Annotated in this window: 49 protein-coding genes (1 of these 49 running past the window's edge); 22 read left to right on the plus strand and 27 right to left on the minus strand. The window is 66.2% G+C overall.

Annotated elements, in window-relative coordinates; translation table 11 throughout:
* Positions 1-585 precede the first annotated feature (585 nt).
* Positions 586-2,040 (minus strand): HAD-IB family hydrolase, encoded by a 1,455-nt coding sequence (locus AB0J47_RS18850; RefSeq protein ID WP_364347046.1) that lies wholly within the window; start codon positions 2,038-2,040, stop codon positions 586-588.
* The gene (locus tag AB0J47_RS18855) at positions 2,040-4,496 is read right to left on the minus strand and encodes a glycerol-3-phosphate 1-O-acyltransferase (RefSeq protein WP_364347048.1); all 2,457 of its coding nucleotides are present in this window, start codon (positions 4,494-4,496) and stop codon (positions 2,040-2,042) included. The genes AB0J47_RS18850 and AB0J47_RS18855 overlap by 1 nt, the downstream gene beginning before the upstream one ends.
* Before the next feature lie 121 nt (positions 4,497-4,617).
* Between AB0J47_RS18855 and AB0J47_RS18860 the strand changes: the two genes are divergently transcribed.
* Both AB0J47_RS18860 and AB0J47_RS18865 read left to right on the plus strand, forming a co-directional pair.
* On the plus strand, positions 4,618-5,382 hold the full coding sequence (locus tag AB0J47_RS18860) for a DUF2127 domain-containing protein (protein ID WP_364347050.1): 765 nt from the start codon (positions 4,618-4,620) through the stop codon (positions 5,380-5,382).
* 92 nt (positions 5,383-5,474) lie between these two features.
* A complete protein-coding gene (locus AB0J47_RS18865; RefSeq protein ID WP_364347052.1) occupies positions 5,475-6,785 on the plus strand; it encodes a salicylate synthase in 1,311 nt (436 codons plus the stop codon).
* A gap of 119 nt (positions 6,786-6,904) precedes the next feature.
* Here AB0J47_RS18865 and AB0J47_RS18870 read toward each other — a convergent pair whose 3' ends face one another.
* Positions 6,905-8,524 carry an AMP-binding protein gene (locus tag AB0J47_RS18870; protein ID WP_364347054.1) on the minus strand — a complete coding sequence of 540 codons (1,620 nt, stop codon included), beginning with the start codon at positions 8,522-8,524 and terminating at the stop codon, positions 6,905-6,907.
* 140 nt (positions 8,525-8,664) lie between these two features.
* Between AB0J47_RS18870 and AB0J47_RS18875 the strand changes: the two genes are divergently transcribed.
* From AB0J47_RS18875 to AB0J47_RS18890, 4 genes are all read left to right on the plus strand, one after another.
* Positions 8,665-12,159, plus strand: a complete 3,495-nt coding sequence (locus AB0J47_RS18875; protein WP_364347057.1) for an amino acid adenylation domain-containing protein — start codon at positions 8,665-8,667, stop codon at positions 12,157-12,159.
* A gap of 25 nt (positions 12,160-12,184) precedes the next feature.
* Entirely contained in the window at positions 12,185-13,063 is an 879-nt protein-coding gene (locus tag AB0J47_RS18880; RefSeq protein ID WP_364347059.1) for an oxidoreductase, read from the plus strand.
* A 171-nt stretch (positions 13,064-13,234) separates the two neighbouring features.
* A complete protein-coding gene (locus AB0J47_RS18885) occupies positions 13,235-13,705 on the plus strand; it encodes a carboxymuconolactone decarboxylase family protein (RefSeq protein ID WP_364347061.1) in 471 nt (156 codons plus the stop codon).
* 299 nt (positions 13,706-14,004) lie between these two features.
* On the plus strand, positions 14,005-15,069 hold the full coding sequence (locus AB0J47_RS18890) for a 3-deoxy-7-phosphoheptulonate synthase (protein WP_364347364.1): 1,065 nt from the start codon (positions 14,005-14,007) through the stop codon (positions 15,067-15,069).
* 38 nt (positions 15,070-15,107) lie between these two features.
* Here the strand turns inward: AB0J47_RS18890 and AB0J47_RS18895 are convergent, their stop codons facing one another.
* Positions 15,108-15,659 carry a class I SAM-dependent methyltransferase gene (locus AB0J47_RS18895; RefSeq protein WP_364347063.1) on the minus strand — a complete coding sequence of 184 codons (552 nt, stop codon included), beginning with the start codon at positions 15,657-15,659 and terminating at the stop codon, positions 15,108-15,110.
* An 81-nt stretch (positions 15,660-15,740) separates the two neighbouring features.
* Positions 15,741-16,322 (minus strand): GNAT family N-acetyltransferase, encoded by a 582-nt coding sequence (locus tag AB0J47_RS18900; RefSeq protein ID WP_364347065.1) that lies wholly within the window; start codon positions 16,320-16,322, stop codon positions 15,741-15,743.
* Between the two features lie 61 nt (positions 16,323-16,383).
* On the opposite strand from AB0J47_RS18900, the gene AB0J47_RS18905 reads away from it, so the two are divergent.
* Positions 16,384-17,304, plus strand: coding sequence for a sigma-70 family RNA polymerase sigma factor (locus tag AB0J47_RS18905; protein WP_364347067.1), 921 nt, complete (start codon positions 16,384-16,386; stop codon positions 17,302-17,304).
* A gap of 50 nt (positions 17,305-17,354) precedes the next feature.
* On the opposite strand, the gene AB0J47_RS18910 is transcribed toward AB0J47_RS18905, so the two are convergent.
* Positions 17,355-17,558: a hypothetical protein gene (locus AB0J47_RS18910; protein ID WP_364347069.1), complete on the minus strand. Its 204-nt coding sequence runs from the start codon at positions 17,556-17,558 to the stop codon at positions 17,355-17,357.
* 177 nt (positions 17,559-17,735) lie between these two features.
* Here AB0J47_RS18910 and AB0J47_RS18915 point away from each other — a divergent pair, with 177 nt between their 5' ends.
* Positions 17,736-18,914 (plus strand): pyridoxal phosphate-dependent aminotransferase, encoded by a 1,179-nt coding sequence (locus tag AB0J47_RS18915; protein WP_364347071.1) that lies wholly within the window; start codon positions 17,736-17,738, stop codon positions 18,912-18,914.
* Here the strand turns inward: AB0J47_RS18915 and AB0J47_RS18920 are convergent.
* Both AB0J47_RS18920 and AB0J47_RS18925 read right to left on the minus strand, forming a co-directional pair.
* Entirely contained in the window at positions 18,911-19,561 is a 651-nt protein-coding gene (locus AB0J47_RS18920; RefSeq protein WP_364347073.1) for a trimeric intracellular cation channel family protein, read from the minus strand. The genes AB0J47_RS18915 and AB0J47_RS18920 overlap by 4 nt on opposite strands.
* Before the next feature lie 34 nt (positions 19,562-19,595).
* Positions 19,596-20,240 carry a LysE family translocator gene (locus tag AB0J47_RS18925; RefSeq protein ID WP_364347075.1) on the minus strand — a complete coding sequence of 215 codons (645 nt, stop codon included), beginning with the start codon at positions 20,238-20,240 and terminating at the stop codon, positions 19,596-19,598.
* Between the two features lie 473 nt (positions 20,241-20,713).
* On the opposite strand from AB0J47_RS18925, the gene AB0J47_RS18930 reads away from it, so the two are divergent.
* From AB0J47_RS18930 to AB0J47_RS18945, 4 genes are read left to right on the plus strand one after another with little or no spacing between them, the layout of a single operon-like run.
* On the plus strand, positions 20,714-22,372 hold the full coding sequence (locus AB0J47_RS18930) for a DNA repair helicase XPB (protein WP_364347077.1): 1,659 nt from the start codon (positions 20,714-20,716) through the stop codon (positions 22,370-22,372).
* A 40-nt stretch (positions 22,373-22,412) separates the two neighbouring features.
* Positions 22,413-23,081, plus strand: coding sequence for a DUF3239 domain-containing protein (locus tag AB0J47_RS18935; RefSeq protein ID WP_364347079.1), 669 nt, complete (start codon positions 22,413-22,415; stop codon positions 23,079-23,081).
* A 39-nt stretch (positions 23,082-23,120) separates the two neighbouring features.
* Positions 23,121-23,756: a LysE family translocator gene (locus tag AB0J47_RS18940; protein WP_364347081.1), complete on the plus strand. Its 636-nt coding sequence runs from the start codon at positions 23,121-23,123 to the stop codon at positions 23,754-23,756.
* Between the two features lie 53 nt (positions 23,757-23,809).
* Positions 23,810-25,201, plus strand: a complete 1,392-nt coding sequence (locus AB0J47_RS18945; protein WP_364347083.1) for a M1 family metallopeptidase — start codon at positions 23,810-23,812, stop codon at positions 25,199-25,201.
* A 3-nt stretch (positions 25,202-25,204) separates the two neighbouring features.
* Here AB0J47_RS18945 and AB0J47_RS18950 read toward each other — a convergent pair whose 3' ends face one another.
* The gene (locus tag AB0J47_RS18950; protein WP_364347085.1) at positions 25,205-26,020 is read right to left on the minus strand and encodes a hypothetical protein; all 816 of its coding nucleotides are present in this window, start codon (positions 26,018-26,020) and stop codon (positions 25,205-25,207) included.
* A gap of 320 nt (positions 26,021-26,340) precedes the next feature.
* Here AB0J47_RS18950 and AB0J47_RS18955 point away from each other — a divergent pair, with 320 nt between their 5' ends.
* On the plus strand, positions 26,341-26,853 hold the full coding sequence (locus AB0J47_RS18955; RefSeq protein WP_364347087.1) for a hypothetical protein: 513 nt from the start codon (positions 26,341-26,343) through the stop codon (positions 26,851-26,853).
* Here AB0J47_RS18955 and AB0J47_RS18960 read toward each other — a convergent pair whose 3' ends face one another.
* Positions 26,854-29,253, minus strand: a complete 2,400-nt coding sequence (locus AB0J47_RS18960) for a helicase-associated domain-containing protein (protein ID WP_364347089.1) — start codon at positions 29,251-29,253, stop codon at positions 26,854-26,856.
* 142 nt (positions 29,254-29,395) lie between these two features.
* Between AB0J47_RS18960 and AB0J47_RS18965 the strand changes: the two genes are divergently transcribed.
* Positions 29,396-29,584, plus strand: a complete 189-nt coding sequence (locus AB0J47_RS18965; protein ID WP_062988419.1) for a hypothetical protein — start codon at positions 29,396-29,398, stop codon at positions 29,582-29,584.
* A 186-nt stretch (positions 29,585-29,770) separates the two neighbouring features.
* On the opposite strand, the gene AB0J47_RS18970 is transcribed toward AB0J47_RS18965, so the two are convergent.
* Together AB0J47_RS18970 and AB0J47_RS18975 are read right to left on the minus strand one after the other, a co-directional pair.
* Entirely contained in the window at positions 29,771-30,394 is a 624-nt protein-coding gene (locus AB0J47_RS18970; RefSeq protein ID WP_364347092.1) for a resuscitation-promoting factor Rpf1 domain-containing protein, read from the minus strand.
* 366 nt (positions 30,395-30,760) lie between these two features.
* Complete coding sequence (locus tag AB0J47_RS18975) at positions 30,761-30,991, minus strand: hypothetical protein (protein WP_364347094.1); 231 nt, start codon at positions 30,989-30,991, stop codon at positions 30,761-30,763.
* Between the two features lie 201 nt (positions 30,992-31,192).
* Between AB0J47_RS18975 and AB0J47_RS18980 the strand changes: the two genes are divergently transcribed.
* Positions 31,193-31,618: a cold-shock protein gene (locus tag AB0J47_RS18980; protein ID WP_364347367.1), complete on the plus strand. Its 426-nt coding sequence runs from the start codon at positions 31,193-31,195 to the stop codon at positions 31,616-31,618.
* 118 nt (positions 31,619-31,736) lie between these two features.
* Here the strand turns inward: AB0J47_RS18980 and AB0J47_RS18985 are convergent, their stop codons facing one another.
* The 3 genes from AB0J47_RS18985 to AB0J47_RS18995 all read right to left on the minus strand — a co-directional run bounded on the left by AB0J47_RS18985 (position 31,737) and on the right by AB0J47_RS18995 (position 34,906).
* A complete protein-coding gene (locus AB0J47_RS18985) occupies positions 31,737-32,246 on the minus strand; it encodes a DUF2771 domain-containing protein (protein WP_364347096.1) in 510 nt (169 codons plus the stop codon).
* Between the two features lie 69 nt (positions 32,247-32,315).
* Positions 32,316-34,055: an MFS transporter gene (locus AB0J47_RS18990; RefSeq protein ID WP_364347098.1), complete on the minus strand. Its 1,740-nt coding sequence runs from the start codon at positions 34,053-34,055 to the stop codon at positions 32,316-32,318.
* A gap of 77 nt (positions 34,056-34,132) precedes the next feature.
* Complete coding sequence (locus AB0J47_RS18995; RefSeq protein ID WP_364347100.1) at positions 34,133-34,906, minus strand: glutaminyl-peptide cyclotransferase; 774 nt, start codon at positions 34,904-34,906, stop codon at positions 34,133-34,135.
* A 17-nt stretch (positions 34,907-34,923) separates the two neighbouring features.
* Between AB0J47_RS18995 and AB0J47_RS19000 the strand changes: the two genes are divergently transcribed.
* Together AB0J47_RS19000 and AB0J47_RS19005 are read left to right on the plus strand one after the other, a co-directional pair.
* Positions 34,924-37,176: a DUF3027 domain-containing protein gene (locus AB0J47_RS19000; RefSeq protein WP_364347102.1), complete on the plus strand. Its 2,253-nt coding sequence runs from the start codon at positions 34,924-34,926 to the stop codon at positions 37,174-37,176.
* The gene (locus tag AB0J47_RS19005) at positions 37,173-40,343 is read left to right on the plus strand and encodes an ATP-binding protein (protein WP_364347104.1); all 3,171 of its coding nucleotides are present in this window, start codon (positions 37,173-37,175) and stop codon (positions 40,341-40,343) included. The genes AB0J47_RS19000 and AB0J47_RS19005 overlap by 4 nt, the downstream gene beginning before the upstream one ends.
* Positions 40,344-40,460: 117 nt before the next feature.
* On the opposite strand, the gene AB0J47_RS19010 is transcribed toward AB0J47_RS19005, so the two are convergent.
* On the minus strand, positions 40,461-41,087 hold the full coding sequence (locus AB0J47_RS19010; protein WP_364347106.1) for a TetR/AcrR family transcriptional regulator: 627 nt from the start codon (positions 41,085-41,087) through the stop codon (positions 40,461-40,463).
* A 116-nt stretch (positions 41,088-41,203) separates the two neighbouring features.
* On the opposite strand from AB0J47_RS19010, the gene AB0J47_RS19015 reads away from it, so the two are divergent.
* The gene (locus AB0J47_RS19015; protein ID WP_364347108.1) at positions 41,204-43,249 is read left to right on the plus strand and encodes a neutral/alkaline ceramidase; all 2,046 of its coding nucleotides are present in this window, start codon (positions 41,204-41,206) and stop codon (positions 43,247-43,249) included.
* Between the two features lie 4 nt (positions 43,250-43,253).
* On the opposite strand, the gene AB0J47_RS19020 is transcribed toward AB0J47_RS19015, so the two are convergent.
* Positions 43,254-43,490, minus strand: coding sequence for a DUF2530 domain-containing protein (locus AB0J47_RS19020; protein ID WP_364347110.1), 237 nt, complete (start codon positions 43,488-43,490; stop codon positions 43,254-43,256).
* 63 nt (positions 43,491-43,553) lie between these two features.
* Here AB0J47_RS19020 and AB0J47_RS19025 point away from each other — a divergent pair, with 63 nt between their 5' ends.
* Positions 43,554-43,991, plus strand: a complete 438-nt coding sequence (locus AB0J47_RS19025) for a MarR family transcriptional regulator (RefSeq protein ID WP_364347112.1) — start codon at positions 43,554-43,556, stop codon at positions 43,989-43,991.
* A 38-nt stretch (positions 43,992-44,029) separates the two neighbouring features.
* On the opposite strand, the gene AB0J47_RS19030 is transcribed toward AB0J47_RS19025, so the two are convergent.
* From AB0J47_RS19030 to AB0J47_RS19040, 3 genes are all read right to left on the minus strand, one after another.
* Positions 44,030-44,458, minus strand: coding sequence for a YccF domain-containing protein (locus tag AB0J47_RS19030; RefSeq protein ID WP_364347114.1), 429 nt, complete (start codon positions 44,456-44,458; stop codon positions 44,030-44,032).
* Positions 44,459-44,572: 114 nt separating this feature from the next.
* Positions 44,573-44,989, minus strand: coding sequence for a nuclear transport factor 2 family protein (locus AB0J47_RS19035; protein ID WP_364347116.1), 417 nt, complete (start codon positions 44,987-44,989; stop codon positions 44,573-44,575).
* Positions 44,990-45,222: 233 nt separating this feature from the next.
* Positions 45,223-46,428: a GNAT family N-acetyltransferase gene (locus AB0J47_RS19040; RefSeq protein ID WP_364347118.1), complete on the minus strand. Its 1,206-nt coding sequence runs from the start codon at positions 46,426-46,428 to the stop codon at positions 45,223-45,225.
* 176 nt (positions 46,429-46,604) lie between these two features.
* On the opposite strand from AB0J47_RS19040, the gene AB0J47_RS19045 reads away from it, so the two are divergent.
* Both AB0J47_RS19045 and AB0J47_RS19050 read left to right on the plus strand, forming a co-directional pair.
* Complete coding sequence (locus AB0J47_RS19045; protein ID WP_364347120.1) at positions 46,605-47,408, plus strand: RNA methyltransferase; 804 nt, start codon at positions 46,605-46,607, stop codon at positions 47,406-47,408.
* A 13-nt stretch (positions 47,409-47,421) separates the two neighbouring features.
* On the plus strand, positions 47,422-47,733 hold the full coding sequence (locus AB0J47_RS19050; RefSeq protein ID WP_364347122.1) for a DUF2537 domain-containing protein: 312 nt from the start codon (positions 47,422-47,424) through the stop codon (positions 47,731-47,733).
* Positions 47,734-47,995: 262 nt separating this feature from the next.
* Here AB0J47_RS19050 and AB0J47_RS19055 read toward each other — a convergent pair whose 3' ends face one another.
* The 3 genes from AB0J47_RS19055 to serC form a co-directional block, all read right to left on the minus strand.
* Positions 47,996-48,739: a hypothetical protein gene (locus AB0J47_RS19055; RefSeq protein WP_364347124.1), complete on the minus strand. Its 744-nt coding sequence runs from the start codon at positions 48,737-48,739 to the stop codon at positions 47,996-47,998.
* A gap of 745 nt (positions 48,740-49,484) precedes the next feature.
* Positions 49,485-50,654: a septation protein SepH gene (gene sepH / locus AB0J47_RS19060; RefSeq protein ID WP_364347127.1), complete on the minus strand. Its 1,170-nt coding sequence runs from the start codon at positions 50,652-50,654 to the stop codon at positions 49,485-49,487.
* Positions 50,655-50,854: 200 nt separating this feature from the next.
* Positions 50,855-51,979: a phosphoserine transaminase gene (gene serC / locus AB0J47_RS19065; protein ID WP_364347129.1), complete on the minus strand. Its 1,125-nt coding sequence runs from the start codon at positions 51,977-51,979 to the stop codon at positions 50,855-50,857.
* A gap of 184 nt (positions 51,980-52,163) precedes the next feature.
* On the opposite strand from serC, the gene AB0J47_RS19070 reads away from it, so the two are divergent.
* On the plus strand, positions 52,164-52,688 hold the full coding sequence (locus tag AB0J47_RS19070) for a hypothetical protein (RefSeq protein ID WP_364347131.1): 525 nt from the start codon (positions 52,164-52,166) through the stop codon (positions 52,686-52,688).
* Positions 52,689-52,720: 32 nt separating this feature from the next.
* Here AB0J47_RS19070 and AB0J47_RS19075 read toward each other — a convergent pair whose 3' ends face one another.
* The 4 genes from AB0J47_RS19075 to AB0J47_RS19090 form a co-directional block, all read right to left on the minus strand.
* Entirely contained in the window at positions 52,721-53,311 is a 591-nt protein-coding gene (locus AB0J47_RS19075; protein ID WP_364347133.1) for an ATP/GTP-binding protein, read from the minus strand.
* On the minus strand, positions 53,308-56,151 hold the full coding sequence (locus AB0J47_RS19080) for an ATP-binding protein (protein WP_364347135.1): 2,844 nt from the start codon (positions 56,149-56,151) through the stop codon (positions 53,308-53,310). Before AB0J47_RS19080 ends, AB0J47_RS19075 begins: the two co-directional genes overlap by 4 nt.
* A gap of 198 nt (positions 56,152-56,349) precedes the next feature.
* A complete protein-coding gene (locus AB0J47_RS19085; RefSeq protein ID WP_364347137.1) occupies positions 56,350-57,210 on the minus strand; it encodes a polysaccharide deacetylase family protein in 861 nt (286 codons plus the stop codon).
* A 134-nt stretch (positions 57,211-57,344) separates the two neighbouring features.
* Positions 57,345-57,671, minus strand: partial view of a citrate synthase 2 gene (locus tag AB0J47_RS19090; RefSeq protein WP_364347139.1) — the 3' portion only. Its footprint extends 822 nt past the window's final position; the window shows 327 of its 1,149 coding nt (coding positions 823-1,149); its start codon lies beyond the right edge, outside the window; it ends in the stop codon at positions 57,345-57,347.

Below are 57,671 nucleotides of genomic sequence, written 5' to 3' on the forward strand. Positions count from 1 at the left end.
CAGTCGGGCATCCGCACTCCAGTCGGGCATCCGCACTCCAGTCGGGCATCCGCACTCCAGTCGGGCATCCGCACTCCAGTCGGGCATCCGCACTCCAGTCGGGCATCCGCACTCCAGTCGGGCATCCGCACTCCAGTCGGGCATCCGCACTCCAACCGGGCACCCGCACTCCAACCGGGCATCCGCACTCCAACCGGGCATCCGCACTCCAACCGGGCACCCGCACTCCAACCGGGCACCCGCACTCCAACCGGGCACCCGCACTCCAACCGGGCACCCGCACTCCAACCGGGCATCCGCACTCCGACCGGGCATCCACCCACGAACCGGGCATCCACCCACGAACCGGGCATCCACCCACCAATCGGGCACCCGCACTCCAATCGGGCATCCACCCACCGACCGGGCATCCACCCACCGACCGGGCATCCACCCACGAACCGGGCACCCGCACACGAACCGGGCACCCGCACTCCAACCGGGCACCCGTCCGCCAAATATCGGGCACCCGATCGCCTGCCGGACATCTGTGTACGGAGTACCGCGGTATACGGGGGTGCACGGTGAAGGCGCCCGGCGGCGACATCAGCGGTCCGGCTGTGGCCAGTTCAGCAGGGTGTCGGTGTACAGCTGACGAACGGCTTCGACATTGTCGTCCATATCGCTGGGGTCCCAGCTGCTGACGTCGATCGGGTCGAGTATGGCCATATCGACGGTGCCCTTGCGCGCGACCATCGAGTTGCGCCAGTTGACTTCACCAGCATTGCGGATCACCACCGGGATCACCGGCACCCCGGCCTGAATCGCGATATGGAAGGCCCCCTTCTTGAACGGGCCGATTCTCGGCGTATACGACCGGGTGCCTTCGGGTGAGACCGCGATCGACAGCCCGCCGCGCAGCGTATGCACCACCGGCGCGAGCGCCGCCTTGGCCTGCGTGGTGTTCGCACGGTCGATGAAGGTCACCCCGACGAACCGCATCAGCGGACCGAAGATCGGATTCTTCGTCAGCTCCTTCTTGCCGATTCCGGTGACCCCGCCTGCGAGCACCTTGGGCACGATGATCACGTCGAACTGGCTCTGATGGTTGAACAGGAAGACGGCGGGCCGTGGCGCGCGGGCGTTTTCCGCACCGCTGACGCGCAGCCGGATACCGGTTGTGCCGAGAGTCGCACCGGTTCCGTAGGCCATCAGCGCATCGGCCATCTTCCGGCGCTGGCGCGTATACGACTTGCTCAGCACACCGAACAATGCCCCGGCCAGTAGTCCGGCGAATCCGGCGACGGTGCGCAGATAGTCGATCGCGCGCGGTGGTCGGCGCGGACGGAACCTCAGTACGGGCCAATTCTGTTCGACGGCGGCGGTGCCGAGCTGGCGATCGGGATTCACCGTCACCGGATGTCCGACCACCGAGAGCAGCGGCAGATCGGCGATGCTGTCGGCGTAGACATAGCTGTGGGTGATATCCAACACATGCGCTGCGGCGAATTCGCGAACCGCGTCGGCCTTGCCATTGCGCCACAGGGTCTTTCCGTCTGCGTAACCGGTGAGCACACCGTCGGTTGTCGCCATCCGCGTGTACAGCACGTGCTCGATACCGAGTTCGGCCGCGGCGGGTTCGACCTGGAATCGGGTGAGTGCGGTGGCGAGCACAACGGTGTGTCCGGCTGCCTCGTGCGTCCGGATCAGCTGCCACGCTTCGGGATACAGATGCCCGTAGATCTTTTTCCGGAACAGCCGCGTGCCCAACTCGTCCAGCTCGGCTTCCGGTTGGGCGGCCAGTGTCCGCATCGCCTGCTGGAGGAACCGGCTGTATTCGCCATCGGTGAGTTGGTTGCGGATGCTGTCGAGCAGGGTGTCTGCGGCGGTTGCGCCCTTATTGCTCCGAAATGTCCGCCGCCACAGCGACGACCGCCCGAAACCATCCACAACAGTGGCGAAGTCGAAGACCGCGGCCACCTGCGGGCCCTGCGGCCCGGATCGAATCGCGGCGATGGCCGCCGCGAGATCCGTTGGGACCGCGGGGCTCTGTTCAGCCATCAGGCGCCCCGTACCGAAATATTGGACGGGTCGAGTGCGGCGGCCTGGGAGATGCGGGTTGCGATGATGCGCAGCTGGCCGGCGAATTCTTTTCTGCGCCGGACCAATTCGGCCCTCGGCTTGGCCGAGTCGTGACTCACGTGGGCCAACAACCCGTGGTTATCCGCGAGTTTGAGTGCGCTGGAGAACAATTCGGTGGAGACCGATTCCGGACTGTGCAGTCGCTGCTGCAGCAGCATCTGCCTACCGACGGCGACGCATTCGTCGATGAACTCCTTGCGATCGATCTCCTCGGCGCTGTCGCGGGCCTCGAGCCGCTCGGCCACGACGAGTTGCGCGTCGACGAACGCGCGCAACGCGCGATGGGCCATCATGAATCCGGATGCGGTGAGTTTGTGCAGAATATCCTCGCCGAGGGTGTCCGCCGCGGTGTGTTGGTGCCAATCCGGGTCCACCAGTAGCATTTCCGCGGTCATCTGCGCCGAGAACTCGGCCCGCTCCGGGAAGAAGAATTCGAACTTCAGCAGATCGCGCAGTCGGAAGGCCTCGTCCCAGCCCGCCCGCAGTTGATCCGGCGCCTGCATTTCCAAGGCGCACAGGATGGACAATTCGAGTATGGCGCGGTTGATGAACCAGTGCACCGCGCTATTGCGATAGAACGCGGCCTCCAGATGCGCACCCGATTCGATCGAGTACACCGGTTCCAGCCCGCCGCGATACACCGTCACGACCCTGGCCAGCGACAATTGCTCGAGTACCACCGCGAGACTCTGCTCGTCGCGCAACGCCGCCAGCTCGCCGCTCGGCAACCCGCGCTGTTCGATGTACCGCAGCACGGGGGCCAGCACGGTACGCACTTCGCCGAGGGTGAGCGCACGCTCGTGCACACCCAGTAGCGCCAACGTGACCAGCGCGTTGACCGTGACCGGGGTGACCGTATTGATACCGACGGCGACCTCGAAGGCCAACCGCTGTACGGCCTTTCGCTCCAGTTCGGCGACCTGCGCCGACTCGGCGACATTGTTCGGCGCGGTGCCCGCCGCTTCGGTGCGGTGCAGCGGGATGATCGTCGGCGGCGGGGTGAGCGGATCCCCGTATGCGGCAAGGCGATCGCGTGCCGAGAGCGGTTCGCCGAATCGCACATAGACGTGTCCGGCCGAATGCTGTTGGCTGCGTACATAACGCGCCAGCCAGGCCAGCCCCTCGGGCTTCTTCTTCCCGCCGACCTGTTCGGTGGCGATGGCGCCGAGTTCGTTCAGGCGCTCATAGGTGATCGAGACCGGGACGAGCATGACATCGTCGATCCGATTCGAACGGACCGCGGCGGCAAGGTAATTCAGCAATCCGTAGCGCGGCGGGCGTAGCTTGCCGGTGCGGGTGCGGCCGCCCTCGAAGTACCACTCCATATTGAATCGCTTGGCCAGCAGGTAGGCGAAGTACTCCTCGACCACCGCCTTGTAGACGTCGTCGTCACCGAAGCTGCGCCGGATGAAGACCGCGCCGGTGCGGCGGGCGATCGGCCCCATCGGCCAGAAGCTCAGATTCGCGCCGCCGATCACATGATTCGGTGGAAAGTCATTGCGGGCCAGCACGTCACCGAGGACCAACGCATCGACATAGGACCGGTGCGAGGGCAGGAAGACCAGGGGATGGTTCCGGTTCAACGCGCGCAACCCGTCCAGGCCGGAGTCGTCGGAGTCGACCTTCCAGGTCGAGGCATGGATCGGGCGCATTGCCTGGGTGAACAGATCCGAGACCAACCGGCTCTGGGCGGCGACGAGCTCGTTCAGCGCCTTCTCCGCCCGTCGGTACACCTCATGCGGACTCATGCCGAGCTGATCGGCGATGAGTTCGAGCCTGCGCAGGAACTCGGGGGAGTCGAGGATCTCCTCGGCCACCAGCCGCGGCACCTTGTACCGGTCGCCGATGATGGAACGTTCAGCGCGTTCCAGAGCGACGACCGCGGCGCGCACGATAGCGCGGGCGAACGGCTCGGCGGAGCCCTTCATGAGCAGCGCCGCCGCCTCCGGGTTATTGGCGCGCAGTTCGCTGAGCAGTGCTGGCTGGCCGGTGAGCACCACGTGACGGTCCGGTGATTTGCCGATCAACCGGCGTTGCGCGAACCGGTTCGGCTTGCGCGGATTGGTCAGCAGGGCCAAGTCGGCGAAGGTGATGCGGCGGACCCCGTCGCGTTCCGCCGGCAGCCACAGCACCCGGATCGGCACGACCAGCGGATCGTCGCGCCGTCCGACGAGTCGATCGCCGATCGCATCCGCATCCAGATCCAACTGGGTAATGGGTGCGTCGACGCCGAGTTCGTGTTCGACGCCGCCCTCGGCCAGCCAGGCGCCGACGAGTTCGCGTTCCACGCGGGAGCCCGCATCGATCAGTGCCACCACGGAGTCGGGTGCTGCCGCTCGAGCCGGAGCGGGCGAATCCCCGCGATGATCGATCATGACTCCTATTGAAGCCCGCCAGTGGATTCCGCGCAGGAACTCCGGCGGGCGAGTTGGGCATCAGGCCCCGACACGGCGTTTGCGATCGCGCGCGATCGTGATCGCGAACTAGGCTGCGCGCATGGATTGGGCGTTACGCGCGTGCGGCTGGCACGGCCATTACACCTATGCGCCGGACGAGCAGGATCTGGCGGAGCGGCTGCATGTTCAGACGGTGGCCGGTGTCGCGTGGCGGTGTCTGCGCTGTGGCACTTTCGTGCCCGGCGAACCGGTGGGCTCCGGACCCGCCGACCATGCGCCGGAGGTGCCGCGCGGACGACTGCTGCGGGACCGCTGGCTGATGCGGGCATTGGCGATCGAGCGGTTGGTGCGAGGTTTGCTGTTGGTGGTCGCCGCGCTCGCCGTCTTCAAATTCCAGTCCTCGCGCGAGGATATGCGGGCGGCCTTCGACCAGGAACTGCCGCTGCTGCGGCCGCTGGCCGATCAGATCGGCTGGGATATCGACCGATCCAAGATCGTGCATCTGATCGATGACGCGTTCTCGCTGTCGAATACCACTTTGCTGTGGGTGGCCATCGGCATCCTCGCCTATGCGGCGCTGCAGGCGATCGAGGCGGTCGGGCTGTGGTTGGTGAAGCGCTGGGGTGAGTATTTTGCTGTGGTCGCGACCAGCATCTTCCTGCCGTTGGAGATCTACGAGCTGACCGAGAAGATCACCGTGCTGCGCATCGGGGCGCTGCTGATCAATATCGTCGCGGTGGTCTGGCTGGTCTACAGCAAGCGGTTGTTCGGAGTGCGGGGTGGCGGGGCCGCGTACCACGCAGAGCACAGCACGGAGAGTTTGCTGAGCGTCGAGCGGTCGGCGGTCGCAGTGCCCGGGGAGTAGCCGTTCGCTGTGGTCTGGAGCACAGTAGCGACCTATGCAGGTAATGCTAACCTTACTTTTCTAAGTTAGGTCAGCATAACCTTGGAGGATCGTTGTCGACCACGGAGCGCTCGCGCGTTGAGTATGTGACCGATCCGGCGGCAGCGATGTCCCGGCTGGCGGCGGCCGAGCGCTTCGGCGAATACGTGATGTACGAACGGCCCGGCGAATGGGTATTCGCCGCGGATCCGCTCGGCAGCGTCGAACTCGACGCCAACGAACTACGCGTGTCCTGGGATGGGCGCGGCGCCACCAGTGTCTGGGAGGGCAGCCCGGCACGCGTCGTCGACAACGCGCTCGCCACGCTGCCGCTCGGCGGGCGCCAGGCCTACGGCTGGATCGGATTCGAATTCTGCGCATGGGCATTGGATGCGACGCGGCATCTGCATCCGCGTACCGCACTGGCCCATCTGATGATTCCGCGCATCGAGGTGCGTGTCGGCGAGTTCGGCGTCCGGATTTCCGGGGCGACACCGACCGAGGCCAATGACATTCGCGATCTCATCGCCGCATCCCAGGAAACCGAACTGCCGCAGGCGCATCCGGTCGACGTGCGTCTCGATCCGACCGGATATCGCGATCGGGTCGCCGAGGCGGTCGCGGAAATCCGTTCCGGCCGCTATCAGAAGGTCATCCTGTCCAGGAAGGTCGATCTGCCGTTCGCGGTGGATGTCCCGGCCAGTTATCGGCTCGGCCGCGCCAACAACACTCCGGCGCGCTCGTTCCTGCTTCGCCTCGGTGGACTCGAGGCCGCCGGATTCAGTCCCGAGTTGGTCGCCTCCGTCGACGAGGATCGGGTGGTCACCACCGAGCCGCTCGCCGGTACACGCGCCTTCGGACTCGGCGAAGCGATCGATATGGCGGCTCGCGCTGAGCTCATCACCGATCCCAAAGAAATCGTGGAGCACGCGATTTCGGTGCAGACCTCCTTCGCCGAGATCACCGAGGTGGCCGATCCCGGCACGCCCGCGGTCTCCGATTTCATGGCGGTTCGCGAACGTGGCAGCGTGCAGCACCTGGCCTCGACGGTGCGCGGGCGGCTCGCGGCAGATCGTTCCAGTTGGGATGCGCTGGAGGTTTTGTTCCCGTCGGTTACAGCGTCCGGTATTCCGAAGCGTGCGGGTGTCGATTCGGTATTCCGTCTCGACGGTGCGCCGCGTGGTCTGTATTCCGGTGCCGTGGTGACGATTTCGCCGAGCGGTGCGATGGAGGCGGCGCTGGTGCTGCGGGCGGTGTACCAGACCACCCAGGGTGCGTGGCTGCGGGCCGGTGCGGGCATTGTCGGGCAGTCGCGGCCGGAGCGCGAATTCGAGGAGACCTGCGAAAAGCTGGGCAGTGTCGCGCCCTACGTGGTCAAGGCCTAGCAAATTCAGACCCATCAAGGTCGGCCCGCGTTCCGAATCATCTGCTGGGGCAACCCGGTTATCCGGGGTTCGGATCGGGGGTGGCGATATCGGACTCGCGCCACCCCCGACCGTTCCGGTCAGCCTCGGCTGGTGCGTAAGGCCTTCTTATCGATCTTGCCGACGGCGGTGATCGGCAGTTCGTCGGTCTGGCGGAGCAGGTCCGGGAGTTTGTAGGTCGCCAGGCCACGGTCGGTGAGGAAGGACTTCAGCTCGGCCAAGGTCGGCATCTCACCGTCGACAACCAGGACGGCGCAGACCTTTTCACCCAGCGCGGCATCGGGGAAGCCGACGGCTGCCGCATGCCGGACCGACGGGTGGGCGAGCAGATGTTCCTCGAGTTCATCGCAGGAGATGTTCTCGCCGCCGCGGTTGATGACGTCCTTGATACGGCCGGAGACGATCAGATGGCCGCTCGGCAGTCGGCGCACGAGATCGCCGGAGCAGTAGTAGCCGTCGGTGGTGAAGGCGCGGGCGTTGTGTTCGGGCGCGCGGTAGTAGCCGCGGATTGTGTAGGGCCCCTTGGCGAGCAGTTCGCCCTCTTCGCCCGGAGCGACATCGTTGCCCTCGGCATCCACGACCCGCACCTCGTCGGCAGGCGAGAGCGGACGGCCCTGGGTGGTGCAGACGATATCGGCGCTGTCGTCGAGGCGGGTGTAGTTGAGCAGGCCCTCGGCCATACCGAAGACCTGTTGCAATTGCACGCCCAGCGCGGGCGCGACCTCGCGGGCGTTCACCGCGGCCAGCCGTGCGCCGCCGACCTGGAGTAGACGAAGTGAGCCGAGGTCGGCGTCCTCCCATTCGGTTGCCGCGCACCAGAGTTGGGCCAGCGGCGGCACGACTGCGGTGACGGTGACGCGATGTCGTTCGATGGCGACGAAGGCGCTTTCCGGGCTCGGATCGGTGATGAAGGTGACGGCCGCGCCGACCGAGACGGTGCCCAAGATGCCGGGGCAGGCGAGAGGGAAGTTATGTGCGGCGGGCAGTGTCGCGAGGTAGACGTCGTGTTCGGTCAGCCCGCAGACCTCGGCGCTTGCGGTGGCGTTGTAGACGTAGTCGTCGTGGGTGCGCGCGATGAGCTTCGGCAGGCCGGTAGTGCCGCCGGAGACCAGCATCAGCGCGATATCGCTCGGATCGATTTCGGGCAGTGAACCACCGTCGCGGGGAATCGAATTCAGATCGGTGAAGGTTCCCGGATCGCCGAGTATCAGAACGTGGTGCAGGGTGGGCACGGCCGAACGGAGAGTTTCGGCCAGTTCGCGGTAGTCGAAGTCACCGAGCCGGTCCGCCGCGATGTACGCGACAGCCTCGGAAAGTCCGGCCAGATGCTCGATTTCGGCGCGGCGATGGGCGGGCAGGGTCAGCACCGGAATGATTCCGGCGCGTAGCAATCCGAACAGGACCGTCAGGAACTCCGGCACATTCGGCAGTTGTACTACCACCCGATCGCCCGGCGCGATGCCGAGTGCGAGCAATCCGTGGGCCATTCGGTCGGCTTCGGCATCCACCCACGCGTAGGTGCGCGCGTTGTCGGCATCGAGCAGTGCGGTGCGGTGCGGGTGCCGGGTCGCGGTCGCGCGCAGCAGGTCGCCGAGTGGGCGGCCGGTCCAGTAACCGGCCGCGCGATAGGTAGCGGCGTCGGTGGCGGGGAAGGGGACGTAGCCGTCGTGATGGGTGGGCGAGGTGGATGTCGAAGTCACGGTCTGCCTCACTGGAAGATCTGCTGCCCGATTAAGGGTCTCATAACATAGGTTAGGCAACCCTATCTCAATGCGGTAGGCTACCGCCGAGCAGTCTCGATCCGCCGGATGCGGCGGCGACCAAGGAGTGACAGCGCCAGATGGAGCCAGCACAGCGACCGGGGGACGGGGCGGGGATCAGCCGGGACGAAATTCGCGCGGCCATCGCGAGGCAGCTCGACGTTCCCGTCGAGACGATCGCCGATGGCGATGATCTGATCCAGCTCGGACTGGACTCCATTCGCACCATGAAGTTGGCGGGCGGCTGGCGCAAGCATGGGCTGGAGATCAACTTCGCGCAGTTGGCGGCGGCGCCGTCGGTCGCGGAGTGGGCGCGGTTGCTCGGTGTCGACGAATCCGTCACGACGGTCCAACCCGGACGGGTCGAAAACGTAGATCCCGAGGATGAATTCGCGCCCTTCCCGTTGGGGTCGATGCAGCACGCCTATTGGGTTGGTCGCTGTGAGGAACAGGATCTCGGCGGTGTCGCCGCACACCTGTATGTCGAATTCGACGGTGCCGAGGTCGATCCCGAACGATTGGCGGGGGCGGTGACGGGTCTCGTTGCGGTGCATCCGATGCTGCGAACCAGGTTCCTTCCCGACGGCACCCAGCAGACCATTCTCAACCCGGGTCGGCCCGTGTTCTCGGTCGTCGATCTACGCGCGCTTACTTCCGCGGCGGCTGCGGCCGAGCTCGAGCGATTGCGCGACAGCAAGACTCATCAGCGGCTGTCCATCGAGGACGGCCAGGTGCTCGATGTGACACTGAGCCTGCTCGCCGACGGTCGCACCCGGCTGCATCTCGATGTCGACATGATCGCGGGTGACGCGATGAGCTATCGCGTCCTCGTCGCCGACCTCGCCGAGCTCTACCACGGCGGCACGGTGCCGCCGCAGGGCTACAGCTATCGCCGCTATCGCACCGAGCGCACGGTGGATTCCGTTGCCAGGGAACGCGATAAGCAGTGGTGGCGCGATCGGCTGCCGGAGCTGCCCGGCGCACCGGAACTGCCGACCATTCCGGTCAGCGAACGCGCCGAGCCGCATCGCACCGTCCGCTACAACCACTGGTTGGAGCCGGAAGCCAAGCAGCGGCTGCTCGCCGCCGCGCATGCCCGCGGCATTACACCGGCAATGGCACTGGCCGCGGTATTCGCCGAGACCATCGGCGGCTGGTCGGCGCAGAGCCGCTTCCTGCTGAATGTGCCACTGTTCCACCGTGAACCGGTGCATCCGGATATCGACCGGGTGATCGGTGATTTCACCTCCTCGATCATGCTGGAGGTGGATGTCACCGACAACGTGACGGTCGCCGAGCGGGCCAAGGCACTGCAGCGTGCGATGCACGAAAGCGGTGCGCACACCGCGTATTCCGGACTCGAAGTGCTGCGCGATCTCGGCAGACAGCGCGGCGAGCCGGTGCTCGCGCCGATCGTTTACACCAGCGCGCTCAACCTGGGCGAGTTGTTCGCCACCTCGGTCACCGAGACGTTCGGCGAGCCGGTGTGGATCATCTCGCAAGGCCCGCAGGTGCTGTTGGACGCGCAGGTCACCGAGGTGCGCGGTGGGCTACTGCTGAACTGGGACGTGCGCGAATCGGCGTTCCCCACGGGCATGATCGACGCCATGTTCGCCAGCTACACCGAGGCCATCAGCAGGCTGGGTGCGGGCGAAGCCGGCTGGAGCGCCGAGGCCGCCGTACAGCTGCCGGTCGCCCAGGCCGCCGTGCGTGCCGCGGTGAACGCGACCGACGGCCCGGTCTCCGGACGAGCGCTGCACCAGGGTTTCTTCGACCATGCCCGCAGCGCACCCGAAGCACCCGCGGTGCTGTGGCGGCGCGACGGCGTGGACGGCGGCTGGAGCTACGGCGAACTTGCCGCACAAGCGCTCTCGGTCGCGGCCGCGCTACGCGAGATCGGGGTCCGGCCCGGCGAAACCGTCGCGGTACAGCTGCCGAAGGGACCGGATCAGATACTCGCCGTACTCGGTGTGCTCGCGGCGGGTGCCGCGTATGTGCCCATCGGTTTCGATCAACCGGTCGGGCGACGCGCGGAGATCCTGCGCACCGGCGACGTGGTCGCCGCGCTAACCGTCGACGGCGGCGATATGGGCCGCCCGGATATCACCTGTCTGCCGCTGTGGGCGGCGCGTACCCATCCGAATCCATTGGCCGAGCCGGTGATTCCGGATCCGGAGTCGATCGCCTATGTGCTGTTCACCTCCGGCTCAACCGGTGTCCCGAAGGGCGTCGACGTGCCGCACCGCGGTGCGATGAACACCATCGACGCGGTGAACGAGTGGTTCGAGGTCGGCCCGACCGACCGGGTACTCGGACTGTCCGCGCTTGAATTCGACGCTTCCGTCTACGACATGTTCGGCATGTTCGCCGTCGGCGGCTCGGTCGTCGCGCTGTCGGCCGCGCAGCGCGAGGAGGCCACCAGTTGGGTGGAATTGCTGGCCCACCACCGGGTCTCGATCCTCAACTGCGTGCCGAGCATGCTCGATATGATCCTGGAGATCGGCGGGGACCACCTGGGCGCTTCGTTGCGCGCGGTCACCCTCGGCGGCGATTGGGTCGGCGCGGATCTGGCGCGGCGGCTGGCGAAGCAGGTGCCCGGCTGCCGGTTCTCCGGATTGGGCGGTGCCACCGAAACCTCCATCCACAACACCATTTGCGAGGTCGCCGACCCACCCGGGCATTGGGCCACCGTCCCGTTCGGTGTGCCGCTGCGCAATGTGCGCTGCCGCGTGGTGAATTCGGCTGGCCGCGACTGCCCGGACTGGGTGCCCGGCGAATTCTGGGTCGGCGGTGCGAATGTCGCGGCGGGTTATCGCAACGATCCGGAGCGCACCGCGCAACGGTTCGTCGTGCACGACGATCTGCGCTGGTACCGCACCGGTGATATGGCGCGCTACTGGCCCGACGGCACCATCGAATTCCTCGGTCGCGCCGACCATCAGGTGCAGATCCGCGGCTACCGGGTGGAATTGGGCGAGGTGGAAAGCGGACTGCGCACCGCACCGGGTGTGCGGCACGCGGTGGCCGCCGTGGTCGGCACGGGTGCGCCGAAGTTGGTCGCGGCGGTCTCGGGCGAGGTCGCCTCCGTCGAGGCAATTGTCACCGCGGTTCGAGATCTGTTGCCCGGCTACATGATTCCCACTCGCATCGAGATCCTCGAGCAGATGCCGTTGACCGATAACGGCAAGCTGGATCGGCGCGCGGTGGTTGCGCTGTTGGAGCCCGATACGGCCGAAGCGGTGGACGCAGGCCCGCGCACGCCGCTGGAGGCCGCGCTGGGCACCATCGTCGCCGAAGTGCTCGGTACCGATCGCATCGGCGTGCACGACGACTTCTTCGGTGCGGGCGGTGACTCGGTGCTGGCCACCACGGCCGTCGCCAGGATCCGCGAATGGCTGGAGGTGGACCATGCGCTGGTCGCCGATCTGCTGGTCGGCCGGACGGTGGCCGGGTTGGCGGGGCGTCTGGTGGAGCGGGAGACCAGCCGCGGTACGCCCGACCGCCTGGATGCCGTCGCCGAGTTGTACTTGGAGGTGCTGGCCATGACCGACGAGGAGATCCTCGCCCAGGCGTGAGCCGCGCACACTAGACTTGGCGATCATGAGCCATTGGGATACCTCGAACATTCCCGATCAGAGTGGCCGCACGATCATCGTCACCGGCGCGAATAGCGGGCTGGGGGCGGTGACGGCGCGTGCGCTGGCCGGGGCGGGTGCGCAGGTGGTCCTGGCCTGTCGGAATGTGGCCAAGGGCGAGAAAGTGGCAGGGGAGATCGGTGCGCGGGCCGAGGTGCGCGAACTCGATCTCGCGGATCTGGCCTCGGTGCGTGCGTTCGCCGATGCGGTCGACCGGGCCGACGTACTGATCAATAACGCGGGCGTAATGGCGGTGCCGCAGCGACGGACCGCCGACGGCTTCGAAATGCAAGTCGGCACAAACCATCTCGGTCACTTCGCGCTGACCGGGCTGCTGCTGGAAAAGATCTCGGACCGGGTGGTTACGGTCTCGAGCAGTGCGCACCGGGCCGGCAAGATCGATCTGGACGATCTGAACTGGGAGCGCCGCAAGTACCAGCGCTGGTCGGCCTACGGTCAGGCGAAGTTGGCCAACCTGATGTTCGCTTATGAGCTGCAGCGCAGGTTGACCGCGGCGGGTTCGTCGAAGATTTCGGTGGCCGCGCATCCCGGTTATGCCGCAACGGAACTGCAGTCGCACACCGAATCCATCCTGGACACGGTCATGGCGCTGGGCAACCGGCTGCTGGCCCAAAGCGCCGAAATGGGTGCGTTGCCGGAGATCTACGCGGCTACCGAGCAGGTCGAGCCGGGCGCGTTCTATGGTCCCGACGGATGGGGCGCCATGCGCGGCTACCCGGGGCTGTCCGGTTCCACCGCGGCATCCAAGGACGAGCAGGTCGCGCGCGGCCTGTGGGAGCTGTCGGAGAAGCTTACCGGCGTTGTCTACGCATTCGGCAAGTAGCCGAATCCGTTGCGGCGCAGGTCGACTCGGTTCGACCTCTACTGACCAGGGTGTCGTCATTCAAGTGCCCCAGGCTGCGGTCTCATGATGTGGGTCACATTCGGGGATGTCACACTCGGATGGGCCGCGTCGTCCTCTCTGTGAACCCAACCGAATGGAAAGGCAGAGATCATGGAACAGCGCTTCAACCTCTACGCCAACCCGGTCGCCGGCAGCTACGTCAAGCGCCTCATCACCGCGGGCAAGGTCGTCGACGGATCGTCCCTGCCCGCCGCCACCTACGAGCTGGTCAAGATCCGCGCCAGCCAGATCAACGGCTGCGGCATGTGCGTCGATATGCACACCAAGGATGCCGCGCACGCGGGTGAGACCGCCGTGCGACTCAACCTCGTCGCCGCATGGCACGAGGCCACCGTTTTCACCGAGGCCGAGCGTGCCGCTCTCGCCCTCACCGAAGAGGCCACCCGCATCGGTGACGGCCGCGGCGTCAGCGACGAGACCTGGGAGCAGGTGCGCAAGCACTACGACGACGATCAGACCGCTGCGCTCATCGCGGCCATCGCCACGATCAACGCGTGGAACCGGATGAATGTGATCGTCCGCACCCCGGCCGGTGGTTACGTCCCCGGTCAGTTGGGGTGAGCTGCGGCACGAAAATCGGCCCTGCGGTTACCTCGGGATAGTCCCTGGTACAGTCACCGTCGTGCAGCGCGTCTATTTCTGGTTTAGCAAGCCGGCCCCGGGTGGGTCGGTCTGCGGCAACCATTTGCGCTGACCTCACCTCCACCCCGAGCCGGATGATTGACCGGCTCGACGGGTTTCACCTCCGTGGGTCGGCCTTGAAGTAAAGGAACCCACAAACGATGACTACCGCAGCCGACGCCGACGCGCGGCATGCCCACCCGTCGCCCGACCACCACCCCTCATCGAATCGCTCCGCGATGCTGTTCGGTTTGGACGACCAACGCACGCTGAGTGTGAGCCCGTTGCGCTCACCGGCCGAGGTGCGTCAGGTGCACCGGATCACCGATGCCCTGGCCGATGTGGTCCGAGCCGGTCGCAAAGCCACCGTCGACGTGCTCGATGGTGCCGACGATCGCCTGATGGTGATCGTCGGACCGTGTTCGGTCCATGATCCGGCCGCCGCGCTGGATTACGCACGTCGCTTAGCCGCCAAGGCGGCCGAGCTGGACGATCGGCTGCACGTCGTGATGCGGGTGTACTTCGAGAAGCCGCGCACCACCCTGGGCTGGAAGGGTCTGATCAACGATCCGCACCTGGACGGCTCCTTCGACGTCAATACCGGCCTCGGCATCGGCCGCAAGGTACTGGTCGATATCACCGCTCTCGGCCTGCCGGTGGCCTGTGAATTCCTCGACCCGATCACCCCGCAGTACATCGCGGATCTGGTCTCCTACGGCGCCATCGGCGCGCGCACCGCGGCCAGCCAGGTGCACCGCCAGCTCAGCAGCGCACTGTCCATGCCGGTCGGGATCAAGAACGGCACCGACGGCGATGTGCAGGTGGCCGTCGACGGTGTGCGGGCCGCCGCGGCCAGCCACGTATTCCCCGGCACAGATCTGGACGGCCGCTCGGCGCTGATCCGCACCACCGGAAATCCGGACTGCCATGTGATCCTGCGGGGCGGCAGCACCGGCCCGAACTACGACGCCGCCTCGGTCCGCGAGGCCTGCATGCGCTTGGAGAAGGCATCGCTTCCGCAGCGGATCGTGGTGGATGCCAGCCACGGCAACAGCAATAAGGATCACAACAAGCAGGTCGATGTGGTCACCGATATCGCGGGCCGGTTGGCCGCCGGTGAGCCGGGGGTGGTCGGGGTGATGTTGGAGAGCTTCCTCGTCGCGGGCCGCCAGGATCTGACCCTCGGGCACGCCGACGCCTTGACCTACGGTCAGTCCATCACCGATGCCTGCATCGATTGGGAGACCACGGCCGCCCAGCTCGATCGCCTCGCCGACGCGGTGCAGCGGCGCCGCGATCGCTGATACCCGAGCCTGTCGCCCCGGTGAAAGCCGGGGCGCGGCTACGGATTTCGGCGCGGTTTCGCGACAACGCCGAGGATACCGCCGGAGCAGACGGTGGCGCCGTCGAAGCCCGCGGTGGCCAGATAATCGATGAGATGTCCGGGCGCGGGCTTGGGACCGGCGCTGGAAGGTCCGTCCGGCTGTCCGTATCCGTAGAACAGAAACAGTGTGCCGTCGGGCGCGAGGACCTGCCGTATCAGTGCTAGTTCGGCGGTGGGCCGCTTGGTCCAGAACAGATTCACGTTGACGGCGACAATCTTGTCGAAGCCGCAGGCCGGTCCGATTTCGGCGAGTACCCGGGCCCGGTCGAGCTGTTCCAATCCGGCGTGCAACAGGTGGACCTTGCCGCATTTGATCAGTGCGGCATGGCGTTTTGCCGCACGGGCGATGGCCGTCGGGGAACGGTCCACGCCGACGATCCGACCGCCGTCCAGCCGTGCGGCCAGGTACGCGATCGAGTCGCTGGAGCCGGGACCGATCTCCAGGATCCGGTCGTCGGGCCGCAGGTGCATGGTTTCGGCGATCCACTCGAATCGGGCATCGGCCGCCATATTCGTAATCTACGACTGTTGCGCCGCGCCGGTCGGCGGTTCGGGCCCACTCGTCTCCCGACCGCCACCCTCATCGAATCGCTACGCGATGCCGAATATCCCGGTCGGCCAATCGGGTGCCGGGCCGGGCGGGTCTGTCGCCAGTCGTCCGGCCAGCCAGGTATCGCGGCGGCTGCCGCGCTGCATGCTGCCGAGTCGCGCCATGCCCTCGTAGCGAAAACCATTGCGGCGGACCACCGCGGCCGAGGCGTGATTGCCGACGAAGGCGCGCCAGCTGATCCGGCTCAGCCCCAATCCTGCGGGCTGGAAACCGAATTCGCACACCAGGGCGACCGCACGCGACATCAGTCCGCGTCCGCGTTGCGCGGAGGCCAACCAGAAACCGATCTCCGATGCCGACTCGTCGCGCGCGTTGAGATCGATCATGCCGACGACCGGCCCATCGGCGCGCGTGCGCAGCGCCCAGATCGGGCTGCGGGTGGCCCAGCCCGGCGCGACCATATCGTCGAGGAAGGATTCGGCATTCTTGCGGTGATACGGCACCGGAATCGTCACCCACTCGGCAATGCTGGGCTCCTGGCAGCATGCGACGATATCGTCGATATCGGCCTCGGTCGGCCGCGACAACCAGATGGTTGTGTCCGATAGCGGATGATCCTCCATATGAGCATGGTGTCATGACCGGCTCGTCGGGCCTATCAGCGCGGAACGTAGAATCAGCTCAATGGTTGCCGCTCTTCTCGCCGACTTGTTCGAATCGCATCGGGCGCATCTGCTCTCGGTCGCCTACCGGCTGACGGGCAGTGCGGGCGACGCCGAGGACGCAGTGCAGGAGAGTTGGCTGCGGCTGGCCGGTGCGCACCAATCCGAGATCGAGGACCTGCGCGGCTGGCTGACCACAGTAGTCAGCCGAATCTGCCTGGACCGCTTGCGCAGTGCCGCGGTACGCCGGGAAACCTATGTGGGGCAGTGGCTCCCGGAACCGGTCGTGACCGCTATCACGCCATCGACCATGCCGGATCCGCTCGAGGCGGTGGTCCGCAAACAGGAATGCAGTCTCGCGGCCATGGTGGTTTTGGAGAGTCTGACGCCACCGCAGCGGGTGGCATTCGTACTGCACGACGGGCTTTCGGTGCCGTTCGACGAGATCGCCGAAATCCTGGGCATTTCGGTGGAGGCGGCGCGTCAACTGGCCGTGCGGGCCAGGAAATCCGTCGCACAGGCCCCGCCGCCCGTCCCGGATGTCGAGCACGCGGCAGCGGTGCGTAAGTTCATCGACGCGCTGTCCGCCGGTGATATCGCCGCGATAACCGCTGCACTGCACCCGGATTCGGTGATGATCGGCGATGCGAACGGCACCACATCCACCGCGATCAATGTCATCGCCGGCGCGGACAAGGTCGCTCGTTTCTTCCTCGGGCTGGTGCGCAAGTACGGTATGGACGGCTCCTCGGAACCGACGCTGGAATTCGAATTCGCCACGGTCAATGGGCAATTGGGTTTGGTCGTGTATCGGGTCGGTCCGGGTTACGGGCGGCTCGAGGGTCCGCCCCGGGTGATCGGATTCGCGGTTCGCGACGGATTGGTCTGGGGTACCTACGATCTCGCGAATCCGGAAAAACTGTCCCACGTCCGTCTGGGGTGAGGCGGTGCCAGGCCGTGGCCCTCATCGCCGGGCCTGACACCGCCATCGGATTACGGCGTGGACGAGCCCAGGAACCAGTCCCCGGTCGACGATCCGGTGCCGCTATTGCCGGTCGATGAGCCGTTGAACCAATCGCCGGTGGAGGAACCGAAGCCGGCGATCAGATCGTGTGCGACATTTCGCAGGAAACCCAGTACCGTTCCGGCGGCCTCCGACGCGGCCGGCTGCAGTACCAGGTCCAGATACGAGGCCATAAAGCGCCCCTTTCGAGATACCGCCGCAGGCCGGCGGTTTGTGAGGTATAACACGGCGAGGCTAGCTGTCGTTGGGGCAACGCACAACTTCGCAGGTAGAAGGCTCAAATCAAAAGTGAAATATAGCCTTTCGCTATCTGATGGCAACAATAGCGATCGCTGGGCTACTCTCCGGATATGTCCTCGCAACCCGCGACCGTCGCCCGCCTGCGCCCCTTTGCCTCCACGATCTTCGCGGAGATGACCGATTTAGCTGTGCGTCACGAGGCGATCAACCTGGGCCAGGGCTTTCCGGATACCGACGGGCCCGCGGGCATGCTCGAGGTCGCGCGCCAGGCCATTGCCGACGGGTTGAACCAGTACCCGCCCGGCCGCGGTATGCCGATCCTGCGGCGCGCCATCGCCGCCGACCGGGCCCGCCGCTACGGCACCCAGTACGACCCGGACACCCAGGTGCTGGTCACCGTCGGCGCGACGGAAGCGATCAGCGCCGCCGTGCTCGGTCTGGTCGAGCCCGGCCGAGAGGTCGTGCTGATCGAGCCGTATTACGACTCCTATGCGGCCGCGGTGGCCCTGGCCGGAGCGCAACGGCGCACCGCCCACCTCGTCGCCGACGGTGACCGCTTCGTACTCGACCTGGACAGCCTGCGCGCCGCCATAACGCCCGCGACCAGGATGCTGATCGTCAATTCACCGCACAACCCGACCGGCACCGTACTCGACCGCGCCGATCTGACCGCGATCGCCGAAATCGCCTGCGAGCACGACTTATTGGTGCTCACCGACGAGGTATACGAACACCTCGTCTACGACGGCAACGAGCACATCAGCCTCGCCACCCTGCCCGGTATGGCCGAGCGCACCGTCGTGGTGTCCAGCGCGGCGAAGACTTTCAGCGTCACCGGTTGGAAGACCGGCTGGGCGCTGGGTCCGGCCGAACTCATCGACGGAGTGCTCGCGGCCAAACAGTTCCTGACCTTCGTCGCCGGTGGGCCGTTCCAACCCGCCGTCGCGCACGCGCTGAACCATGAACTCGACTGGGTCGCCGCGCTGCGAGACACGCTGTCGGACAAGCGACTGCGCCTCGCCGCCGCGCTGAAGGACACCGGCTTCGGAGTCAAAGAGAGCGCGGGTGGCTATTTCATCTGCGCGGACATCACACCGCTCGGCGCAACCGACGGTTTGGCCTTCTGCCGGGAACTACCGGCTCGGCTGGGTGTCGCGGCCGTGCCGCTCATCGCCTTCGCTGACCACGTCGCGGCGTGGAATCACCTGGTGCGCTTCACATTCTGCAAACGCGACGAAACTCTCGACGAGGGTGTGCGCCGACTCCGGGCCGGTGTTCGAGTGGGCTAGGCCCGGTCCTGCGGGCGACGCCGCGCCTGTGGTGCGTGCCAGTCGTACCGCATCGCGAGCAGGCGAAATGCGATGGCACAGAGCGCGGCGCAGGCGCCGGTGATCGGGTTGTAGGCATTGAAATGCAATAGCGTCGCGGTTGTTGCCGCACCGAAAAGTGCTGGTACCGCATAGATCTGCTCGGGTATCAGCACACTTGGCGTCTGCCCGCCGAGCAGATCGCGGATCACTCCGCCGCCGATCGCGGTGACCAATCCGAGCAGTGTGGCCGATGGCGCGCCGAGACCGTGGTTGTAGGCGATCACCGTGCCGGTCACACAGAACAGCCCGAGCCCGAACGCATCGGCCACGCCGAGCGGACCACCGGTCACGCGCGGTGACGGATGCCAGAAGAAGATGATCGCGGCCGCGACCAGCGCCGTCCACAGGTAACTGAGATCGACGAACGACGCGGGTGGCGTCCGGCCGATCACCAGATCCCGAATGACACCGCCACCCAGTGCCGTACTGCAGGCCAGCACCACGATCCCGAATACGTCGAATCCGCGTCGCACCGCGAGCAACGCCCCCGAGGTCGCGAAGGCGAAGACGCCGAACAACTCCCCGACGTGCTGGGCGGTATTCACCGCGGAATCGAAAGGCGCCATGCGCACACGATCACATATGCCGCGGCGCCCGCGTTCAGGCAGGCATCGGCCGCGCACGGTCGGTCGCGACCAGTACCGCGATCCCGCCGAGCATCGTGCCCATGAAATAGCGCTGGATCCGCAACCACAGCGGTCGACCGGTCAGGAAGGCGGCGATCCCGCCCGCGCCGAGCACGATCAGCCCGTTCACCGTCAATGCCACCGCGATCTGCACCGTCCCGAGGCACAGGCTCTGCAACCACACCCGGCCGTGCTCGGGCGCCACGAACTGCGGAATCAAGGCCATGTACATGATCGCGATCTTCGGATTCAGCAGATTGGTGACCAGGCCCATGGTGAACAATCGGCGCGTAGGATCCGGAGGCAGCTGGGCGGGGGCGAATACCGAGGTCCCGCCGGGGCGCACCGCCTGCCAGGCCAGCCACAGCAGGTATCCGGCGCCCGCCAACTTCACCGCCAGATACAGGCCGGGCACGATTGCGAACACCGCGGTAATCCCTGCCGTGGCCGCCGCCAAATAGACTCCGAATCCGGCCGCGACCCCGCCGAGCGACACCAATCCGGCCCGCCGCCCCTGCGAAACACTGCGTGACACCAGATACATCATGTTCGGTCCCGGCGTGAGCACCATCCCCAACGCGGCCGCCGCCACTCCCAGAATCGCCGCAGTTTCGATCATGCCCTCGATACTCACGCACACACGTCGCTCTCGTCTCGGGCCAGTTGGGTGGTGGTGGACTGGCGTCCCCGCCCATCTCGATCCAGCGGGATCCCGCGGTATCCAGACGCGAATAGGCGATCGGTGCATTCCGTCCCGGAACAAAATAGGCCGCTCGGACGCTGTATGTGCGAGGCCGACGCGAGCTATCCCCGTCGGCGGGGGCAGGATCGATGCCGCATCCGATGGGTTGTCGGTGGTGTCGGGGAGAATGGGCCGCAGTCGCACGAGCGATCGGATGAAGCCGGACGCCGTATATGAGGAGATGTGAGGCGGAGTCGTGACCGAGCGTAGCGAGGGAACCATCAACACAGCACCTGCGGTCGCAGCGGAGCCGAGCGCTAGCGAGGTGGAGCTGTGACCGAGCGTAGCGAGGGAACCATCAACACAGCACCTGCGGTCGCAGCGGAGCCGAGCGTTAGGGAGGCGGAGCTGTGACCGACGGTCCGCTGATCGTTCAGAGTGACAAGACGCTGCTCTTGGAGGTCGACCACGAGTTGGCCGCCGTGGCGCGGCAGGCCATCGCGCCGTTCGCGGAATTGGAGCGGGCGCCGGAACATGTGCACACCTATCGCGTGACGCCATTGGCGCTGTGGAATGCGCGGGCGGCGGGGCATGACGCCGAACAGGTGGTGGATGCCCTGGTCAGCTACTCGCGGTATGCGGTGCCGCAGCCGCTGCTGGTCGACATCGTGGACACCATGGCTCGCTATGGCCGGTTGCAGCTGGTGAAGAATCCGGCGCACGGCTTGACGCTGGTCAGTCTGGATCGCGCGGTGCTCGAGGAAGTGCTGCGGCACAAGAAGATCGCCCCGATGCTCGGCGCCCGCGTGGATGACGACACCGTCGTCGTGCATCCGTCCGAGCGCGGCCGGATCAAGCAGATGCTGTTGAAGATCGGCTGGCCCGCCGAGGATCTGGCGGGCTATGTCGACGGTGAGGCGCATCCGATCGAGCTGGACTACATCGGCGGCCATTGGCATCTGCGCGATTACCAGGAGATGGCCGCGGATTCGTTCTGGGCCGGTGGCTCGGGTGTCGTCGTGCTGCCGTGTGGTGCTGGCAAGACCATGGTCGGCGCGGCCGCGATGGCCAAGGCGCAGGCCACGACGTTGATCCTGGTCACCAATACGGTGGCCGGACGGCAGTGGCGGCGTGAGCTGCTGGCGCGAACCTCGTTGACCGAGGAGGAAATCGGCGAATACTCCGGCGAGCGCAAGGAGATCCGTCCGGTCACCATCGCTACCTATCAGGTGATCACCCGCCGCACCAAGGGCGAGTACAAACATCTCGAACTCTTCGACAGCCGCGACTGGGGCCTGGTGATCTACGACGAGGTGCACCTGCTGCCCGCACCGGTCTTCCGGATGACCGCTGATCTGCAATCGCGGCGCAGGCTCGGTCTCACCGCGACCTTGGTGCGCGAGGACGGCCGCGAGGGCGATGTGTTCTCGCTGATCGGCCCCAAGCGCTATGACGCACCGTGGAAGGATATCGAGGCACAGGGCTGGATCGCCCCGGCCGAGTGCATCGAGGTCCGGGTCACCCTCACCGATGCCGAGCGGATGGCCTATGCCACCGCCGAGCCGGAAGAGCGCTACAAGCTCTGCTCGACCGCGCGCACGAAGATCCCCGTGGTGGAATCGATTCTGGCTCAGCACAAGGATGCGCAGACGTTGGTGATCGGCGCGTATCTGGATCAACTCGACGAACTCGGCGCCGATCTCAATGCTCCGGTAATTCAAGGTTCGACTAAAACCAAAGAGCGCGAAGAACTTTTCGATGCCTTCCGGCGTGGTGAGATTCCGGTGCTGGTGGTGAGCAAGGTCGCGAACTTTTCCATCGATTTGCCCGAAGCCTCTGTGGCGGTACAGGTTTCGGGAACATTCGGTTCGCGGCAAGAAGAAGCGCAGCGGCTCGGTCGGTTGTTGCGGCCGAAACACGATGGTGGCCAAGCCCACTTCTATTCGGTCGTCGCACGTGACACCCTGGACGCCGAATATGCCGCGCACCGGCAGCGTTTCCTGGCCGAACAGGGTTACGCGTATCGCATTACGGATGCCGATGACTTGCTGGGACCGGCCATAGGATAAGCGGAGGAATTATCTCCGATACGTGTGCTAGGAATAAGACGTGCGACGCTTCGAATTCGCGGTGGACCGGCAGCACGCCCATGCGGTCAACGAAGTCTTCGCCGACCTACGTCGACTGCGCGTCATGGCGATCGCGGCCGCCGTCATCGCCGCGACCGGCACCGCGTATCTGATCTGGCTCAACCACCCGTGGGCCTATCTGCTGGCGATCGCATTCGCGCTCGGCGCGGTGGTCGCGCTGTGGGTGGCGTTCTGGACGCCGCACCGCTCCAGCATCGACAAGCTCTATGCCGACGGTGAGCTGGTGCCCGCGGTGGTCTCCGAAACGCATCCGAGCGGCGTCGTACTGCTCGCATTGGTCGATATCTCGAAACCGGAGGCCCATGATCGGCGCTATGCCCTGGTGATCAGGAAGGTCAGGGATCTGCCCGGACATGAGAAGCGCGCGGGCGAGCGGGTGCCGTCGGTGGCGGTGCGCACCGATCGGGCGCCGGGTCAGGTCGGTGAGCGCTGGCAGTCGGTCAGTGCCATGCCGATTGCCTGGGGCACTCGCGACGGCACCGTCATCGATCGGGCGCGTGCGGCCATCAGCGAGGTCGAATGGCGGTTGCTCACCGATAATCTGGAACTCGCCGACAAGGTGCGGCGCACCTCCGCCAAACGGTTGCTGCTCGACCCGCACCAGCTGCCCGGTGACCTGGGATCCTGATCAGCCGAATTCCCTTGCGCCGCCGAATAGACTCGGTAAATGGTTCCGGCGTCCAACCTGCTGGCTTTCATCGCCGCATCGATTGTCATCATCGTCATCCCCGGACCGGGTGTGCTGTTCACCATCGGCCGGGCCCTCGCACTCGGCCGCCGCGCCGCTCTGGTCTCGGTATTCGGTCATTCCGCTGGCGTTTTCGTCGCGCTACTGCTGGTCTCGGTAGGTCTTGGCACCCTGCTCGCGGCCTCGGCGCTCGCGCTCACCGTGGTCAAGTTCGCCGGTGCGCTCTACCTGATGTACCTGGGGATCCAGGCGATTCGCGAGCGCAAGGCGTTGCGGGCGGCGCTGAACGCGCAGATCGACCCCGCCGATGCCAAGGTGTTTCGGCAGAGCGTCTTCGTCGGGCTGACCAATCCCAAGGCGATCGTCTTCTTCTCCGCGGTACTGCCGCACTTCGCCGAACCGTCGGCGGGTTCGCTGCAGCTGCAATTGCTGATCCTCGGCACCATCTTCCTGGCGATCGCATTGGTCTCCGATAGCGCATGGGGCCTGCTCGCCGCATCGGCCCGCGCCTGGTTCGCGCGCTCGCCGCAACGACTGGAGGCGGTCGGCGGTGCCGGCGGTGCGATGATCTTCGGGCTCGGCGCGTCGGTGGCGCTCACCGGTAGCGCCGACTGAAGCGGCTACCATCCACCGAGGTCGGGTGGGGCCGCGAAAGGGGTGGTGGTCATATGAGGTGGTCCGGCTGGTTGTGTGCGGTCGTGGTCGGGGCACTGGTCGCCGCCCCGGTTCCGGCGAACGCCGATCCGCTCGTCGGCGCGCCAGGTCTCGGCGATCCGTACTACCCGCTGGACGGCAACGGCGGCTACGACGTCGGCCACTACGAGGTCAGCATCGACTACGACCCGCCGAGCAATCAACTCACCGCTACAACCAGGGTCGACGCCACCGCCACCCAGCCGCTGCGGATGTTCAACCTGGACTTCGACGGCCCGGATGTGCGCATGGTCTCGGTGAACAACCTGCCCGCCGCCTTCGATCGCAACGGCGAGCACGAATTGACGGTGACCCCACTGCTGCCGCTGCTACCCGGCCTGCCCTTCACCGTGACGGTCGATTACGCCGGGCAGGCCAGGAACACCGAGGGCGGGGGCTGGACCTATGCGCCCAGCGGCGGCGCCTTCGTCTCGGGTGAACCGCATTCGGCCACCAGCTGGTATCCGCTCAATGACACCCCGTTGGACAAGGCCACCTTCACCCTGCACGCGTCGGTTCCCGCGGAATGGGAGGTGGTTTCCAATGGTGTGCGGACCGAGAATGCGGTCACCGGTGCCAAGCGCAATGTCACCTGGGAGACGCACCAACCGGTGCTCGGCTATCTGACCACCGTCGCGATCGACCACTACAGCTACCTCGAGCAGCGTCGCGCCAACGGCGCCGCGCTGGTCAGTGCCTTCGCCCCGAATGCGGAGCGCAATAGGGAAACCGAGCAGCGCCTGCCCGAAATCATCGATTTCGAAGAGGCGCTTTACGGTCCCTATCCGTTCGACGCCGCGGGTGGCATCTACGTCGACGCGGATCTGGAGTTCTCGCTGGAGACCCAGACCCGTCCGATCTACGCGCCGTGGACCGACCTGCCAACCGCGGTACACGAAATCGCGCACCAATGGTGGGGCGATTCGGTATCGGTCCGGCAATGGTCCGATATCTGCCTCAACGAATGCTTCGCCAGCTACACCGCCGACTATCTGTGGCCGGAGCGAAAGGAGGGTAAGGACGTCGACGCGGCCTACCGTGAGACCATTCGGAAGAACCGTGCCGAACCGAAATTCTGGGATATCCCGCTGGAAAACCCGGGCGTCGGAAATGAATTCACCTCCGTCTACTATCGCGGCCCGCTGTTCCTGCATGCCCTGCGCAAACAACTCGGCGACGATGTATTCTTCACGGCCATCCGGGAGTTCAATGCCGCGCACGCCTACGGGAACGCCTCGATGCCGGAGTTCCGCACCTTCATGCAGTCGAAATCCCCGACCGATCTGACCGGCTTCTTCGACGCATGGTTGAACCGCACCACAATCCCCTCCGACGAGTACCTCTATCCCGGCGGCCTGCGCGGCTGAGGTTCAGTCGACGCGTTCGCGGACCCGTTCCACCCGGCGCTCGGCCCGATCGAGTTGTTTCTGGGCCGCGCGTAATTGGTCCTGGGCGCCGCGCTCGGCGGTGCGGGCGAACTGCTTCTGCTGTTCGGCGTGTGCGAGCTTTTCGCGCAGTGCCTCGATGCGGGATTCGCTCTCGGCCAACCGGTGTGCCGACTGCTCGGCTTCGGTCTGCGCCGAATCCCGTGCCGCACGGGCGGATTCGAGGGACTCGAGTGCGTCATCGAGCTCCTGATGCGCACTGTCCTCGGCGGCGGGTTCGGCGGATTTTGTTGTGCCCGTGCCGCTTACCGAAATGAGCGCGGCACCACTCGGACCGAAGCCTTCATAATTCGCCGACGTCACAAGTGTGCCGCTGCGAACCTGCTCGGCGACCGCGTCGTCGACCAGCGCCGCCGTTAGCGTCTGGCCCACCTCGCGCAGTACCGCCTCGGTGACCGGATGTCCGCGATCGGCGGCCAGTGCACCCGCTCGCTTGGCAAGGGCATTGACCACTTGCTGCCGCTGTGTGGTCAGTGTGCGCAACTGGTCGCCGGACAATTCCCGCTGCGCCGTACGCAGCGCGGAGCCGAGTTGTAGCAGCGCATCGACGTCATCGGGCGCCGCGCGGGCCAGTAGATTCACCGTCCAGGCAACGACCGTCGGCTTGCGCAGTTTGCCGACGGCGGTCGCGAGGTCCTTATCGCCCGCATTCTTGGCCTCGGCCACGCGTGCCGCCCTGGCGGCGATGAACTCACCAGGGTCTAGTCCGTACAAGTCGACGGCGACCTCTTCGAGCCTCATACTTGCCAAGCGTAACGACTGGGTCTCCGGAAGCGACAGAGTGCACATACTGGACAAAAGTCCATGTGTTCGAAATGCGAAAGGCATTGCTGGTGAACAGTTTAGGACTCACGGCCATCGTCACCCTGATCCCGAAATACGTGGGCCTCGCGCTGCTGGGACTGACCGGGCTGCTCGGGCAGTACTGAGCCGCGCCTCGGTGTTGGTCGGTTGTCCGAACTGCTGATGCGGTTCGGGCGACCGGAACGGTATTCTCACCGCGTTCACAACTGCTGTGAACACGTTCGGTGAGAGAGGGTTTCACGTTGAAGTTCCCAGGAATGAGGCTGCTGGCACGCATCGTGCTCGCCCTCCTGGCGGTGGGCGCATTGGTGGCCGTGGTGACCGGTTGTTCGGCGCTCGACAATGCAAGCAAGTCCGACACCGCCAAGGCGAAGGTCGGTGATTGCATCAATGTCACCGACAGTTCGTCATCGGCCACCAAGTCCGAGCCGGTCGACTGCTCGTCGCCGAAGGCGGTTTACAAGGTATTCCAGACCGCGGACAAGAAGATCGACTGCGCGGCCGAATACACCACCTACACCGAGGACCTGGTCAGTGGCGGCCAGGCCTACATGTGCCTCGCGCCGAACTTCAAGCAGGGCAGCTGCTACGCCGATGTCGGCACCAACCCGTACAAGTACGTCGACTGCTCCTCCACCGAAGCCACCTTCAAGGTGGTGCAGCGCATCGACGGCCAGGCCGACGAATTGCAGTGCGGCACCGATGCGACCAGCTTCGTGACCGTCCCGGACCCGAAGGTCACCTACTGCCTCGGCCCGGCCAAGAGCTGATTACTCGAGTAGGGCGACCGACGCGATCCGGTGCAAGGTGAAATGCCGGATCGTGCCGGTCACCGGGTCCAGTGCGTCGAGCTGGCCGTTGCCGACCTTGAGCGGCTCGACCACGCGCTGTGACGCGACGCCCTGGGCATCGACATAACCGATATTGACCGACCGCCGCACCCGCGCCGCCAATTGCAGCAGCGCCAGGGTTGCGGCGGTGCTGGTTCTGGTGCCGTCGGGGCGTACCGCCTGGCCGTTACGGGCGCTCGCAGCCCGGTCACCGGCGCGCAGTTCCGCCACGAGCAATTCCAGCTGTTCGGTGCTCGGCGGCGTCGGGCGATATGGCTGCCTGGCATGCGGGCGCACCGCGATCCGGGCGCCGCGCGGGCGCAGATCGACAATGGTGCCCGCGGAATCCTCACCAGCTGGCGCGAATCCTGCCGCGCGCAACCGTTCGAGTAATTCGCCGAGCGGGGCCTGGGCGATGGCGACGGTCGGTGCGATGGCCCGCAGCGCGAGTTCGCTCGCCACCGGCGAGCTGAGCACCTGCGCGAGCAGCGCCGGATCGTCACTGCGAACGAACGACTGCGCCATACCGGCCCGAAGCTGGCCGTGTCTGCGCGCGACGTCATCGATCAGATAGGTCAGCGACTGTGGGATCGGTGTGCGGGAATGTGTGGTGAACAGCGTGTGCAGTTCAGCTGCGGTCATCCCGGCATCGAGCGCGCGCCGCACCGATGTGTCGCTGATCCGGTAAACCGTTGCCGCACCCGCGGATTCGATATCGGCCACGAGTGCCACCCGGCTCTGTAGCTCCGGGGTCAGTGGACCGGGCGCGATGACCGTCAGATCCGCTTGGACCAGCACATGATCGATGGGCTCGGGCAGCGCCGATTCCATCTCGGACTCGGCGTCGGATGTGCTGGTCGGCGACCCGTGCAGCAGTGCTCGCGCCGGTGAGGCGAGCGCACCGCGTCCGATGAAACCGAGTTTCGCGGCCTCGTCCACCGTGTGCTCGACTGCCTCGGCGCGAAAGTGCCTGCGCCATCGCGGTTGCCGCCAGGCGAGTAGTCGGCCGATATCGGTGGGGTCGAATGCGGTGCCGGTCGGATATTCGGCGAGCAAATTCAAGATGGTGCGTCGATCGCGTGGTGCGTGCGGGGTGCGCAGTTCGATCGACAGCGCCGCCAGCGGTTTGTCATTGGCATCGCGCATGCCGATCATCCACGGCATGCGATCCAGGTCCAGCCAGGCCTGTGCCAGCGCCACCCAGCGGCGCGCGGGCGGTGCGTCCCGCCAGCCGTCGGCGGCCGGTGTGGGGGCCCAGAAGTCGTCGGTGGAGTCGAATTCCGGTGGCGGGTCCGGCATGCCCTTCTCGATGAGTTTGGCCGCGGCGAGCAGTTCGACGAGCAGTCCGGCGCGCGGTTCGTCGATACCGGTCTGCTTGGCAATTCGGCGTAACTCCCGCACTCCGAGCCCACCCGCGCGTAATGCGGGCGCGGGGGCCTGGCCGAGCGCCTCCAGAATGTCGGCACAGTGCCGTAGTAGCTCGCCCACTTCGCCCGCGGCGACCGCATTCACTTCGGTGGGGGCGTGCTTGGTCGGTGGCGGCTCCGGTGGTTTCAGCGCGTGCGGATGGGTCACCGGCTCCCGGCGCAATACCTGAGCGACGGTGACCGGTAGTTCGACCGTCTCCTCGTCGATCCAGTGCAATAATCGCCGGCCGAGCAGTTGCTGGATCGGGCGGTCGGCCGGTGTGCCCGGTGCGGCGTCCCTGGTGCGTCCGCGCGGGCCGGTGGTGGCCAGCTTGTCGAGCAGCGCGCGTTCGGCAGGGGAGACGGCCGTGAGGGCCGCGACCACCTCGGGCTCGGTGAGGGCATCCGGAATTTCGGTGGTGCTGCCGATCGGCCACGGCAGTGCCTCGGCGGTGGCCGGAATCAGATGTAGGTCGTCGCCGTCGTTCCAGACCAGTGCACGATCGGACAGGCGAGCCAGCGCGGCATCGATCGCCGCGACCTTCACCCGATCTTTCAACTGCGCGCGCAATGCCTTGCGACTCATCGGCGTCCCGCCGGAGCCCGTCGCCCGATGCACCGCAAGGGTTTCCACGATCGCGAACTCGAGTGTGTCCAGGTCATCGGTGGCACGCAGGACCGACGCGCGCTGCTCGGCGCGGGCCGCGAGCACCGCCATGGAGGACGGCAGTGGCACGGCCAGATCGGGCCGGAGTTCGAGCAGGGCCACCAGCTGCGCATCGCTGCGGGCCGCGAGCCACCCGGCCAGGGATTCGGTCGCAGGCTCCCCCGCCTCCCCGCGCCTTTTGCCGGTCGTGAGTGCCGCGTGACTGCCGTCGCGGGCTGGCTGTCGTATGCCCGGTCCGGCTTTGGGCGTCCCCGACGAGTTACCCATGTGCTCTCGAGATCAGTCGTTGCGTCGCAGTCCGAATATTGTCGATTATGTCAGCCTAGTGGATGTCGTTTATCCGTCGCCGGGCGTTGGCAGCAGCGGAGGGCAGAGTGCTGGCCGGTCGCTCGCATGCCACAATGTGGTCGTGGTGAATAAATCGAAGAAACCCTATGTCGACAATGGCTGGCCCTCGCTCGAGGACGGTGGCCACGCGGTCACCGAACTGTCGTCGACTCGTTCCGGTGGGCTCTCGCCGTTCGGTGAGGACACCGAGTTTCCGGTCCCGGCCGATCAGCTGCCCTACATGCACCCGAATACGGTGATCAACCGCTGAGCGGCGAATCGCTCGGCACCCGGACGGAAAACCCGCGGATACGAAGAAGGTCCCTGCATCACATCGGATGCGGGGACCTTCTTCGTACGGTCTGCGGCGTGAGCGACGGGCCCGGTGGCGGTAGCGGAGCGTGACCACGGAGAGACCCGCGAGGGCCGCAAATCGAACACTGCTTCGCGGCGCGACTCAGGAGGGCAGCATGCCCTTGTTCGCCTCGTAGAAGTTCACGACTGCCGGGTCGAGCTGAGTGCCCTTGGTGGCATTGAAGAAATCGAGGGCTTCCTGCGGGATCTGCACGCCCTGGCCCTGGACGACGGCGACGGCGCGGTCGATCGCGTCGAATACCTGCTGGCTCGGGTCGGCGATGGCCTGCTCCGGAGCGGCCGGAGCGGGGTTCCAGCGCGGGGTCTCGGTGGAGGAGGGAGCGGTGCGCGGGGTGGATCCGCTGCTCAGGCCGAGCGAGGACGAGCAGGAGGGCCAAGCGCCCCAGCCCTGGCTGGCGAGGACCTTCTCGGCGACCGCGATCTGCTGTTCGCGGCTGGCCTGGTTGGCCGTCGCGGCGTATTCGCCGCCGCCGTGTGCGTTCCAGGTGCTGGGCGAGAACTGCAGTCCGCCCTGGAAACCGTTGCCGGTGTTGATGCCCCAGTTACCGCCGGCCTCGCACTGGGCGAGCCGATCCCAGTCCTGATCGGGTGCCGCGCTGGCGTTTCCAGCGAGAGCTACACCTGCGGTGCCGATGATCGCGCCGGTGACGGCGACCTTGGCCACGGTGCGTCCGGTGGAGGTTGGCTTGCGATGGCGTCCACTCATTGCGGGTTCGTCTGCCTCTCGTACGCATCTGCAAGTGGTCCGGACTGAGAGGTCGTCCGTCCCGCCCTCACCCCTGCTTCCGTTGGGGTCCGGTACCCGCGGGGCGAGGTTCGATGCGGCGGGCCGGTGGTTGCCGGTTGTCCCGGCTGGGTAAGACCGTACGACGATCCGCGCGAAAAATCACTATTTGGTAACCGGCGGGTCCGCGTGGGTCTCGGACCGGTATCGGTTGCGACGGAGATGCTTCCGTGCAGCTGAGAGATGGTGCGGACGGGCCGGTCTCGGACCGCTGCCGCTCCGTTATCGCGCCGTAATGTGACGAGGATCACATCTGCGGTTCGGTAACGATTAGCAGGGGTAACCGGTTCACCGGGATCGTCGGCCGGACCACAGTGCGAAGACGATCGCGCAGAGGAAGCCGAGCGGCGCCAACATCGCCATCAGATACAGCCACAGGCCCGGGTCGGAATCGCTGAGGACCGGCGTCAGAAATATGGCGACAATCGCAAGCAAGCCGATCGCGAACAGACCGAGTGCCACGTACAGCAACCGGTCGCCGGCGCGGCGCGGGGGCGGTGGCGCGGATGAGTTCGTCACTGCTCGACCGTAAAACTGATGTGCTTGCGTTATTCGCACCGGGGTAGACTCGGTGCCAATCGCGTCCTGCACAGCTGTGGGGCGCGTTCTTTTCGCAAACTGACAGGAGCTGTCCGCGGCGGTACGCCGGACCAGCACCTGGGCAGACGGATGTGCTCGGGCCGCTGGGGCTCGAGTTTCGATGACGAACGGGTGAGTGCAGTGCCGACCGGCAGGGTGAAGTGGTACGACGTCGAAAAGGGCTTCGGCTTCCTTTCCCAGGACGAGGGTGAGGATGTTTATGTCCGTTCCTCCGCGCTCCCCGCTGGCGTCGATGGGCTCAAGCCCGGTCAGCGCGTCGAATTCGGGATGGCCGCCGGTCGTCGTGGGCCGCAGGCACTGAGTCTGAAGGTGCTCGAATCGCCGCCCTCGGTCCGTCAAGGCCAGGACCGCGATCGCGGGGCGCACAAGGAACCGGTCGCGCGCAAGCACACCCCGGACGAGCTGCACGGGATGGTCGAGGACATGATCACGCTGCTCGAGGCCAAGGTGCAGCCGGATCTGCGCAAGGGCAAGTATCCGGATCGCAAGACCGCGCAGCGCATTTCGGAAGTGGTGCGGGCGGTCGCGCGCGAACTCGATCACTGACATTCGCGGATAACGAATTTCGCGCGCTACCCGGTCTACCGGGCAGCGCGCGAAGCACTTTCAGGCTCACCCTGTCCAGCGATCCGCAAGCAGTCGCCACGGCGAGGTGCTGATCGACTCAGCTCGCGGTGCTGATCGACCAGGCCGCGTGCGGGACGTAGAACTCCCGGCCGGTCTCGTCGCGCGCGAGGATGGGCAGCTGCAATTCGATACCGACGAGCCGCAATTCGGGCTCCGGCTTCGAATCGATGGTGACGGCGAGCGCGCCCTCGGGAAAGTCGTTGCGGCTCACCACCCGATCCACCTTCTCGCCGGTGGGCATGGCGTAGACCAGCTGGGCCAGCCAGGGCGCGTCGGCGATCCTCTTGGGCAGGGACAGCTGCAGCGGATATCCGGCGGGGACATCGAGTGTGACGGTCTCGCCGTACTTGCAGTCCTCCATTTTCACTGTGCAATACAGGAATGGGGGCACCGTGACGGTCTTGCCGTGGGCGTATGCGGTGACGGTCGGGTCGGGATGGTCGGCTTTGCGGACGAACACCGTCAACACGCCGACGAAGGCGACGGTGAACACCAGTAGGGCCGCCACGCATAGCGCGACGACAGTGCGAGTACTTGGTTTGCTCACGACTGCGCCTCGCTGGCGCTCGGCTCCGTCGCGAGCAAAGCTGCTGTGTCGATGGTTCGTTCGCTGTGCTCACTCACAGATCGGATCTCCTGTGCCTCGTTGCATGTGCTTAGTGTCGCTACCGCGCTCCGTGCCGCGTTGCGCGGCTCGGTCGACGTCGGCGTGTCTGGATGTGGCGACGGCCTGCTCCGCATGTTCTGGGCGGTGCCCACCCAGACCGGGCAGCAGGGAGTGGCCGCGGTCGCTGATGAAGGTCTGCAGCAGCCCGAACAGCAGGACCGCGGAGATGAACGCGAAACCCTGCCAGTAGGTGGTCGGCATGAGCACGCCCGCCGCGCCGCCGAGGACCCAGCTGAGCTGCAGTACGGTCTCGGACCGGCCGAAGCCGGAGGCGATCGATTCCGGCGGCAGATCGTCCTGGATGGAGGCATCGAGCGATACCTTCGCCAGTGCGCTCGCACCCGCTGCGACCAGGGTTGCCAATGCGGCGCCGAGCAGATTGTTCAGGAAGACCGCGAGCAGGGCGACCACGCAGCAGGCGGCGGTGCAGCCCAGCACGATCAGTGACGGCTTGCCGAGTTTGATCCGGGCGCCGGTCGCGTTGCCGATGAAATTGCCGACGGCCGCGGCCACGCCGATCACACCGAGCATGGCGGCCTGCTGCCAGCCGCCGTGCTCGGTCGCCTTGGCGACGAAGGCCACATAGAACGTCAGGAAGCCGGTCAAGACGCGAATGGCGCTATTGCCCCACAGCCCGGTCACGACCGCGCGGCCGAGCGGCTGCCTGCGCTTACGCGGCGGAACCGTGGCTTCGGTTGCCGGACTGAACACTTCGGTTCTCGCGTGATAGCTGAGGGTCGCCGGGACCTCGCCCTCGGTGACCTCGACCCAGCGCGGGATGCGCAGGCTCAGGAAGGTGCCCGCGATCGCGATCGCGGCGGCCAGCACAAGTGCGCCATTGGAACCGGCGATCGCGGCGGCGAGTGCCGCGACCGCGCCAGCGCCGATGGTCCCACCGACCAGGCCGAACACGGTGAGCCGAGAGTTGGTGCGCACCAGGTCGATTTCGGGTGGCAGCACGCGCGGCGTCACCGCGCTCTTGAGCACCGAGAACGATTTACTGCCGACCATCATGCACAGGGCGAGCGGATACAGCGCCCAGCTGTCGAAAGCCATGATCAGCAGCACCGCGACCACCGCGCGCAGAGCGAAGGAGGTGGCCAGCGCCAGGCGGCGGCCGCGCTGCAGGCGGTCGAGCATCGGTCCGATGAGGGGGGCGATCACCGCGAACGGTGCGATCGTGATCAATAGGTACAGCGCGACTTTCGTCTTGCTCTCGGCGGTCGCGCTGGCGAAGAACAGTGTGTTGGCCAGTGCCACCGCGATCGCGGCGTCCAGGGCGAAATTCGCCATGGTGGCGTAGGTCAGCGCGGTGAGGCCGGATTTGTCGGCGCCGTCGGCCTTGGCGGCGCGCTGGAAGGTGGCGACGCCGCGGGAGGTGAGTTCGCGGCCGCGCATCGCGGCGACGCGGGTGACGGTCAGCTTGCGCGGGATGCGCTCTGGCTCGGCCGGCGCTTCGGGTTCCGGTGGCGGGTCTGCCGGTTCCGCGGATCCACCGGGCAGCGGCCGGGTCGGCGGTGGTTCGCGGCGTTGTGGCGGCTCGGGCGGTATGGGCGGTAGCGAGGACCGGCGGGGCGGGGTGTGGGGTGGCGGGTAACGGTCGTATCCGGGGTGACGCTGAATCGGTGGGGACTCCTCGCCATCCCACGGACCACGGTCGGAACCGGAGGGATCGCGGGGAGTAGTCACAACGTCAATTCTGTCGTACATCGGCGACTTGGGTTCAATTGCCGCTCCAAGCCGTCCGGAAAGGTGACCTGGCTCCCTCACTGCGGTACGAATCGGACCTCGAAGATGGTCGGCCAGTATTTACCGGTGATCAGGAAGTGGTCCGTGCCGGGTAGTTGGGCGATGCCGTTGAGCACATCGGTGCCCGCGCGGGCGGGCGCGGGCAGCAGGCCGTGCGCGTCGATGACCGCAAGGACATGGCCGGTTTCGGGATCGATGCGCAGGATCTCGTCGGTGGGATAGGAATTGGCGTAGACGGAACCGTCGGCGGCGCAATCGAGTTCGTTGAGCTCGACGCGGTTTCGGGAGGTGAGGGTGACGGTGCCGGTCGGGGCGAAGGTGACCGGATCGCGGAAGGTGAGGGTGTCGGTGCCGTTGCTCATCACCAATTTGTCCGCGCGCGTGCACAGACCCCAGCCCTCGCCGTCGTAGGACGCCCTGGTGCGTTCGGCCAGCGTCGCTGGATCGCGGGCGATCGCCACTCGGTTCTGCCAGGTCAGTTGCCAGAGGGTGGCACCGGCTTTGGTGACACCCTCGCCGAAGTAGGGCGCGGGCAGTCCGGTGCGGGTCAGCTCGTTGCCGGTGGTCAGATCGGTGGCCCGCACGTCCGACGCGCCCGGCATACCGGTGCTTTCGTAGAGCACGTTGCCGGCGACCTCCAGGCCCTCGGTGAACGCCCGCGGATCGTGCGGACGGGTGCCGACCACCTCGATGTGCAGTCGCGGCACAGCGTCGTCGGAGCCGCCACACCCGGTGATTCCGAGCAGGCTGACCAGGACAACGACGGCCAACGAACGCCGATTGCACTCCATACGGCAAAATGTAGGCCGTGAGCGCAGTATCTGTTTCGCAGTCCGGCGTGCGGCCGATCCTTGCCGATGCCGTCGACGTGGCCCGACGTGCGCTCCTGGAGCTGGAGCCGACCGGTGTCGGCGCGCATCTCGGCGTCACCGCCGAGGACGAGACCGCGGCGACCCACCGATTCGAAGCCACGCTGTCCGGTTATCGTGGCTGGCAGTGGGCGGTCGTGGTGGCGGCCCCGCTCGACGCGCGGTACGCGACGGTGAGCGAATCGGCTCTGCTGCCTGGTCCGGACGCGCTGGTCGCACCTGATTTCGTGCCGTGGGAGCAGCGCGTCCGCCCCGGCGATCTGGCGCCCGGTGACCTGCTCGCCCCGCCCGCTGATGATCCGCGGCTGGTGCCCGGCTACGTCGCGAGTGGTGATCCGGCCGTCGACGAGGTCGCGTTGGAAATCGGCCTCGGCCGGACCAAGGTGCTCAGCCGTGAAGGCCGCGAAGAAGCCGCCGAACGCTGGTACTCCGAATACGGCCCCGAAACCGATATGGCCAAAGCCGCCCCCGCCACCTGCGGCCGCTGCGGCTTCTACCTCCCCCTCGCCGGCGCCCTTCGCTCCGCCTTCGGCGTCTGCGGAAACGCCATGGGCGCCGACGGCCACGTAGTCCACGCCGAATACGGCTGCGGCGCGCACTCGGATGTAGAAGTCCCGTCCGGCGGAGGATCGCCGCTGTACGAGGCATTTGACGACGCCGCTTTCGATGTGATTCCGGTAGAGACGCTGCGCAAGTCCACGGAAGCCGCACCGGATGCGGTGACCGAGGATGCCCCGGACACCAGCGAAGCTGCGACCGCCGCCGAACCGACCACGGCCGAGCCGAGCGATCGCGCCGCATCCGATACCGCCGACGAGCCCAGCGACGCAGCGTCGGGCGATGTTGCGACCAGCTCGGTGGAATCGATTGCTGGCGTGTCGGATGACGTTGCTGAGCCGAATGCGCCGGTTGCGCACGATGTCTCGGTGCCTGGCGCGGATAGCGCGGCCAATGCCGGGGCCGTCGAAGATCTGACAGATGATGTCGCTGAGTCAGATGTCGCTGAGTCGACTTCGGTCGAGCCGGGCTTTGGTACATCGAGTGAGCCGCCCAGCGCGGTGGAGCCGGATGTTGCCGCGTCGGGTGATGTTGTGGCTGAGCCGAATTCGGCGGTCGCTGAGGGTTCTGCGGTGCAGAGTGTGGGCATCGAGGCAGGTGAGGCGGCTGACGCAGCCCGGACTGACGCGATCGCCGAGCCGACCTCCCTGGAGCACGGCACTGCTACGCCGGATATCAGCACTCAGTTGACCAGCGCGGTCGAGTCCGACACCGCGGACCTGCCGGGCGATTCTGCGGCAGAGCCGAGCACTTCGGGTGAACCCGATATCGTCGCCCAGGGCGCGCCCGACATGTCCAGCACCGCAGCCACATTCAGCCCTGCCGCTGACGTGGAGCCGAGCCCGGTGATCGAGCCTGCCGCCAACCCGTCGGATGTGGACGACGAGTCGATCAGCGGCGTGGTGTCCGGGGCGGATGCGGCCCAAGGCCCGGCTGACTCGACCCCCGCTCCATCTACCATTGGCGAGGCCGAGCCGAACGACGCGGCTGCCGAGAGCGCAGACTTCGAGGCTACGGCGAGCGCGGACTCGGCAAGCGTCCCCACTTCTGCGGAGCCGACTGCTGAAACTGCTGTGCCGCAGTCGGAATCGGATGCTGGTGGCGCGACTGCGGCCGCCACCGCGCGTGATGCCGCTGGCGCGGCAGTCCACGAGTCGGCGGCGACCATCGGCGTGGAAGGCGGCCTCGCTGCGAGCGAGTCGAGTGTCGACGAGGCTGCGTCGGACGCCGGGGCGGGCGCCGCGGTGACCTCGGGCGTCGAACGCGCGGCTGAGTCGGGCATCGATGCCGCGGGCGAAGCTGAGCCCGTGGTGACAGAACCGAGCATTGAAGCTGCTGGGATGCAGCCGGAATCGGATGCAGACGCGGCCGCTGCGGCGACAGACTTCGCAGACGAAGCCGAAGATTCAGGTGGCGAGGCGGCCGAGGATTACGGCGTGCGTGCGGGCGAAGCTTCCGCTGTTCGTGGTGAGGCGGCGGATGCAGTCGGCACTGCGGACGATGACGGTGGAGCGGACGATGACGGTGGAGATGTCGACGCCGCCGGCCGGGACGCAGGTGCTGATGGCGAGGCCGGTGGGAGTGGGCCCGGGGCTGCGGCTCGGCCGGAGTTCGGGTCATCGCTGCAGGGGTGAGTGCGGCGGGCGTGGCTGCGGATCCGTTCGGGACGGCGGGGCTGCGGGCGGGGGTACTCGCGGCTTGGCGTGATTCGCCTACTCGGTTGCGGGAGGATGCGGCGACCGAGGCGGATCTGGTGCGCGCGGGGTATCGGAATCGGCTGCTGACCGAATTGGCGCAGAACGCCGCGGATGCGGCGGCCAAGTCCGGTGTGGCGGGCCGAGTGGTGGTGCGTCTTGTCGACGGTGCCGTGCACATCTCGAATACCGGTGCACCGCTGGATCTCTTGGGCGTACACGCGCTGACCGCACTGCGCGCCTCCGGCAAGGCGGACCCGACCGCGAGCGTCGGCCGCTTCGGCGTCGGTTTCACCGCCGTACGCACGGTAAGTGACGAGATCGAGGTCCGCTCGACCACCGGCTCCATCCGGTTCTCCCACGACCTCACCTGGAAAGCCCTGCGCGACAACGCGATCACCATCCCGGACCGCGCCGAAACCTTCACAGCACCCGTCCTGCGCCTGGTCTGGCCGACCGAGGCCACCCCGCCGGCAGGCGCGGACACCGAGATCGTCCTACACCTGCGTCCCGGCATAGATCCCCAACAGCTACTCGCCGCAATGCGTGCCGAAGCCGTCGACCTCCTCCTGGAACTGCCCGCCCTACAGAGCATCCGAATCGGCGACGACGAAATCGCCAGCACCGTCACCGATCTCCGCAACCAAAAGCCGCACCGGGACGAGCGCGAAGATCCCCACCCCGCGCAGGTCAGTGCGGATTTCGGCGCTGGCGATTCGGATCCGCATGGTCGACACGGCCTGCCAGACGCCAGTGGTGACACCGTCGCGGACCCGAATCGCGTCCGTGCGGACCCGATCGGGCCGCAGTACACCCACGACGTCGAATTCAACAGCACCGATGCAGACCTGAGCACACGCCTACCAACGGGGCCAGGGCTCAGGGAGTTGCGCATCGATGGCCCCGGATCGGAGCGGCGGGTTTGGTGGGAGTACCGAACTGCCCGGGCACGCTGGTTGCTGCCGCTGCGGGATGGCAGGCCGGTGTCCGCCGCACACGATGTGTTGCGCGCCCCCACGCGATCCGACGAGGAGCTGTCGCTACCGGCGCTACTGATCGCCGACATTCCCATGCAGCCGGATCGGCGACGCGTCCTGCCCGGTGCCCGCCTTGCCGAATTCGCCGAGGGCTACGCCGATTTCGCCCGCGCACTTCCGCCGCGGGACCGCCTCGTCCTGGTTCCCACCCCGGGATTCGCCCGCAGTGAGGTCGACGGCATCCTGCGCGAAGCCCTGATCCGTGAACTACAGACTCACCCCTGGCTCCCGGTTGTCACCGCCCGCTCGAAAACCTCGAGCGAAGCCGCCGCACAGTCGGCCTCGGGCGACCCCCGATCAGCCGTTGCGGACCAGGCCTATTCGGTGCGCACGGCCGTTGACAGCGATGCTTTCGGTAGTGAGGACACCGACGTCCGGACTGTCGCGGAAAATTCCGGTAACGGGCGTTCGTCCGAGCTCGAGACAATCGATGACGCGACCGCAGTACCAACGCGAGCAAGCGTATTCACCGGTCTGAGTCCGGAATTGGCCGACCTGCTCGACGACATCGTCGGCCCCCTGGTAGTACCCGAGTTATCAGGGCGCGCACATAGCGAGGCCTTGGGTGTACTGGATGTGCACAGACTGGGACTTGCCCGGCTGGCCGAACTTTCGGGCGGCCTGGAGCGCTCCCCGAAGTGGTGGCAGTCGCTGTATGCCGCGTTGGAGCCATACGTTGTCGATCCGTTGGCCGCCGAGGAACTCGGCGCCGTCGCGGTTCCGCTGGCGGATGGCCGGCTGGTAACCGGTCCGCGCACCGTGGTTCTGGATGATCAGCTCGATGTGGCCATACCGGTGCACTGGGCGCGTTTGGCGCATCCCGAGGCTGTTCATCCGCTTCTCGCGCGACTCGGCGCACGTTCGGCCACCGCCGAGGACCTGTTGAGCGATCCCGGATTACGCTCGGAGCTGGAGGACCAGCCGGGTGATCCCGATACCACCGACGCCGTGCTGCGGCTCGCCGCGTATGCCGATCCGTCGGCACTCCCGTCCTGGCTCGGCCTGCTCGAATTGCCCGACGCCACCGGAGAATTGCTCCCCGCGGACGAATTGCTGCTCCCCGACGCGCCGCTGAGCGCATTGCTGGTGTCGGATTCGCCGTTCGGCACCGTCGCGACGGATCTGGTGGACCGCTACGGTGCTGAGGCGCTGCGTGCCGTAGGCGTCGGCTGGGACTTCAGCATCGTCGTCGAAATCGATCCCACCGGCCCCGACCATCACCTGGACGACGAGGAGCGCTGGTGGTCGGGCCTGCCCGAGGATCCGCCGGAACTGGCCGCCGTCCGCGACCTGGACCTGGTCGACGAGTCATTCTGGCCAGAGGCGCTACGGCAGTTGGCATCCAGTCCGCGCACCCGCAAACTGCTCACCGATTCCGACGGCTACACGGCCTGGTGGTTGCGTAGACACGCGCGCATCAACGGCACCCCCATCGGCCTGCTCCGCCACCCCGCCGACACCGAATTCGCTGGACTGCTCCCCGAATTCGAGTTCTCCGACCTGGAGTCCTTACGCGCGATCCTGGCGAACCCGAATGCCATCACCCAGGAACTGGCCGCCGCACTACTGGACGCGCTCGCGGATCCATCGAAAACCCCTACACCCGGGGTGGTTTCCCGAACCCACGCCCGCCTCGCCGCCGCCGTGGATCATCTCGACTTGACCGAACTCGAACTCCCCGAGCACGTACGCGCCCTGTCTTCGGCAGTTGTCGACCCCAACGACGTGTGGGTACTCGACCAGCCCTGGTTCGGCCTCGCCGTGCCCGCGGATCGCTTGGTAGCAGGCGATGCCGCCACGGCTCCCGCCCTCGCCACCTTGCTCGATCTCCCCATGGTCTCCGATGTGATCACCGCCGAGGTGATGAGCCAAGGACGCCACACCACGTGGTCCGCCGAACCGCTGGGAGTCGTTCTCCGCCAACTGTTCACCCTGCCCGACGAACCAGGCGACCTGGTTCTGCACGAGGACCTCCAGGTCCGGCTGAGCGGCGCACTGGAATCCGTCGTCTCCGTCCCCTGGTGGCGCGACGGCACAACCACCCACATCCAAACCCCGCACCCAGCCTGACTGGCCGGGCCCGAAGGCACAGCCGTAAAGCCGCGCCCTTGCAGGGGATCCCACCTATGTGCCTACAGAGGATCCCGACATGGCGTGCGAATCATCCGGCATCCGTGCACATGTCCCCTACACCGCGTAGTTCGCAACCATCTCGCTGAGCAGATCGAGTTGCCCGCGCACACTTTCGCTGTCGTTGTCGACCAACCAGCGCAACACGACACCGTCGATCACATTCAAGGTGAAGCGGCTCAGCGTCGGCACCGGCACGGACCATCGGCAACCGGTGGCATCGCGCGCATGGTCGAGGATGTCGGCGACGGTGGTGTCGTTGAATGCGTACTGTTCGCGCGCGATCGCGAGTTTCGCGGGAGTCGATTCTCCTTCGCGTAGCGCATATGTCGTGGTTTCGTAGGTGAGTAGTTGTCGTTCCGGTGTGGCTTCAATGTTGAGCCACATCAGTTCGAGTCCAGCGCGCACCAATTTTTGAAGCGCTTCTTTTCCACTTCCGACGTCTTGCCAAACTGTTTCGTTGGCGTCGACGGAATCGCGTAATTCCATCGACAACGCCTTGACCAGCTCGGTCATCAGCGCATCCTTGTTTTCGAAACAGTAATGCACCACACCGAGTGAAACACCGGCTGCCTGAGCGACATCGCGCGTGGTCACGCCCGCGACGCCCTTTTTCTCGGCAAGGCCGATGGCTGCCTCGATAAGGTGGGCCCGTCGTTCTTCGACGCTCAATCGGGAGGACACCCAAGCGAGTTAAGTCCGCAACTCCGCCACAGTCAATTCGCAGGGCCGAAAAATCTCGACTGGACGATTGTCCAGTTGTGTGGTTCGCTTCAACATGGGATCGAAGGGAGACGCGTATGCCGGTGTCACGCAGAACGGTGCTGGCTCGAACCGCGGCGGGATCGGCCGCGTTCGCGGTGGCCACGGTGCCAGGAGTGACCGCGGCACTCGGCGCACCGGCCCCCGAATCAGGTGGCTACCTAATTGGACTCGGTCTTTCCGATATCACCGGCCCGGCCGCCGAATGCGGAATGATGGGCTATTCACAGTTCGAGCAGCAGACGGCGGGCATCCATCTGCGCCCGCGTGCTCGCGCATTCATCATCGACAGTGGCGCGCGCCGAATCGTGTTCGCGGTAGCGGAGAACGGCATGATTTTCCAGTCGGTGCATCGCGGCGTCATGCTCGAACTCGCGCGCCGCTTCGGTGATCTGTACACCGAACAGAACGTCGTGCTCACCTCGACGCATTCGCATGCGACCTGTGGCGGCTCCAGCAACGATTACGCGTACAACCTGTCGATTCTAGGTTTTCAACAGCAGGTATACGACGCCGAAGTGAACGGCATTGTGGAGGCTATCGCCGCCGCGCATGCGGATCTCGGACCGGGCACGCTTTCGCTGGGTCGCGCCGAACTGCACGACGCAAGTGTCAACCGATCGCGAGTCGCCTTCGAACGCAATCCGGATGTGGATAAACAGCACTTCCCGAATGCCATCGACCCGGCGGTCACCGCGCTGTCATTCGTCAAGGGCGGCAAACAAGTCGGCGCCATCACCTGGTTTGCCACCCACAACACCTCGATGACCAACCAGAATCGACTGATCAGCGCGGATAACAAGGGCTACGCCTCGTTCTCCTATGAACACACCGAGCACGGGGTGCGCTATCTCGATGGTCCGGCCGATTTCATCGCCGCATTCGCGCAGACCAACGCGGGTGATATGTCCCCGAATCTCGATCTGCGACCCGGTTCGGGCCCCACCGAGAACGAGTTCGACAACACCCGCATCCTCGGCGAGCGCCAGTACCACGCATCGAAAACCGCATTATCGAGTGCACAGTCCATCAGCGGTCCGGTCGATTCGATGCTCTGTTATATCGACCTGGCCGATACCGCCGTCGACGGCAGATTCACGCCCGACGGCCAGCCGCGCCACACCGCGCCCGCCGCCGCGGGTGTCTCGCTCATCGCGGGCAGCGTCGAGGACGGTCCGGGTCTGCCGGGTCTCCCGATCCCGGAAGGTGTGCGTAACCCGTTCGTCGATGCACTCGGCGATCCGCGCCAGCCCGCACCGTCCTGGCTCGCGGACGCGCAGGCGCCCAAGGTGATCGTCGTGCCGCTCGGGCTGTTGCCGCCGGTCTCGTGGGTGCCGAATGTGGTGCCGATCCAGATCGTTCGGATCGGTGAGCTGTACTTGGCCTGCGGCGGTGGTGAATTCACCGTTGTCGCCGGATTGCGCATCCGTCGGGCTGTTGCCGCCGCGCTCGGTGTGCCGCTGGAGCAGGTGTTGATGCAGGGCTACGCGAACGCGTACCACGAATACGTCACCACTCCGGAGGAATACGATTCCCAGCAGTACGAGGGCGGCTCAACCCTCTTCGGCCGCTACACATTGCCCGCCTACCAGCAGGAGTTCACACGTCTGGCAACGGCTTTCGCCGCCCGCGGGCAAGTCCCGCGCGGACCGGCTCCACGCGATATATCCAATCTGCAGCCGAACTTCCAACCCGCCGCCGGTCCCGATGCCACACCGTTGGGCCATGGCTTCGGTGATGTCCTGATCCAGCCTGCCGTCTCGTGCGCGCCCGGCGCCCAGGCCGCCGCCGAATTCGTCTCCGCCCACCCCAAACACAACCCCCGCCGCAACGGCACCTTCCTGGAAGTGCAGCGCCGCAACGCATCCGGCGACTGGATCCGCGTCGCCAATGAGGGCGAATGGGCCGTCCGCTTCTACTGGAGCAAGCGCGGACTTGCCGAATCCGTGGCCCGCTTCACCTGGGACATCCCCTCGGACGCCACCCCCGGCGCCTACCGCATGCAGCACTTCGCCGACAGTCTGAGCTCCGATGGCACCCTGCACCCCTTCACCGGCACCACCGACGAGTTCGAAGTGAGCTGAGTGGTCAAAGTCCGGTCTGTGCGCCTTTGTCGCCGCGGCGGGCGCCCCGGCGCTGGATCGCGAAGATCGTGTAGCCGAGCAGGCCGACGGCCAGCCCCATCAGACACAGCGGGCGGGCGGATTCCCAGCGGTCGCTGGTCCACACGACGATTGTGGCGATCAGCCAGAGGGCGCTGCCGACCGCGAGTACCGGCCGTGGATCGGTGAAGCGCGGCGGGATCTGCGGGACATTCTGGGTCACAGTCACAGGGTAGCTGCGGGAACAGGCGATCACCGGCCAGCGTGTCCCGTATCGTTCTGCTCTGTGACAACGCCATCGGATGTTCGAGCTCTCGCGGGTGAGCTGTCGCTTGCGGTGGTGCGCTTGACGCGACATCTGCGGGGGCGGCGCGCCGACGCGCAGATCTCGCTGACGCAGCTCTCCGCACTCGCCACCCTGCACCGGGAAGGGGCGATGACGCCGGGTGCGTTGGCCGCCAAGGAGCGCGTACAGCCACCATCGATGACGCGCGTGATCGCCTCACTCACCGATCTGGAATTGGTGGAGCGCAAGCCGCATCCGACCGATGGCCGCCAGATCATTGTCTCGCTCTCGGATGCGGGCCGCGCACTGATCGCCGATGAAACCAGCGCCCGCGAAGCCTGGATGACCGAACAGCTCTCGACCCTCACCGACGAGCAACTGGTCGTGCTGACCCGCGCCGTCGGCATCATGAAGCAACTCGTCGACGACTCGGAGTAACTGACTCGGAGTAACCGTCCCGTCCCGGGCCCTGGTTGCTAGCGAGGTACGTAGCCGCCGCGGGCGTATTGGGCGCCGAATGGTTGGTCGCTGTCCACGATTTCGCGACCGAGGGGGAACAGCGAGATCGGGATGAGTTTGAGGTTCGCCCAGCCGAAGGGGATGCCGATGATCGAGATGAACAGCGGGATGCTGGTGAACAAGTGGCCCAGCGCCAGCCACCAACCGGCGACGATGAACCAGATGATGTTGCCGATCATCGATCCGACACCCGCGGAAGGCTTTTCGACCGTGGTGCGTCCGAATGGCCAGAGCACATAGGTCGCGATCCGGAACGAGGCGATACCCCAGGGGATCGTGATGATCAGAATGCAGCAGATGATGCCCGCCAGGATGTAGCCGAGCGCCATCCAGAACCCGACAAATACGAGCCATAGGATATTGAGCACCAGCTGAATCGGCTTCATGAATCAAGCATGCCAGGCCACCTCGCATCGGACATCACTCCGGAGTACGAGGTGGACTCAGGGATATCCCCGATCGGCAGCAGCGGTGGCCATGGCGGTACGTGCGGCCAGAGATCAATCCTTGCGCATCCAGGCGAGCATGATCCGTACCTCGCGGAGTCGCCAGCCCGCCGAGGTCCGCGCTGCCGTGCCGGCCAGTCGGAGCCCGCCGGTTTGGTGCGGGGGTTTGCCGTCGCGGTAGTAGTACACGAGCGAGTTCGCTGAGGCCGCGGCCTGGTCGCCGTCGACATTCACCAGCAGACCGGTGGTCGTGTGCTGAGCGAGCTCACCCTCGACCTGAGACTGTCGAATGAAGTCGGCGACCTTGTCGATGCCTCGGACTTGGATTCGCGGCGAGTGGACCGCCACATCGTCGGTGAAGACAGTGTCGACATCCTCATATCGCACCTCGTCGAGCAGGCGGGCGAAGCGAGTGAACAAGTCGGCGATTTCGATGCGGTCGGCGATCAGAGTGTCCGTGGACGTGGACATGACATCCTCTTTCATTGGTATTGCCAACATTGGCATCGCCAACTATACGAGGTTTTGTTGGTTGCGCCAATGAAGTCTGGTGATGTCGTGGATCACACCGCACGCCTGACGTTGAAGCCGTCGGCTGCTCACCCCGTTGGCAGCGCACGCGCACTGGTCGGCGTCCGACCGCTTCGGCGAAGTGGGCTACCGCATCCTGGCTGCGCTCGACGAGTTCGGACCGGCAGTCAGGCTCAGAAGAACCAGCCGAGCACCGCATCTCGCTCCGCGCCGAATGCCTCATCGAGGTTGCGTAGTTGCACCGCGTCCTTGGCTTGCAGGCGATTGGCGGCGGCGAAGACCCGCGCCGGGTACACGCCGAGGTACATAGAGGCCAGGACGTCGATGCCGAGTTCGAAGTCGGGTGGTCGGGTGGTCGGTGTGCATTCGGCAATGCCGTCGCGCACCGTGAGTGCGAAGGTGCCGCCCGCGTTGCGGAACGGATCCTGCACTGCGAAAACGACATCGAGGTCGCGCAGGTATGAGCGAGCAGTCAGGGCGGCGGGAACATCCATGAGCCGCAACCACAAATCGTCGAAGCGCGCCTTCGTACGCACCAGTCGGTGATCAGTGAGCAGATACGGGAGCGGATCGTTATCGGTGATCGCCGCCTCGACGTGACTGCACAGCTCCAACCCGAATAGCGCCCGCCACAACGCGATTTGCGCTTCCGGGGTCACCGCGCGCATCTCCTCGACCACCGCTGACTTGCCTTGTTCGCGGCGGTGATAGCGATACAGCACATAACCGTCCGGGTGCAGGAATGCGAAGAGCTCGGTGCCGCCGTCGCGGAACGCGGGCGAATCGGCGAGGTCCATCTGCCAGCGGGCTTCGGGTCGTGCCTGCGCACCGGGCACCAAGCGCCGCCACCGGTCGTAGATCGCCCGCACCGCCTCGCCCGCATCGGCCATGGTGCTGAGCACCACACCACCAGGGTTGGGTGCGGACGGCAGGAATTCGATGAACCGCCGATCGATCGAGACCGCGTTCTGCCGAATTGTCGGCCCGTAGCCGAACCGGCCGTAGATGGCGCCCTGACTCGCGGTGAAGATGGTCAACGGGAGCCCAGCGGCCTCGGTGCGCCGATGCTGCTCGGTGTAGATAGCCCGCAGAATTCCGCGCCGTCGGTGCGTCGGCGCAACCGCGACCCCGGCGATCCCGCAGGCCTCGACCGTGCGCTCCCCGGGCACCGTCAGTGTCATCCGAGTGGACCTGGCATGCCCGACGACACGCCCCGCGTCGATGGCGACGATCGCTTCCTCGGTCGGAAAGACCTGCGCCCGCAATTGCGCATATTCCGGTTCGCTGCGCATCCCGAATGCGGTATCGCCGAGCAATTGAATGTCCGCCACGTCATCGTCGGTGGCCGACCGAATGGTGATGCCGGGTATCAGCGTCATCCTTCGACGATCGCACGCCCCCATTCCGCCCGCACTCGAATTTCCACTGTCGCAGACGCTCCGTACACCTCACACACCGACTCGCCACGTAACTCGCCGATGTCCGTGCACGAAGGTCTGCGTCAGGAAAGGCCACCGGTGTCCGGGGAAGCGTCGGGGGACGGCAGGATGTAGCGGTGGCTGATGTGATCGATATCGACGATCCCGCTGATCCGCGGGTCGATGACTTTCGCGATCTGAAGTCGGCGGATCGGCGGCCGGATCTGCCGGGGCGCAAGGGGTTGGTGATCGCGGAGGGGGTGGTGGTCGTCCAGCGGATGTTGGGTTCGCGGTTTCGGCCGAGTGCGTTGCTCGGGGTGGAGAAGCGGCGGGCCGAACTCGAGCAAGAGCTGGCGCGGATCGACGTGCCGTTCTACCGGGCGAGCGCCGAGGTGATGGCGGAGGTGGTCGGATTCCATCTCAATCGCGGGGTGCTCGCGGTGGCGCGCAGGCCCGCGGAATTGAGCGTGGACGACGTCATCGAGCGGGCCCGCACGGTCGCGGTGTTGGAGGGCGTGAACGATCACGAGAATCTCGGCTCGATGTTCCGGAATGCGGCCGGACTCGGCGTCGAAGCGATTTTGTTCGGCGATCGGTGCGCCGATCCGCTGTATCGGCGCGCGGTGCGAGTGTCGATGGGGCATGTGCTGCGGGTGCCGTTCGCGCAACTGCCGAAATGGCCCGAGGGGCTGGATGTGTTGCGGAGCAACGGGTTCCAGATCATCGCGCTCACCCCGAACCCGGCTGCGGTGAATTTGGCTACGGCGATGACCGGGGAGCGGGTGGCGCTGCTGCTCGGCGCGGAGGGGCCCGGATTGACCGAGGAAGCCATGCGGGCCACCGATATTCGTGCCCGCATCCCGATGTCACCAGGCACCGATTCGCTCAATGTGGCGACCGCGGCCGCCATGGCGTTCTATGAGCGGGTGAGGACGTCATGAGGGGGATCCTGTCGTGAGTTACTTCCCGAACGGGGCGTACCGGCCCTATCAGCCGGACCAGGATCCGACACCGTGGGCCGCTGGACTCACCGTCGCGACCATGGTCGCGCTGCTGACGGTCGTCGCGGTGTACGCCTTCGGATCGGCACTGGCGGAAGTGCATCCGCTGCTCGCGATCCTGGTCAACCTCGTCGCGGTCGGCGGCGCCGCTCCCACGGCCTGGCGCTGGCGCCTCGCCCCCGTGACCCGCTGGGTAATCGGTGGGGGCGTGGCCGGCGTGTTGCTCGGTTGGCTGGTCCTGATCGTCGGCGGCCTGTCGAGCTAGTGCCGCGTTCAGATAGCTCCTGCCGTATCGAGCCTTGGTTCGGAGAGTTCCATCGAACGCAGTCGAATGGTGGTCGCCCACGCCGCATCGACCGCCACATCACTACGCTCGGCGAACAGCCGGAGCGGGTGGCGCGGCAAGCTATCTAGGACTGGGCACTAGCAGTACTCGTCGACCCCGCTCACGACTTCGCCTCGCGGGCGCTCGGGCTCCGTCGCGTGCCGCAGCGCGCTGGGCTGATGGTTCACTCGCTGACGTTCGCTCACGAGACGCGATCCTTGCCGCGCAGCCAGTGGAGCAGACCTCGTCTCGGTTTCGCGTCGCCGTTCTGCTCTGCCAGCGGGATCAGGTCGGCGGGGTCGGGCGCTTGGCCCTTGGGGTAGAGGGTGAATCCACATACCGCGATATCGCCTGGTACCAGCGCACCTTCGGGGGTGGCGGCGCGGTAGGTGAACCCGAGCCATTCGTTATTGGCGGCGTCGGCGAAATCGGGTGGGTCGAAGGGGAGGGTCTGCGGGTCGGGCAGTTCGCCCGCCTGCCACCGCACCGGATGGTCACCGGCCCAAAACGAACGTTCCCACACCAGCGGAAGGCCGTCGTCTTCCAGGATGTTCACCCGCGTGGAGCTGAACGAGCGCCGGAATTCGCCACGCTCCCAATGGGCGAATGCGCCCCAGCCGTGATGCGCGTCGAACGAGATCAGATAGGTGTGCTCCGAGGCGAGCGGGCGAACCAGCAACTCCGGCAGCGCTGTCGGATGCGCCCGCGCGGCCTGTGCCGAGCACATCACCGTGACCCCGGGATAGCAGCCGATGTACACCTCGTCGGCATCCGGTCCGGCGCAACCGCCCAGCGTGCCGACCATGATCGGCATGACATCGCGGTCCGTGTGCAGCTGTTTCGCCAGTGCGAGCGCGGCTTCGGGATCCGGGTCGTGGTTCGCGCGGAGTACCGCCAACGGATCCTGTGCGTCGACGTACCAGATAGACGAAGCCTTGGACAGCATTTCCGGCACCTCCCGATGGTTGCACCAAACCAGCTCCGCAAACTCTGAGCAACCCACGGCGTCCTCTAGCAACTCCCGCTACCGTGAACCACCCGACGTCGACTTATCAAGTTGTCGACACACCGAAAATCTACCCGCACTGCCGTGCCGACGTCCCCCCTTCCGCATTCGAACACGCCCGCAGCCCCAAGAAATTCGCAGCGACCAATCCCCCGCGCGACCGGAATCAAGATCAGGTGGCACCTATCGCACCACCACCCGGCTCGGCCCCAACGACTTCCATCCAACAACCCCTCCGATCAACTCGACGGTGCTGTTGCAATCACCCCTTGAACCCGAGCGAGAAGCCCCCCGCCATCAGCTCCACCTGATCTTGATCAGGTGATCGCGCCACAGTTCAAGCCGTTGCGCGGATCGTCGGGCTTGTCCGGGTCCCGCGTCAGCGCGGTGGTGTCGTAGCAGACGGCGGAGGCGTTCGGGCCGATGTTCTCCTCGGCCGCTGTGCCTGAAGACGGGATGTGCCTGAAGACGGGGTGTGCCTGAAAATCGGGTGCCTGAACCCGGCAGCCCGAAGTGGGCTATATCCGAAGTACTTATCGCCGCCAGATGTGCGGACCCAACTGTTCCTGGATTTGCCGACTACGCCCTGACCGCTCTCAAAATGGCCGACGCCCGGTATCCGGCTCCGGAGGCCTCGCACCGAGACTTCGGCAAACACCCCGAAACCCCAGCGTGGGAATGAAACTCAGTGCCCTGAGCTACGCACCCCGAGCAACACATCCTCCCAAGACGGCATCGGCGCCTTCCCCCGCTTGGTCCGAGCCGCCTTCGCGGGCGCCTTCTTCGCCGCTTCGTCCGAAGCAGCGGGCTTAGCGGCAGGCTTCGAAGCCTTGGCTGGGGTAGCGGCGGGCGCGGCCGGGACAGCGGCGGGCGCGGCCGGGACAGCGGCGGGCGCGGCCGGGGCGGTGCCCGCACCAGCCGGAGCGCCACCGGCGGCGGGAGCCGTATTCGTCCCCGCGGTGACCGAAGCGGAACCGCTCGCGGCCGGAATGGCATTCGTGCTCGCGGCGGCCGGGATCGCGGCCGCCGCACCACCGGCGCTGACCGGCGTATTGCTACCACCGGCCACGACGGAACGCTGCTCGTAGTACTCGTCCAACGTCGGCTGGGTCCGGGCAGCCGGACGTGCGGGTGCCGCTGCGGCCTCGCGGGCTGGACGCGCCTCGGCCGGACGAGTTTCCACCGGCCGGGTCTCTACCGGCGGTTCGGGCGCCGCCGGCGCCTCGATCTCCGCCTGCGGCGGCAGGATGGTGGCGAGCCCGCGCAGGGCACGGCCGAAGTCGGGATCGATCAGATCCGAGGCCGGATCGTCGAGCGGGGAAACCGAGCCGCCGTGCGCGTCGGGCTGGTAGCGCCAATGCGCCGCGATCTCGGAACGGCCGTTCTGCCATTGCAATTGCGCGACCCAGAAGCCCTTTTCGTCCTTCCAGGCATCCCACTCGGCATTCTCGAGTGTGTGCCCGCGCTCGGTGAACGCGGCGGTGACGATATCGATCAGGATTTCCACGGCCGGACCGTCGGCGCGCACCGGATGCGCCTTCTGCGCGAGTTCGGCGGCGCGGGCCCGTTCCAGCAGCACCGGATAGGCGAATCGCTCCACGCGACTCAGCGGCATACCGGATTCTTCGGTGACCTGTTCAACGGATGCCCCGGCACGGATACGAGCTTGAATATCGCGGGGACGCATAGTTGCTTCCATCTCGATCTCAATCTGGCCGAATCGGGCAAGGTCTCCGCGTGCCGCGGCTCGAAGCTTGTCGTCGGCGGGCAGCCGGTACTTGGTGCCGGTCTCGGTGTCGATGCACACGATGTGCGTGGAGTCGGGCGTCACCCCGATCACTCGAAGTTCACGCACCGTTACCTCCTTATCGCGTCGGCTCGCGACACCGCCCACTTTCCGAAACAGTAGTGCACTACTGATGATCTCGAGGCAAGACACGCGGGGCGGAAATCTGCGAAAGACCCTCCGCGCCCCGCTAATCTGCTCTATTCAACTCGCAGCGCTACAAGAAACAGCGTGTCGAAAGTGGGCGTGTCGCAATAACCGAGCTCGATTTACCCCAGCTTTTCGACAACCCAGTCGATGCTACGCGTCAGCTGCGAAACATCCTCGGGGTCGATGGCGGGGAACATGCCGACGCGCAGCTGGTTGCGGCCGAGCTTGCGGTAGGGCTCGGTGTCCACGATTCCATTGGCGCGCAGCACCTTGGCGACGGCGGCCGCATCGACCGAGTCGGCGAAGTCGATGGTGCCCACGACCTGTGAGCGGTGCGCCGGATCGGCGACGTACGGGGTGGCGAAGGAGCTCGACTCGGCCCAGGAGTACAGCCGCGACGAGGAATCCAGCGTCCGCTTGACCGCCCAGTCCAGCCCGCCGTTGCCGTTGATCCACTCGATCTGGTCGGCGAACAGCAGCAGGGTGCCGAGTGCGGGGGTGTTGTAGGTCTGGTCCTTGGTGCTGTTGTCGATCGCGATCGGCAGCGAAAGGAAGTCCGGAGTCCAGCGACCCGAGGCCTTGATCTCCTCAACCCGGGCCAGCGCGGCCGGGCTCATCAGCGCGACCCACAGGCCGCCGTCGGAGGCAAAGCACTTCTGCGGCGCGAAGTAGTAGACGTCGGCATCGGTGATGTTGACCGGCAGACCGCCCGCGCCGGAGGTGGCATCGATGGCGATCAGCGCGTTCTCCGAACCCGCCGGACGCTGCACCGGGATCGAAACACCGGTGGAGGTTTCGTTGTGCGCCCACCCGATGAGGTCTGCCGACGGGTCCGAAACCGGCTCGGGCGCACTGCCCGGCTCCGCCGAGACCACGATCGGATCGCCGATGAACGGGTTGCCCTTGGCCACCGCGGCGAACTTCGAGCTGAACTCGCCATTGGTCAGGTGCAGCGAGCGCTCGCGGATCAGGCCGAAGGCGGCGGCATCCCAGAACGCCGTGGTGCCACCGTTGCCGAGCACCACTTCGTAGTCGTCGGGCAGCGCGAAAAGTTCGCGCAGGCCGCCGCGCACGCGCGCGACCACATCCTTGACCGGCTTCTGCCGGTGACTGGTTCCGAACACTGAGGCGCCGACGGATACCAGAGACTGCAACTGCTCCGGGCGCACCTTGGAGGGGCCACAGCCGAACCGTCCGTCGGCGGGCTTGAGATCGTCGGGAATGATCGGGAACTCAGCGGTCATGGCCAACAGGGTAGACGGTGGTAATGCTGTGACTCTGACCACACTCCGGCTAACGTTATCGCCTATGAACCTTGCGTCGGCTAACTCCGGGTGGCGAGCACGTAGCAGGGGGCCGCGGAACTTTGGATTGCGCGCGGGTGCGTTATCGAATTCGCAGCGGCGCGAATTGCTCATTCACGGCGTGATGGGCACGGCGACCATCCTCGGTGTGCGTCCGCGACGCAGCGAACCCGGACACGTTTTCTGGGTTCGAGTGCAGGTAGAAGGCGCGCTGCCATACGAGGCCCGGGTGCGGCAGCGGATGCGCGAGGACGACCTGGAGTGGATGCAGCCCGGTGATGTGGTCGGCTGCCGGGTCGATCCGGGCGATCGCGACCGCGTGGTGCTCTACGTGCCCGATATCGCCGAGACCGGCCGGGCGAGCATTTCGAAGATCCTCGCCGACGGCCGCCGCGCCGATGCCACCGTGCTCGCCGCCGCACCGGTCGCCGCCGACTACGCCGGGCGCGACGACCCGGTGCTGCGACTGGATCTCGAACTGCGCGCCTGGGACGAGGTGAAACCCTGGCGCGTGCGCCTGATCCAACCGATACCGCTGGCCGCGATCGGCCTCGTCGATCTCGGCCAACACCTCGAGGTGGCCTTCTTCACAGTCGACCGCGGCGAATCCGTCGCGGTCGACTGGCTTGCCTCCCTCGGCGAGGATTAGCGAGGCGGCTCGATGTTCGAGCCGCCATTTCGCTAACTCTTGGCTTTCACGCGGGCCAGTGCGTGTCCGGTGAGTGCGATGAGCGCGGTCTTGGCGGATTCTCGATCCCTTGCGTCGATCATCATCACCGGAACGTCGGCCGATAGCGAGAGGGCATCGCGGATGGCCTCCTCGGGAAACTTGGGGGCACCTTCGAATTCGTTGACCGCGACCAGGAACGGTAGTCCGAGTTCTTCGAAATAGTCGACCGCGGCGAAACTTTCGTCCACCCGACGGGTGTCGACCAGCAGGATGGCGCCGATCGCACCGAGGCTCAGGTCGTCCCACATGAACCAGAACCGGTGCTGGCCCGGAGTACCGAACAGGTACAACACCAGATCGTCGTTCAGAGTGATCCGGCCGAAATCCATGGCCACCGTGGTGGTGGTCTTATCCGGGACCCCTGAAGTGTCGTCGATTTCGGAGCTCAGATCGGTCATCAGCGCTTCGGTTTTCAGCGGAACGATATCCGAAACCGCGCCGACCAGCGTAGTTTTGCCGACCCCCATCTCGCCGGCTATCACGATTTTCGCCGAGACCGCGCGGGACGTGGTTTCGGGTGGTGCTTGTTCAGGTGCGGTCATCGAACATCCTCGGCTGCAAGGGGTTTCAACTTACCAGTGGCTCTTCCGTCACGTACCCCCCGCTGATACCGGTTCAATCCTGTGCGGATCGCTTCCGGGTCGCGGCGCGTGCTCGCCGCAGATTCCGTTGCCGCCGACCCCGACTCGGCCCCACCCGGCACCAACTGATTCCCTGGATCTCGTTTCGGTAGCCCGGACGTTGTCCTTTCCGTGATCGTGGCATCCGCCGCCCGCTGTGCCGCGGACCAGCCTTCATCCGCCGCCGAATGCCAATTGTCCAAAACCGGTAGCTCCCCTGTAGTCGGATCAGCCAACCACGCCGACATCATGCCGGCGAAAATCGGCGTCGCCGCTTCCCCCTTGGTGGGCTGCGCGGATCCGTTCGACGGGGATTCCGGCGAATCCCCATCTTCGGATTGGAAGAACGAGGTCGTCTTGGTCACCCGATCCTGCGGACCGGTCGGGGAACCCGAATCGGCCACGCTAGCCGACGGCGTCGGCGCTGCGGACACCGCGGTTGCGCTCGCAGGCTTCGCGGCGGCCCCGCCCGCTTTGCGACGCCCCTTGCGATTGACTCCCGGAACCCGTTTCGGCAGACCATAACTGGTGATCACCGGCGGTGCCGCGGGGGCATCGGCCTCCGGTTCGGCGGGCTTGGGTGCCGCTGACAGCGGCGCACCGATCCGACGTGCCGCAGGCTCGGCCTTGGCCGCGACCGCCTTGGCCGCGGGCTTGGCAACATCCGCGCCTGCCTCGGCCTTCGCCTTGGTAAGACCCTCGCCGGCCTCGGCCTTCGCCTTGGCAAGACCCTCGCCTGCCTCGGCCTTCGCCCTGGTACCGAGCGTGTCCCGATGCACCGGAATCAACGGCTTCAGCGTCGCCGGATCCTGCGAATTCTGCGACGGCACCTCGATCAGCGCCGGCGGAATGTGCAGGCTCGCGGTGATTCCCGGACTGAGCGCACGATCGTGGGTCCGGCGCAGCCGAACCGTGATGCCGTGGCGCTCGGCGAGTTTGCCGACCACGAACATGCCCATCTGCCGCGTCGTCGCGACGGTGACCACGGTCGGCACCGCCAACCGCTCGTTGATCTCGTTCAGTTCGTTGGCCACGATGCCGATGCCCTCATCGACGACCTCGATGAGCAGGCCGCCCTCGGAGGTCCGGCTGTAGGCGAAGGTGACATCGCTATCGGGCGGTGACGCCCGCAGCGCGTTCTCCAACATCTCCGCGATCAGATGCACCACATCGGTAGCCGCGATGCCCGCGACCCAACCATCGGGTGTGGCACCGGATTTGACCCGCTGATAGTCCTCGACCTCGGAGACCGCAGCGCGCAGAATATCGCGCACCTCGACCGGTCCGGACCGGTCGTGCCGTGACCGCGTTCCGGCCAGCACCAGCAGATTGGCGCTATTGCGCCGCATGCGCGCGGCCAGGTGATCGAGCCGGAAGAGGTGGCCGAGTCGCTCGGGGTCCTTCTCCTCGAATTCGAGCGCCTCGATCATGCTGAGCTGGCGATCCACCAGCGTCTGGTTGCGTCGCGCCATGGTCTCGAACATGTCGTTGACCTGATCGCGCAGCAGTTGCTGCTGTGCGGCGAGTTTGAGTGCCTGAGTGTGCAAACCGTCTACGGTGCGGGCGATTTCGCCGATCTCCTCACCGGTGTGCACCGGCACCGGTTTCACCTCGATGTCCTCGAGTTGGGCGCCGCGCATGATCCGCTCGACCTCACTCGGAAGGTCCTTATCGGCAAGTTCGCTGGCACCCGCCCGCAGCCTGCGCAGCGGCTGCAGCAGCGAGTGCGCGACCCACAGCGCGAGTGCGAGCGCCGCGATCACGGTCCCGAGCACGACCAGTGAGGCCTGCACGGCCGCGGATCGGGACTCGGCGACCTTGTCGTCGACATCGTGGATGACGCCCTGCACGATCTGGCGCGTCAATCCGGTGAAGACATCGCGGGATTCGATGGCCAGCCGCCGCAACTCCACCAGGTCGACGACGTGGGTGCGCATCGCGACATCGATCATGTCCTTGAGCACGGCGTTATTCGGCCGCACCACCCGATCGAGGTCGGGCTTGGCGGCGGGCATTACCCGTTCGATCGCTTCGCCCATGGCCAGGATGCGTCCCTGCGCGGTTTGAAAACTCTCGGCCTGAGATGGCTGTTGGATCGCCGATATGGCTGCCATCAGCCAGTTGAAGCCCTCGACCTTGCCAGCTAGCACATCGGAGAGCTGCGCCTTCGCGGCAACGACCGAGCTGACGCCGATCGGGGTGAGCAATTTGTCCACGGTGCCGATGGCATCGGCGACGATCGCGTTGTTGAGCTCGATGGCCTTCACCGGATCGCCGCCGCCCTTACCGCCGGAGCGGATGACCTCGCTGGTCGCGGTCATCTGCTTCAGCGCTCTGGCGACCGACGCGTCGATGCCCTTGCGTCCGGCGCGCACCGTGGCTTCGGTAATAGCCGTTGACAATTCGACCAGGTCCTGGTCGGTGGTGGTGCCATAGACCTGCCCACCGGCGACGGTCGAGGCCGCCGATTCGAGTGCGGTGATCGCCGGAATATCGGAGATGCGATCGGCCGCACTGTCGTATTCGGAGTAATCGCGGAAGAAGACCGTCAGGCGCAGACCGCCGAGCAAAATGGCCGCGGCCAGTGGAAGCGCAACGGCCGCGCCGACTTTCCAGCGGACTCGCCATTGCTCGAGATTCCGCCATCGAGTGTGCGCGAAGATTCCCTGCGCCACCCTACCTACCGCCTTCCGCTCGGATCCGGCCGATCCGGTCATCTCGCGCTGGCGAAATGCCCGGTGCACGGCCGAAATCCGTCTCACCTTTGTTTTTTCGAGCGACCGTCAGGCGGTCGGCTGACGTCGGGACACCAGTCAGCATCGGTACCATACTGGCTTGCCGCCGAGGGTTGCGCGTTATTGGCGCGATCGCAGGGGCGTGCACTCCATACCGTAATAATTGCACCCCGGGGTTCACCGGCACGATGGTGCGCCGAGCCCGACTACGGGCGGCAACGGGGCTCAGAGATGGACAAAGGTGAACCCCGCAGATCGCAGCGCGGGCAGCGCCGCGGTCATCCCGGCGGCCGTTCCGGAATTCGGTCTGTGCATATGCGCCAGCGAGATCGTGCCGGGCGCGGCGGCTTTCATCGCATTCTGCACCCGTGCCGCGCTCGCGGTGGCGCCGTAATCTGCATTGATGCTGAAACCGACTGGCCGCTCACCCAATTCGTTGACGATCGCGACCGCTACGTCGTCATAGTGCGCGGTACCCGCGCGAAAGAACCGCGGCGGTTTGCCGAGCAGCTTGGTGAGCCGCTCGTGATTGGCCCAGACCTCATCGACGGCCTCCTGCGGCGAGCCGGTGCCCGGGATTTCGTAGGCGGCCCGGCCGGTTACCGAGAGCGGCTTATGTGCCACACCGTGATTGGCCAGCTCGAACAGCGGATTGGCGGCCAATTGCACGGCGCGATCGGGATTCGCGTCGATCCAGCGTTTATTGAGGAAGAGCGTGGCCGGAATCTGCTGGGAGATGAGCAGATTCAGCAATGTCTCATCGATATCGTTGTTGCCGGGGCCGCCGCACGCGTCGAAGGTGACCGCCATCTGTTTGCCGGTCGCCGCGAAAGTGCTTGTGATGCCGTCCATCTTCATGCCCCACTGGGTCGGTTGCGCACCCGCGTGCCGGGCGGCCACCGCCGCGGGGGAGTTGGCCGCGGGCACCTGCTGCAAGGGAGATCTCGGAATGGCTTGCACGTCAACGGCGTTCGCGGCGGTGGTCGTTCTCGACTGCGCGCCAGTCGTATTGCTCTTATCGGTACTGCAACCAGCGACGAAAGCCGCAGCCGCGGCACCGAATCCGATCAGTCGCCGCCGCGACACATTCCTATCCAGCATTCCCCGTTAACTCTCTCTCACAGCTTCCCCCGGATGCTACGCGAGCCGGACACCGTGGTGGGCATGAGAACCCACCGCGACATCCGGCTCGCGGAAGCGCTATTCAATTGTGGTTTGAATCACACGTGCGCGATGGTGGACCAGCCGGCGACGTCCTGCGGCTGACGCGGGCCGGGACCGGTGTAGATGGCGGCCGGGCGGACCAGCTTGCCCAGCTGCTTCTGCTCCAGGATGTGGGCACACCAACCGGCAGTGCGGCCACAGGTGAACATCGCGGGCATCATGTGCGCGGGGACCTCGGCGAAGTCGAGAATGACCGCCGCCCAGAATTCGACATTGGTCTCGATGGCGCGGTCCGGACGGCGCTCGCGCAGTTCGGCGAGCGCGGCCTGCTCGAGCGCGGCGGCGACCTCGAAGCGCGGGGCGTTCAGGCGCTGCGCGGTGGC

The organism is Nocardia sp. NPDC049737 (assembly GCF_040674755.1).
In the GTDB taxonomy this organism is placed as follows: domain Bacteria; phylum Actinomycetota; class Actinomycetes; order Mycobacteriales; family Mycobacteriaceae; genus Nocardia.

Coding starts and splice junctions, on each gene's coding strand:
- AB0J47_RS19030 (WP_364347114.1), bottom strand. CDS start 44,458: ATGAAGCCGATTCAGCTGGTGCTCAATATCCTATGGCTCGTATTTGTC.
- serC (WP_364347129.1), bottom strand. CDS start 51,979: ATGACCGCTGAGTTCCCGATCATTCCCGACGATCTCAAGCCCGCCGAC.
- AB0J47_RS18955 (WP_364347087.1), top strand. CDS start 26,341: ATGAGGCTGCTGGCACGCATCGTGCTCGCCCTCCTGGCGGTGGGCGCA.
- AB0J47_RS18860 (WP_364347050.1), top strand. CDS start 4,618: ATGGATTGGGCGTTACGCGCGTGCGGCTGGCACGGCCATTACACCTAT.
- AB0J47_RS18920 (WP_364347073.1), bottom strand. CDS start 19,561: ATGGCGCCTTTCGATTCCGCGGTGAATACCGCCCAGCACGTCGGGGAG.
- AB0J47_RS18890 (WP_364347364.1), top strand. CDS start 14,005: ATGCTGTTCGGTTTGGACGACCAACGCACGCTGAGTGTGAGCCCGTTG.
- AB0J47_RS18925 (WP_364347075.1), bottom strand. CDS start 20,240: ATGATCGAAACTGCGGCGATTCTGGGAGTGGCGGCGGCCGCGTTGGGG.
- AB0J47_RS18910 (WP_364347069.1), bottom strand. CDS start 17,558: ATGGCCTCGTATCTGGACCTGGTACTGCAGCCGGCCGCGTCGGAGGCC.
- AB0J47_RS19035 (WP_364347116.1), bottom strand. CDS start 44,989: ATGTCCACGTCCACGGACACTCTGATCGCCGACCGCATCGAAATCGCC.
- AB0J47_RS18900 (WP_364347065.1), bottom strand. CDS start 16,322: ATGGAGGATCATCCGCTATCGGACACAACCATCTGGTTGTCGCGGCCG.
- AB0J47_RS18855 (WP_364347048.1), bottom strand. CDS start 4,496: ATGATCGATCATCGCGGGGATTCGCCCGCTCCGGCTCGAGCGGCAGCA.
- AB0J47_RS18885 (WP_364347061.1), top strand. CDS start 13,235: ATGGAACAGCGCTTCAACCTCTACGCCAACCCGGTCGCCGGCAGCTAC.
- AB0J47_RS18950 (WP_364347085.1), bottom strand. CDS start 26,020: ATGAGGCTCGAAGAGGTCGCCGTCGACTTGTACGGACTAGACCCTGGT.
- AB0J47_RS19040 (WP_364347118.1), bottom strand. CDS start 46,428: ATGACGCTGATACCCGGCATCACCATTCGGTCGGCCACCGACGATGAC.
- AB0J47_RS18995 (WP_364347100.1), bottom strand. CDS start 34,906: ATGGAGTGCAATCGGCGTTCGTTGGCCGTCGTTGTCCTGGTCAGCCTG.
- AB0J47_RS19015 (WP_364347108.1), top strand. CDS start 41,204: ATGCCGGTGTCACGCAGAACGGTGCTGGCTCGAACCGCGGCGGGATCG.
- AB0J47_RS18895 (WP_364347063.1), bottom strand. CDS start 15,659: ATGGCGGCCGATGCCCGATTCGAGTGGATCGCCGAAACCATGCACCTG.
- AB0J47_RS19055 (WP_364347124.1), bottom strand. CDS start 48,739: ATGCTGTCCAAGGCTTCGTCTATCTGGTACGTCGACGCACAGGATCCG.
- AB0J47_RS18915 (WP_364347071.1), top strand. CDS start 17,736: ATGTCCTCGCAACCCGCGACCGTCGCCCGCCTGCGCCCCTTTGCCTCC.
- AB0J47_RS18850 (WP_364347046.1), bottom strand. CDS start 2,040: ATGGCTGAACAGAGCCCCGCGGTCCCAACGGATCTCGCGGCGGCCATC.
- AB0J47_RS18945 (WP_364347083.1), top strand. CDS start 23,810: ATGAGGTGGTCCGGCTGGTTGTGTGCGGTCGTGGTCGGGGCACTGGTC.
- AB0J47_RS18960 (WP_364347089.1), bottom strand. CDS start 29,253: ATGGGTAACTCGTCGGGGACGCCCAAAGCCGGACCGGGCATACGACAG.
- AB0J47_RS18880 (WP_364347059.1), top strand. CDS start 12,185: ATGAGCCATTGGGATACCTCGAACATTCCCGATCAGAGTGGCCGCACG.
- AB0J47_RS18940 (WP_364347081.1), top strand. CDS start 23,121: ATGGTTCCGGCGTCCAACCTGCTGGCTTTCATCGCCGCATCGATTGTC.
- AB0J47_RS18875 (WP_364347057.1), top strand. CDS start 8,665: ATGGAGCCAGCACAGCGACCGGGGGACGGGGCGGGGATCAGCCGGGAC.
- AB0J47_RS18970 (WP_364347092.1), bottom strand. CDS start 30,394: ATGAGTGGACGCCATCGCAAGCCAACCTCCACCGGACGCACCGTGGCC.
- AB0J47_RS19075 (WP_364347133.1), bottom strand. CDS start 53,311: ATGACCGCACCTGAACAAGCACCACCCGAAACCACGTCCCGCGCGGTC.
- AB0J47_RS19070 (WP_364347131.1), top strand. CDS start 52,164: ATGGGCACGGCGACCATCCTCGGTGTGCGTCCGCGACGCAGCGAACCC.
- AB0J47_RS18905 (WP_364347067.1), top strand. CDS start 16,384: ATGGTTGCCGCTCTTCTCGCCGACTTGTTCGAATCGCATCGGGCGCAT.